56 protein-coding genes, 1 tRNA gene and 1 riboswitch are annotated in these 57,671 nt (G+C 39.1%); of the genes, 22 read left to right on the plus strand and 35 right to left on the minus strand.

What is annotated here, in order from left to right:
• Positions 1 to 236 precede the first annotated feature (236 nt).
• Positions 237 to 1,148 carry a tyrosine-type recombinase/integrase gene (locus Q0P34_RS00005; protein ID WP_294951236.1) on the plus strand — a complete coding sequence of 304 codons (912 nt, stop codon included), beginning with the start codon at positions 237 to 239 and terminating at the stop codon, positions 1,146 to 1,148.
• 240 nt (positions 1,149 to 1,388) lie between these two features.
• On the opposite strand, the gene Q0P34_RS00010 is transcribed toward Q0P34_RS00005, so the two are convergent.
• The 7 genes from Q0P34_RS00010 to Q0P34_RS00040 all read right to left on the minus strand — a co-directional run bounded on the left by Q0P34_RS00010 (position 1,389) and on the right by Q0P34_RS00040 (position 9,548).
• Positions 1,389 to 1,793, minus strand: a complete 405-nt coding sequence (locus Q0P34_RS00010; RefSeq protein ID WP_294951238.1) for a hypothetical protein — start codon at positions 1,791 to 1,793, stop codon at positions 1,389 to 1,391.
• Positions 1,794 to 1,922: 129 nt separating this feature from the next.
• Positions 1,923 to 2,150, minus strand: coding sequence for a DUF4840 domain-containing protein (locus Q0P34_RS00015; protein ID WP_294951240.1), 228 nt, complete (start codon positions 2,148 to 2,150; stop codon positions 1,923 to 1,925).
• A 156-nt stretch (positions 2,151 to 2,306) separates the two neighbouring features.
• A complete protein-coding gene (locus tag Q0P34_RS00020) occupies positions 2,307 to 6,059 on the minus strand; it encodes a leucine-rich repeat protein (protein WP_294951242.1) in 3,753 nt (1,250 codons plus the stop codon).
• A gap of 83 nt (positions 6,060 to 6,142) precedes the next feature.
• Positions 6,143 to 6,865: a hypothetical protein gene (locus tag Q0P34_RS00025; RefSeq protein ID WP_294951244.1), complete on the minus strand. Its 723-nt coding sequence runs from the start codon at positions 6,863 to 6,865 to the stop codon at positions 6,143 to 6,145.
• Between the two features lie 290 nt (positions 6,866 to 7,155).
• On the minus strand, positions 7,156 to 8,442 hold the full coding sequence (locus Q0P34_RS00030) for a GHKL domain-containing protein (RefSeq protein WP_294951246.1): 1,287 nt from the start codon (positions 8,440 to 8,442) through the stop codon (positions 7,156 to 7,158).
• 2 nt (positions 8,443 to 8,444) lie between these two features.
• Complete coding sequence (locus Q0P34_RS00035; protein WP_294951248.1) at positions 8,445 to 9,146, minus strand: LytTR family DNA-binding domain-containing protein; 702 nt, start codon at positions 9,144 to 9,146, stop codon at positions 8,445 to 8,447.
• Between the two features lie 54 nt (positions 9,147 to 9,200).
• On the minus strand, positions 9,201 to 9,548 hold the full coding sequence (locus tag Q0P34_RS00040) for a helix-turn-helix transcriptional regulator (protein WP_294951250.1): 348 nt from the start codon (positions 9,546 to 9,548) through the stop codon (positions 9,201 to 9,203).
• Positions 9,549 to 9,765: 217 nt separating this feature from the next.
• Between Q0P34_RS00040 and Q0P34_RS00045 the strand changes: the two genes are divergently transcribed.
• From Q0P34_RS00045 to Q0P34_RS00075, 7 genes are all read left to right on the plus strand, one after another.
• The gene (locus tag Q0P34_RS00045) at positions 9,766 to 9,921 is read left to right on the plus strand and encodes a cyclic lactone autoinducer peptide (RefSeq protein ID WP_294951252.1); all 156 of its coding nucleotides are present in this window, start codon (positions 9,766 to 9,768) and stop codon (positions 9,919 to 9,921) included.
• A complete protein-coding gene (locus tag Q0P34_RS08420) occupies positions 9,911 to 10,507 on the plus strand; it encodes an accessory gene regulator B family protein (protein ID WP_366783369.1) in 597 nt (198 codons plus the stop codon). Before Q0P34_RS00045 ends, Q0P34_RS08420 begins: the two co-directional genes overlap by 11 nt.
• The gene (locus tag Q0P34_RS00055; RefSeq protein ID WP_294951256.1) at positions 10,494 to 10,880 is read left to right on the plus strand and encodes a helix-turn-helix transcriptional regulator; all 387 of its coding nucleotides are present in this window, start codon (positions 10,494 to 10,496) and stop codon (positions 10,878 to 10,880) included. The genes Q0P34_RS08420 and Q0P34_RS00055 overlap by 14 nt, the downstream gene beginning before the upstream one ends.
• A 234-nt stretch (positions 10,881 to 11,114) precedes the next feature.
• Positions 11,115 to 11,591, plus strand: a complete 477-nt coding sequence (locus tag Q0P34_RS00060) for an ECF-type sigma factor (RefSeq protein WP_294951258.1) — start codon at positions 11,115 to 11,117, stop codon at positions 11,589 to 11,591.
• 490 nt (positions 11,592 to 12,081) lie between these two features.
• Entirely contained in the window at positions 12,082 to 12,441 is a 360-nt protein-coding gene (locus tag Q0P34_RS00065; protein WP_294951260.1) for a type II toxin-antitoxin system PemK/MazF family toxin, read from the plus strand.
• Positions 12,438 to 12,638, plus strand: a complete 201-nt coding sequence (locus Q0P34_RS00070) for a helix-turn-helix domain-containing protein (RefSeq protein ID WP_294951262.1) — start codon at positions 12,438 to 12,440, stop codon at positions 12,636 to 12,638. The genes Q0P34_RS00065 and Q0P34_RS00070 overlap by 4 nt, the downstream gene beginning before the upstream one ends.
• 81 nt (positions 12,639 to 12,719) lie before the next feature.
• The gene (locus Q0P34_RS00075) at positions 12,720 to 13,922 is read left to right on the plus strand and encodes a site-specific integrase (protein ID WP_294951264.1); all 1,203 of its coding nucleotides are present in this window, start codon (positions 12,720 to 12,722) and stop codon (positions 13,920 to 13,922) included.
• Between the two features lie 283 nt (positions 13,923 to 14,205).
• Here Q0P34_RS00075 and Q0P34_RS00080 read toward each other — a convergent pair.
• The 3 genes from Q0P34_RS00080 to Q0P34_RS00090 form a co-directional block, all read right to left on the minus strand.
• Positions 14,206 to 14,282, minus strand: a tRNA-Arg gene (locus Q0P34_RS00080).
• Between the two features lie 187 nt (positions 14,283 to 14,469).
• Positions 14,470 to 14,928: a C-GCAxxG-C-C family protein gene (locus Q0P34_RS00085; protein ID WP_294951266.1), complete on the minus strand. Its 459-nt coding sequence runs from the start codon at positions 14,926 to 14,928 to the stop codon at positions 14,470 to 14,472.
• Between the two features lie 3 nt (positions 14,929 to 14,931).
• Complete coding sequence (locus tag Q0P34_RS00090; RefSeq protein ID WP_294951268.1) at positions 14,932 to 15,633, minus strand: hypothetical protein; 702 nt, start codon at positions 15,631 to 15,633, stop codon at positions 14,932 to 14,934.
• 193 nt (positions 15,634 to 15,826) lie between these two features.
• Here Q0P34_RS00090 and Q0P34_RS00095 point away from each other — a divergent pair, with 193 nt between their 5' ends.
• A complete protein-coding gene (locus Q0P34_RS00095; protein WP_294951270.1) occupies positions 15,827 to 16,807 on the plus strand; it encodes a hypothetical protein in 981 nt (326 codons plus the stop codon).
• A gap of 375 nt (positions 16,808 to 17,182) precedes the next feature.
• Here the strand turns inward: Q0P34_RS00095 and Q0P34_RS00100 are convergent, their stop codons facing one another.
• On the minus strand, positions 17,183 to 18,580 hold the full coding sequence (locus tag Q0P34_RS00100) for an MATE family efflux transporter (protein ID WP_294951272.1): 1,398 nt from the start codon (positions 18,578 to 18,580) through the stop codon (positions 17,183 to 17,185).
• 2 nt (positions 18,581 to 18,582) lie between these two features.
• The gene (rsmA, locus tag Q0P34_RS00105) at positions 18,583 to 19,440 is read right to left on the minus strand and encodes a 16S rRNA (adenine(1518)-N(6)/adenine(1519)-N(6))-dimethyltransferase RsmA (protein ID WP_294951274.1); all 858 of its coding nucleotides are present in this window, start codon (positions 19,438 to 19,440) and stop codon (positions 18,583 to 18,585) included.
• 229 nt (positions 19,441 to 19,669) lie between these two features.
• Here rsmA and Q0P34_RS00110 point away from each other — a divergent pair, with 229 nt between their 5' ends.
• The 6 genes from Q0P34_RS00110 to Q0P34_RS00135 all read left to right on the plus strand — a co-directional run bounded on the left by Q0P34_RS00110 (position 19,670) and on the right by Q0P34_RS00135 (position 26,436).
• The gene (locus tag Q0P34_RS00110) at positions 19,670 to 20,077 is read left to right on the plus strand and encodes a MarR family winged helix-turn-helix transcriptional regulator (protein ID WP_294951276.1); all 408 of its coding nucleotides are present in this window, start codon (positions 19,670 to 19,672) and stop codon (positions 20,075 to 20,077) included.
• Positions 20,067 to 21,809 carry an ABC transporter ATP-binding protein gene (locus Q0P34_RS00115; RefSeq protein WP_294951278.1) on the plus strand — a complete coding sequence of 581 codons (1,743 nt, stop codon included), beginning with the start codon at positions 20,067 to 20,069 and terminating at the stop codon, positions 21,807 to 21,809. Before Q0P34_RS00110 ends, Q0P34_RS00115 begins: the two co-directional genes overlap by 11 nt.
• Positions 21,809 to 23,659, plus strand: coding sequence for an ABC transporter ATP-binding protein (locus tag Q0P34_RS00120; RefSeq protein ID WP_294951280.1), 1,851 nt, complete (start codon positions 21,809 to 21,811; stop codon positions 23,657 to 23,659). Before Q0P34_RS00115 ends, Q0P34_RS00120 begins: the two co-directional genes overlap by 1 nt.
• Positions 23,660 to 23,765: 106 nt before the next feature.
• A complete protein-coding gene (locus Q0P34_RS00125) occupies positions 23,766 to 24,287 on the plus strand; it encodes a hypothetical protein (RefSeq protein ID WP_294951282.1) in 522 nt (173 codons plus the stop codon).
• A gap of 69 nt (positions 24,288 to 24,356) precedes the next feature.
• On the plus strand, positions 24,357 to 25,130 hold the full coding sequence (gene srtB / locus Q0P34_RS00130) for a class B sortase (protein ID WP_294951283.1): 774 nt from the start codon (positions 24,357 to 24,359) through the stop codon (positions 25,128 to 25,130).
• Positions 25,114 to 26,436: an LCP family protein gene (locus Q0P34_RS00135; protein WP_294951285.1), complete on the plus strand. Its 1,323-nt coding sequence runs from the start codon at positions 25,114 to 25,116 to the stop codon at positions 26,434 to 26,436. The genes srtB and Q0P34_RS00135 overlap by 17 nt, the downstream gene beginning before the upstream one ends.
• A 50-nt stretch (positions 26,437 to 26,486) precedes the next feature.
• Here the strand turns inward: Q0P34_RS00135 and alr are convergent, their stop codons facing one another.
• From alr to Q0P34_RS00230, 19 genes are all read right to left on the minus strand, one after another.
• On the minus strand, positions 26,487 to 27,638 hold the full coding sequence (alr, locus tag Q0P34_RS00140) for an alanine racemase (protein ID WP_294951287.1): 1,152 nt from the start codon (positions 27,636 to 27,638) through the stop codon (positions 26,487 to 26,489).
• On the minus strand, positions 27,638 to 28,393 hold the full coding sequence (locus Q0P34_RS00145) for a 5-oxoprolinase subunit PxpA (protein ID WP_294951289.1): 756 nt from the start codon (positions 28,391 to 28,393) through the stop codon (positions 27,638 to 27,640). The genes alr and Q0P34_RS00145 overlap by 1 nt, the downstream gene beginning before the upstream one ends.
• 289 nt (positions 28,394 to 28,682) lie before the next feature.
• Positions 28,683 to 29,468: a putative hydro-lyase gene (locus tag Q0P34_RS00150; protein WP_294951291.1), complete on the minus strand. Its 786-nt coding sequence runs from the start codon at positions 29,466 to 29,468 to the stop codon at positions 28,683 to 28,685.
• 10 nt (positions 29,469 to 29,478) lie between these two features.
• Entirely contained in the window at positions 29,479 to 30,408 is a 930-nt protein-coding gene (locus Q0P34_RS00155) for a biotin-dependent carboxyltransferase family protein (RefSeq protein ID WP_294951293.1), read from the minus strand.
• Positions 30,405 to 31,124, minus strand: a complete 720-nt coding sequence (pxpB, locus tag Q0P34_RS00160; RefSeq protein ID WP_294951295.1) for a 5-oxoprolinase subunit PxpB — start codon at positions 31,122 to 31,124, stop codon at positions 30,405 to 30,407. Before pxpB ends, Q0P34_RS00155 begins: the two co-directional genes overlap by 4 nt.
• A complete protein-coding gene (locus Q0P34_RS00165; protein WP_294951297.1) occupies positions 31,121 to 32,182 on the minus strand; it encodes a DUF4392 domain-containing protein in 1,062 nt (353 codons plus the stop codon). Before Q0P34_RS00165 ends, pxpB begins: the two co-directional genes overlap by 4 nt.
• Positions 32,182 to 33,024 carry an aminotransferase class IV gene (locus Q0P34_RS00170; RefSeq protein ID WP_294951299.1) on the minus strand — a complete coding sequence of 281 codons (843 nt, stop codon included), beginning with the start codon at positions 33,022 to 33,024 and terminating at the stop codon, positions 32,182 to 32,184. The genes Q0P34_RS00165 and Q0P34_RS00170 overlap by 1 nt, the downstream gene beginning before the upstream one ends.
• A 157-nt stretch (positions 33,025 to 33,181) precedes the next feature.
• On the minus strand, positions 33,182 to 33,919 hold the full coding sequence (locus tag Q0P34_RS00175) for an ABC transporter ATP-binding protein (RefSeq protein ID WP_178669110.1): 738 nt from the start codon (positions 33,917 to 33,919) through the stop codon (positions 33,182 to 33,184).
• A gap of 3 nt (positions 33,920 to 33,922) precedes the next feature.
• Positions 33,923 to 34,945 (minus strand): ABC transporter substrate-binding protein, encoded by a 1,023-nt coding sequence (locus tag Q0P34_RS00180; protein WP_294951302.1) that lies wholly within the window; start codon positions 34,943 to 34,945, stop codon positions 33,923 to 33,925.
• Position 34,946: 1 nt separating this feature from the next.
• Complete coding sequence (locus Q0P34_RS00185) at positions 34,947 to 35,729, minus strand: ABC transporter permease (RefSeq protein ID WP_294951304.1); 783 nt, start codon at positions 35,727 to 35,729, stop codon at positions 34,947 to 34,949.
• Positions 35,698 to 35,997 carry a thiamine-binding protein gene (locus tag Q0P34_RS00190; protein ID WP_294951306.1) on the minus strand — a complete coding sequence of 100 codons (300 nt, stop codon included), beginning with the start codon at positions 35,995 to 35,997 and terminating at the stop codon, positions 35,698 to 35,700. Before Q0P34_RS00190 ends, Q0P34_RS00185 begins: the two co-directional genes overlap by 32 nt.
• A 70-nt stretch (positions 35,998 to 36,067) precedes the next feature.
• Positions 36,068 to 36,169: riboswitch (TPP riboswitch) on the minus strand.
• A 34-nt stretch (positions 36,170 to 36,203) separates the two neighbouring features.
• A complete protein-coding gene (gene mgtE, locus Q0P34_RS00195) occupies positions 36,204 to 37,595 on the minus strand; it encodes a magnesium transporter (RefSeq protein ID WP_294951308.1) in 1,392 nt (463 codons plus the stop codon).
• Positions 37,596 to 37,625: 30 nt separating this feature from the next.
• Positions 37,626 to 38,504: a hypothetical protein gene (locus tag Q0P34_RS00200; protein WP_294951310.1), complete on the minus strand. Its 879-nt coding sequence runs from the start codon at positions 38,502 to 38,504 to the stop codon at positions 37,626 to 37,628.
• A gap of 17 nt (positions 38,505 to 38,521) precedes the next feature.
• On the minus strand, positions 38,522 to 39,613 hold the full coding sequence (locus Q0P34_RS00205) for a putative glycoside hydrolase (RefSeq protein WP_294951312.1): 1,092 nt from the start codon (positions 39,611 to 39,613) through the stop codon (positions 38,522 to 38,524).
• A gap of 5 nt (positions 39,614 to 39,618) precedes the next feature.
• The gene (gene rpe / locus Q0P34_RS00210) at positions 39,619 to 40,272 is read right to left on the minus strand and encodes a ribulose-phosphate 3-epimerase (RefSeq protein WP_294951314.1); all 654 of its coding nucleotides are present in this window, start codon (positions 40,270 to 40,272) and stop codon (positions 39,619 to 39,621) included.
• Between the two features lie 85 nt (positions 40,273 to 40,357).
• On the minus strand, positions 40,358 to 42,004 hold the full coding sequence (locus Q0P34_RS00215) for a glycoside hydrolase family 36 protein (RefSeq protein WP_294951316.1): 1,647 nt from the start codon (positions 42,002 to 42,004) through the stop codon (positions 40,358 to 40,360).
• A 77-nt stretch (positions 42,005 to 42,081) separates the two neighbouring features.
• Positions 42,082 to 42,840 (minus strand): amino acid ABC transporter ATP-binding protein, encoded by a 759-nt coding sequence (locus Q0P34_RS00220; RefSeq protein ID WP_294951318.1) that lies wholly within the window; start codon positions 42,838 to 42,840, stop codon positions 42,082 to 42,084.
• Between the two features lie 12 nt (positions 42,841 to 42,852).
• Positions 42,853 to 43,497, minus strand: a complete 645-nt coding sequence (locus tag Q0P34_RS00225; RefSeq protein ID WP_294951320.1) for an amino acid ABC transporter permease — start codon at positions 43,495 to 43,497, stop codon at positions 42,853 to 42,855.
• A 99-nt stretch (positions 43,498 to 43,596) separates the two neighbouring features.
• A complete protein-coding gene (locus tag Q0P34_RS00230; RefSeq protein WP_294951322.1) occupies positions 43,597 to 44,391 on the minus strand; it encodes a transporter substrate-binding domain-containing protein in 795 nt (264 codons plus the stop codon).
• A gap of 247 nt (positions 44,392 to 44,638) precedes the next feature.
• Here Q0P34_RS00230 and Q0P34_RS00235 point away from each other — a divergent pair, with 247 nt between their 5' ends.
• The 5 genes from Q0P34_RS00235 (at position 44,639) to Q0P34_RS00255 (ending at position 50,544) form a co-directional block, all read left to right on the plus strand.
• Positions 44,639 to 45,409 (plus strand): basic amino acid ABC transporter substrate-binding protein, encoded by a 771-nt coding sequence (locus tag Q0P34_RS00235; protein WP_294951324.1) that lies wholly within the window; start codon positions 44,639 to 44,641, stop codon positions 45,407 to 45,409.
• A gap of 90 nt (positions 45,410 to 45,499) precedes the next feature.
• The gene (locus Q0P34_RS00240; protein ID WP_294951571.1) at positions 45,500 to 46,240 is read left to right on the plus strand and encodes an amino acid ABC transporter permease; all 741 of its coding nucleotides are present in this window, start codon (positions 45,500 to 45,502) and stop codon (positions 46,238 to 46,240) included.
• Complete coding sequence (locus tag Q0P34_RS00245; protein ID WP_294951326.1) at positions 46,230 to 46,973, plus strand: amino acid ABC transporter ATP-binding protein; 744 nt, start codon at positions 46,230 to 46,232, stop codon at positions 46,971 to 46,973. Before Q0P34_RS00240 ends, Q0P34_RS00245 begins: the two co-directional genes overlap by 11 nt.
• A 170-nt stretch (positions 46,974 to 47,143) precedes the next feature.
• A complete protein-coding gene (locus tag Q0P34_RS00250; RefSeq protein WP_294951327.1) occupies positions 47,144 to 48,928 on the plus strand; it encodes an MFS transporter in 1,785 nt (594 codons plus the stop codon).
• Positions 48,925 to 50,544 carry a leucine-rich repeat domain-containing protein gene (locus Q0P34_RS00255; protein ID WP_294951329.1) on the plus strand — a complete coding sequence of 540 codons (1,620 nt, stop codon included), beginning with the start codon at positions 48,925 to 48,927 and terminating at the stop codon, positions 50,542 to 50,544. Before Q0P34_RS00250 ends, Q0P34_RS00255 begins: the two co-directional genes overlap by 4 nt.
• A 63-nt stretch (positions 50,545 to 50,607) precedes the next feature.
• On the opposite strand, the gene Q0P34_RS00260 is transcribed toward Q0P34_RS00255, so the two are convergent.
• From Q0P34_RS00260 to Q0P34_RS00275, 4 genes are all read right to left on the minus strand, one after another.
• Entirely contained in the window at positions 50,608 to 52,065 is a 1,458-nt protein-coding gene (locus tag Q0P34_RS00260; RefSeq protein WP_294951331.1) for a trypsin-like peptidase domain-containing protein, read from the minus strand.
• A gap of 12 nt (positions 52,066 to 52,077) precedes the next feature.
• Entirely contained in the window at positions 52,078 to 53,574 is a 1,497-nt protein-coding gene (locus tag Q0P34_RS00265; RefSeq protein WP_294951332.1) for a HAMP domain-containing sensor histidine kinase, read from the minus strand.
• Positions 53,575 to 53,583: 9 nt separating this feature from the next.
• Complete coding sequence (locus Q0P34_RS00270; RefSeq protein WP_294951334.1) at positions 53,584 to 54,279, minus strand: response regulator transcription factor; 696 nt, start codon at positions 54,277 to 54,279, stop codon at positions 53,584 to 53,586.
• A 123-nt stretch (positions 54,280 to 54,402) separates the two neighbouring features.
• Positions 54,403 to 55,638, minus strand: a complete 1,236-nt coding sequence (locus Q0P34_RS00275; protein ID WP_294951336.1) for an ATP-binding protein — start codon at positions 55,636 to 55,638, stop codon at positions 54,403 to 54,405.
• 159 nt (positions 55,639 to 55,797) lie between these two features.
• On the opposite strand from Q0P34_RS00275, the gene Q0P34_RS00280 reads away from it, so the two are divergent.
• Both Q0P34_RS00280 and ilvC read left to right on the plus strand, forming a co-directional pair.
• Positions 55,798 to 56,454, plus strand: coding sequence for a FadR/GntR family transcriptional regulator (locus Q0P34_RS00280; RefSeq protein WP_294951338.1), 657 nt, complete (start codon positions 55,798 to 55,800; stop codon positions 56,452 to 56,454).
• 136 nt (positions 56,455 to 56,590) lie between these two features.
• Positions 56,591 to 57,610 carry a ketol-acid reductoisomerase gene (ilvC, locus tag Q0P34_RS00285; protein ID WP_294951340.1) on the plus strand — a complete coding sequence of 340 codons (1,020 nt, stop codon included), beginning with the start codon at positions 56,591 to 56,593 and terminating at the stop codon, positions 57,608 to 57,610.
• The last annotated feature ends 61 nt before the right edge of the window (positions 57,611 to 57,671 follow it).

Below are 57,671 nucleotides of genomic sequence, written 5' to 3' on the forward strand. Positions count from 1 at the left end.
CTTTTTGTAATCCATACTCAACACTCCTATAAGGATAATCATCTATTATCCTTTACTTAATAATATAATTTTCCTATTCATAAGTAACATAAAATTCTAAACAAAACAATCAAAAATACAAAATGCAAGAAAATCCTGTCGAAATGCAATTATTTTTAAATGTTTTTTGTGTTTTTTAATCGACTTTTGCTTTATTCTCCGTCATAATTGATTTATCAATATACGGAGGATTTTTTATGTTTAATTTAGTTGATGAAAAGGACAAATATTTAGTTGCCTGTAAATCCTTGAAAGGTTTAAGTGAATTAACCCTCAAGGCGTACAAGATTGATTTGGAGCAGTTTTGCGACTATATGAGTCAGCGTGACTGCTTTGATAAAAGCGAGCTCAATTCATATATCAATATGCTTCACAGTCGGTACAAGCCTAAAAGTGCAAAGCGCAAGATTGCCTGTGTTAAAGCGTTTTATCGGTATATGGAAATCGAGGACATTATTGATTACAACCCATTTCACAAAATCATCATTAAATACAAAGAGCCTATTAAGCTACCGAGAACAATACCTCTTAACTGCATTCAGGATATGCTCACTTATGCGTATAAACAACATTCTATCGCAGTTACCAAATATCAAAAAGAGGTAACTCTGCGAAACATTGTTGTTATTGAACTGCTGTTCTCAACCGGTATGAGAGTTTCGGAGATATCAAATCTTAAAACTGCAAATATTAATTTAACTGATAACACAATCCGAATATTCGGCAAAGGCTCTAAGGAACGCATTATGTGCATAAGTGATGATTTGAGCAAGACGATAAGCAATTACCTAACAATTCGTTCGAGCAAAACGGATTACCTTTTGGTAAACAAGTTAGGCAACCGCTTATCTGAGCAGTCTGTACGATATATGGTTAATGATTATACAAATGCTGTTGGCGCACCATTGCACATTACACCGCATATGTTCAGACATACCTTCGCCACCGAGCTACACAACGAAGATGTGGACATTAGATACATTCAGCAGTTTCTCGGACATAGTTCAATAGCAACTACGCAGATTTATACCCATATCAGCACAAGCAAAACGCGTGAGATATTGGAGTCGAAGCATCCGAGAAATAGAATGAATTTGTTCCTTATATAATATAAGTATCAAAAAATGGAAAAAGTAACAGAAAAAGCAGAATTTTTTGTAATTGGGTAAAAAATATGAAAGTCTTTACTTTGTGCGAATGAAAAAATATTAATATTAACATAAAATGCATTACGAAAGCAGATAGCACATTTTTACTATTATAGCATTTAATTACAAAACGGTCTTAATAACAATAAATGCATATGCACTAATTCACAGGAGCTCAAGCTCCTGTAAATTTGCAACACTTCACTTAAAAACAACTGGATTAATAATAGGCTTTTTAGAAATAATACTGTCATTCAAATCATCAACGGTATATTTAAAGTCTAAACCATCAGTAGAAATTTTTGTAATAAAATTATTATTACAGAAAGAATATGGATTACAATCAAAGACATTTGAATATGTATATACATTTATATTCTTATTTGTGATTTTTCCCAATTCAGGTGAGTAATAACTGTTTTTATTAATATACAATTTTGAATAATCGTCATATAAATAGCATTTTGCCAATAACGGATTTAAATGCATAAAACTTTTTTCTTCACCATTGCATATTGGGTTTTCTATATCAAAACAAGTCGCATTACCAAGTGCATCATACTCATACATACAAGCTAAGATTCCATTTCCATCAATAATGCCCATAATATTACCAACTCCGTCAAATGTATAATGGTATTCCGTTACATTTTTTTCTGAATCTATATAAATAAATCCGTAAGGAATTTCGTTATGGTCTTTGAGAATGTAAACATATGACGAATTACTTACATTCTATTGTTGGTTATTATTAACCGAGCAAATATTTTCATTTATAGAAACGAAACTTAGTTTTTCATCATTCCAATAATATTTATATGTTAGTTCGTATTGTTGTTTTTTTACTTGTAAAACTATATTAAATAAGTCTTCAAAATCTTCTTCAATAAATGAATAAATATCATTTTTAGGAACATTACTATTTAACGTAGCGGTTGTTACACTTATATTAGTTGTAAACAATAAAGTAAATATTCAGTAAAATACAATTGAAAAAGCAAAAAATCGCCTAAATTCTCACACAACATTTATTTGCTATTTATCATAAGAATAGGGGTATATATTTATTACCAATCAAACGATTGCAAACTGTCTCATACTTCCTATCCGTTTTTATGTTTATTTATTTGGATTTGAATAGAGCAAAAAGTTGTTTGCAAATTCCCAATCATCCTCGGTTACTTTTCCGTCTTTGTTAATATCAAAATATTTGTCATCAATTCCGGTTATTTCGCTGCCTTTTTTGATTTGATCAAACAGCTTTACGTAGTCTTTTGCATTTATATAACCGTCATTAATCCAATCATAACATATTAGTCCGATAGGATTTTCAATAATTAATGGCTCATTATTATTTATACTCGTCGTTTGGTTAATATTATAGCCGTAAGGATATTCAAGTTTGTACTGATTTTCTCCTGATTCTGTTGAAAACAGTACGAAGTATCCTAATTTGTCAGAGGTGCTTTGCACTTCGTCCTTATATACTATGCTTACATCTTCAACAGGATAGTAGTATTGATATGAATCATCAAGGTCTTCTTTTGCAACAATATTTCCGCAAATAAATGCACCCGGTTTAAAATTAATGTTGTGTTCATTTGCGTAAGTTTGAGCATAACTGTCAGCAACTCCGGCGATTGTAATATTAGATAAATTTTCGAAAGCGTTATCGGCTATTTCTGTTATATTGCTTGGAATATATATCGCTTGAAGAGTAGGACACATTTTAAATGTACCTTCGTATATTGTTGAACCGCCTTTTATAATTACAGCTTCTAATTCCGAACAACCATAAAATGTTGAATCATTTAGATTTTTACCGGATATTGTAACTGTGTTTATCTTACTGCCTGAAAAACTTACTTCATCAAGCATATCACATCCTGAAACATCAATGTTTCCTTTCACTTCCATAAAATCAAAATGACATTCTAATAGCTTGTATTTACCGGAAGTATTGTCAAATTTCCAACTGACATTTTCCCATTTCCCCGGTGTTGATAAATTCCAGTCTAAAATTTTATTGTTGTTTCGTTGATTTGCAAAGTTAACAAGTAAGTTGTAATCGCTTTCGTCAAATGCAGAAATGTCTTTTTCAATTATTTGATGTTTGTATTCCAATATGTAATCGTCTTTAGATTCGATATTTTTTATAATTTCATCTGTGAAAATATTTATGTCTATATGATTATTTTGACATTTAATATTTGACAATTTTGAAGAATTTTGCGCGGAATTTATAGGTAAAATTAATGAAGTGATTTCAGAATTTTCACAAACTAAATCTTCAAGCTTTGTTGAATTGGAAACATTTAGTCCTGTTATTTTGGTATTATCACAATACAATGCGGTTAATTCGGTAAATGAACTTAAATCTAAATCTCCTTGAACATCAATATTGCTGATGTCTATAGCTGTAATTTTGTATTTTTCACCGTCAAACTCAAAGTAAACATTGTTTTGTACTTTATTAATATCAATGTCGCCGTTATCATTAAGCCAATTTAACTTTTCATTATTTTGGTTGCATTTTGCAAAACTTTCTAACGCTTGTAATTCGTTTGTGTCAATAACGGCATTTTCTGTTAGCATTTGAGAATTATAATTTACATATGCGTTCTTACTGCTTTGAAGTTCTGTAAACCGATTGTAAAGGTTACCGCCCTCGTGAACATCCAAATAATTATACGGACAACTTATGTGACTCAATTTATCGTTATTTTCGATATTCAATGCAAACAATTTATTAAATGAGCAAGATAAGGTTTGAAGCTCTGGATTGTTCGCTAAATTTAGTGTACTTAATGAACAACCGTCACAATATAATTCTGTAAGATTTGTACAAGCGCTCAAATCAATTCCGTTTTGTGATAAATCGTTGTATGAACAATTTAGAGAAATAAGTTTTTGATTGTTTAATGTAATACCTGTTAAGGAATTTGCATATAAATTTAATTTTTCAAGTTCACTAAATGCAGAACAGTCAAGTTCACCTGTCAGCCATTTGTATGTAAAATCAATTGATTTTACATGGCCTTCATCATTCCATTCTATACCGTCCCAAGATTGAGGATTGTCCAAATCCCAACTAAGTTTTTCGTTATTGTCACCGCTTGAGGCGAATTGTTTTAATAGCTCTATTTCGTTTTGATTATATTCAATTTGAGTTTCATCATATGTAGCAATGCTTGCTTCGGTGGTTTGATATTGTACAACGGCTTCTTCATATGAATACGGTTTAAATCTCAATAGTATTTCTTTTAGTGTTTCTGTGCCATTAATTACATACTCATAATTTTTACAGTTATGCGAATTTGCGATAGTGCCTATATTATTTAGAGCGAAACCAATTAAAGGATATAATTGAGGACATTCTTTCGCTAATTTTATTGCCATTAAAACAGGCATTTTCTTTATTGCTCTGCTCGATTTGGCAGAAGTTGCACTATGTAAAAATGTAAATAATGAAGTTTTATATTCAATTGTGTTGTTGGTATATTTATCATGATAATAAGCTTTTAAATTATCTTTGTAGTAATCTTCAATAGACAGCCATTGAGAAAAAGCAACACTTAATTCATTTTTTATATTACTGTTAAGCGGACCTTGGTCAATATTAATTCCGAGTAATTTAAGTTCAGCGTCTATATATTCAGAAATATTCAATGTGTAGCACTTGCCGTATTTCCAATAATTCCATCCATTGGTTGGAGCTGTTAAAGGAACAGTTGGCACAATATCGGTATCAAACCAAAAATTATAAATATTGCCGTATGATTCCATATTATCTATTGTATTGCTTTGTGTTATTTTTTCGACATTCGGACAAGCAAAGGTGTAAGCAATGACTTTATTAAATTTTGGAATATTATTAGAAGAGATTGCTTCATTTGTTACATCTGTTGCTTCTTTTGCATATAAATTTGCAATAGCTGCGCCTCGGCTATGTCCTGTGATAATAAGATTGACATTATCATAATTTTTTAAAAATTTTTTATAATAATTATTTATAGCGCTCTTTATTGAATTTTTACCTTTTTCAAAATTGTAATGAACATATTGTTTTTCATCATATGTTTCTCCGGTTATTTCTGTGTTTCCTTGCCATTCGTCATAATATGTTCCTCTAATAGAAACAATCATATCGACAGAATTATTTTTTTCATCAATTCTATACATCATTGCAAATGGTGCATTTTCTTTATTAAAATCTATTGTTGATTTACTATTTATAAATGTTTCATAATTTTCCACAGAAATAGAACTCAATTTATATTTTTCAGATAACTCGTTAATATTTTTTTCTACTATATTGGATTTATCGGAACAATACATTGTGTTTGATAAATCTAAACACATTCTTATATCATGATCGTTATACATTAATTCCGAATTGTAAAAATCATTTTTTGAACCAAAAAGTTCATATTCACCCATTAATGCAATCAAGCCTTCACCGCCAAAAGTAATATTTGCTTTTCCGCTAAATGGATAAACAGTAATTGTTGCATTTGAATTGTATTTAATTCCAAATACCCAAGTTGTTTTAAATTCACAATAGCATTCAAAATAATTTCCAAAATATTTTATTGTTCCCGATACATCATCGTCAAAATTAACAGCTCCGCTATCATCTTTTACTTGCAAGTGTCCTTCAAAATTTATTTTATTCGTTGAATAAATTTCAAATTTTATTTTGTCATTACTGCTTTCCCCGTTACTATATTGATATATAATATAGTGATTTTGAACATTTTTTGTATTAGCTTTTACTTGTAATATATTGACTGCAAAATTAGAAAATAATAAAACAATAGACAGCGTCAATGATAAAAGTTTAACATTAATATTTGTAAAATGCTTTTTCATAATTTTTTTCTCCTTCTTTTTGTTATTTGAGTTTTGGCTGTGTTATTTAATTTGTTTTTTTCTTATTAATAATTATTTCATAGTTATTTTTGTAAATAAAATGTATCCCAAACGCTATATACATATTTATTTCGGTTATGTTTTAGATTTTTGTATAAATAGAACGAAGATAATCTATCGTTTTTTATACCGATTATTTTTAATTCTTTTCTGATAGAATTATCAATAATATCGCATTCGTTTTCTTGTTTAGAATAGTCATTTCTTTTTATAGATTCATCATAAAACAACGCAAAGTTATTTATTCCTAAATTACCTGAAAAATAATCATATAGAAATGTTTTGATTTCGTTTTTTGTCAAAACATTATTCTTGTATGATTTTTGAAACCTTATTAATTCATAGCTATCTAATGGAATCCCTACAATTCTTTTATCAACATTTTTTTGTAGCCATTCTGTGCACCAATTTTCAATATCCTCTAATTGATAGTCATCATAGAACCTGCCCTTGTCTCTGTTGACAAAAAAGAGTCTGTCGTTATATTTGTATTCAAATGAAAAATCAACCCATTTCGGTTTCATAAAAAATACTTCATACTCTTCACTTCTCACATGTGATTGGTTGTGATCAACAAGTTCAAACTTTGTAGGCGACTCTTTGTATTTTAAAGATAAATAAATTTTTGCCTGCGCAGCGACAACAGGATAAGCAAACAGATTTGCAAGAGTCAGCAAAATTATCACTAAAAAGATGATTTTTATTGACTTTCTTTTTTTATTGTTTTTGATAGTTTCTTCAGCCATGCAATCACTCCTTAAGATTTGTTATCGTTATAACCACTGTAATAACTTTCCTTTTTATTCTCCTATACTAGTTAATACCGTATACCAACTGCTCCAATTAATAAATCGACTTATCTCCTTAAAACATAACAATTATCACGGATTTTTATTTCATTTACGATTTCAAATTCAATTTAATACTTCGTTATGAATAAAACAATCAATATAAAAAAATGCAAGAAAATAATGTAAAAATGCAAGAAAACGCAGATAGAGTTAAATCTCCATCTGCGTTAAACATTCTCCACATATTATTCCGGTCTTAAAAAAGCTACTGTTAATGTAAAAACATTTTTTACACTATCATATTCCCATTCCAAGTCACTATTATATTTTTTTAATGTTTTCAGAACACTTTTTATTCCCATGCCATGCATAGTCTTATTTTGCTTTGTTGTTTTCAATTCTTTATTATTAGCAACAGGATGAATATCACAACTATTTGATATAATCAAAACATCATAGGTGTTTCTGTGTTCTGTTAAAAGAATAATTATCTTTTCTTCTGATTTTTCTACTGCTTCGATAGCATTATCTAAAACATTTCCTAAAATTGTCACCAAATCATAATCATCTATATACTTAAAATTAGCTAAATGTAAATCAAACGAAAAATCTATATTTTTAATTTCACATTCAGTCACATATCTACCAATTATAACATCTAATGTATGATTTCCACTATGACAGGTATTGCTATAAATCTTTAATTGATCTGTCATTGTTCCTATGTATTTTTCAATTTGAGGATTAGTATTTAATGACTTAATCATTGATAAATGTTTTTTTGCATCGTGAGCATATATTAAAAGGTTCTCATTTTGTTTTTCCAAAATGTCATAATAAGACTTCTCAATTTCTATTTTTTCTATTTCATTTTGAAGTAAATGCAAATCATTTTCTCTTTCAAGACTATGTTGATATATTATGAACAGAACGATAATAGATACAAATAACATCATGCTAATAATGGACAAAATAATTTGCAATTGACTTTGAATAATATATTCTGTCGATATTTTCCAAAATATTAAAAGCGTAGCAACTACAATTAACGGATACATAAACAATCCAATTGGAATCTTAATACCAACTTTATCTTTTTTTATTACTTTTGCCAATAGTAAACAAGTAAATAAATATAACGATTTACTTATAGCAATATCTATTATTAAAAAATTGATTTTTTCTAAATACACATCCGGTTGTGTTTTTGTAACGACCGAAATCAAAAAAATTGTTGCAAATTCTAAAGCTCCGCAAATCACATTTAATATTATCGAATAAAAGATTACTTTATTCGGTTTAATATTAAAACACATGATTCCAAAAACGGCATATATAATGGTGTTATATATTGCATTAATCCAAACAGTATTGGAAAGCATAATATTTACTATTGCACAGCTTTCAAACAATATTGCACCTAATATGATACACTTATATGTTTGACGCTTCTTTTCTCCAATTTGAGTAAAAAAATTATATGTAATTAAAAATTCTGTAAAACTTATAATTGCAACAATTAAATTATACATTTTTATCTCCTTCTCAAATATTGAAACCAATATTTATGAAAATCCGCCTGTTTTCTTGATGCAATAGGAACTCTTATATTCCCTATTAGGTACAATTCCGTGTATGAATATTTTATAATATAATGTAGATTAACTATAAAACTTTTATGTACCAAATAAAAAAATGTGTTAGGTAACTTATCATTCCAATCCTCTAATTTTTCTTTCAAAATATATTCTTTTGATTGCTTTGTTCTTAAAATAGTTTTTCTATTCTCTCGTCTAATATAAACAATATCATCAACTAATACTTTTTCTAAACTGCCATTACTTTGTAAAAACACATCAATATATGATTCATCTAAATATTCCATTGCTTTATCTAAACTTGAATACAATCTTTTCACATCAAAGGGCTTCATAAAAAACCTAAAAATATGTAAATCCATTGCCTCGTCTTGATATTGTTCAAAATTTGTAACAAAAAACAATATAACATTACTGTTTTGCTTTTTTAATTTCTTCGCTAATTCAATCCCGTCTACATCAGGCATTTGTATGTCTAAAAAAGCTAAATCTACAGAAATATTCTTATCAATTAATTCATTTGGTGTCATCGTTATATAATAATTCGCCTTTATGTAATGATTCTTCATATACTCTTGAACATGAATTTTAAGACTTTCAAGATATTGTTTTTCATCATCACAAATCAAAATATTCATATACATCATCCTAATAAAAATACTCTTATCAAAAAAACTTTGATAAGAGTAAGTCTAACATTTATTTTTATTTTCGTCAATTATTTTAGTTTCATTAATATAAACTTCAATTAATTTATTTATCAATCTAATTTGATTTGGTTGGCATTTTTTTAGCAATTTAATAGTTTCATTTTCATCTTGAGGAGCAATACTTCCAATTAGATAATAATCGGGTGTTTCCCCTAACACATCACAAATATTCAATAAACATTTTGTTGTAGGAACATACAATCCTCTTTCAATACTTGATAAATGATTTTTTGATATCCCTATCTTTTCAGATAAAAATTCTTGAGTAAATCCCTTTTCTTTCCTTTTTTGCATTATTCGAATTCCTAATAATTTTGAATCAACTTCCATAACATCACCACCACTAGAATGCTAACATTTTAACGCTGAGCAGTAAACAAAATAGAACAGATATATTCTGTGAAATGATTATTTTTAACGATTTTTATTTATTAGTTAATGTAGAACTGTTAATACTTGCATTTTCGTTATTATTATAAGTATTTGTAGTATTTAATTGAAATTTTGCATTTTTAATGCTACTCTTTACTAAAAAGGAGGTAAAAATATGCATAAAACAAAACATCATGTAGTGAACATAATAAAAAAAGCCGTCGAAAATTCCTGCAAATTAGATGCAAACAGCACTACCTGTTGGGCGGTTTACCAACCTAAAGTACCTACGGCACTCAAAAAATTCAGCAAGGTAGAAAATGATAAGTAATTTATCTACTCGCCTTACGGACAAGCTTCTTTCAAAGGGAAGCATTACTGAAGATGAGCGAGAGCTGTATATTTATGGGTTATTCATGCTTATTTCCCAGTTAATGTATTTAGTTCTCGCTTGTATCTTTGGTTTACTATTTAAATGTTTTATTGAAAGCATAGCTTTCTATGTTGCATTTCAATTTATAAGAAGATATGCCGGAGGCTATCACGCAGCAACAGAAACAAGGTGCGAGATATTGTCTACTCTTTCAATAATTGCTTCAATCGGTATAATCAAATTGTCAAAGATATATGATTTTAAGACCATATTGTTATTCATAACCTTTATGTCTGTGGTTCTTATTTTCTTTCTTTGTCCACTTGATACACCTGAAAAGCCACTTTCTGAAAAAGAGTTTAAATATTTTCGTAAAATCTCTTGGATAATTTTGCTGGTGATTTCGTCTATTATTATTGTTTCATATTTTTTCAAATTTAATATCCTGTTTACACCATGTTGTGTGAGCCTAATACTTGAAAGCGTATTGCTTATTGCCGGAAAGATAAAGAGAGTGCATCAAGAGAAAAGTGTTAAAAACTAATCTGTTTGGTGCATTTCTAAAAGAAAAGCGGCAAGAAGCAAGTATATCCTTGCGAGAATTAGCTCACTCTATCGGTGTAGCACATACATATATCTTAAATATTGAAAACGGCAGTAAGGCACCTCCCGGTGATATAATGCTGAAAAAGATTGCTAATGCACTTCATTTTGATGCTCAAACAGCAGAGTTATTCTATGACTTGGCTACTATGTGCAAACAAAATAATGACGGTAAAAATCTGTATATACCAACAGATATATCTGAGTATTTACAGAAAACCGAGTCTGCAAAATCAGCAATAAGACAAGCAAATAAGCTGGGATACGGTAACGAATTTTGGATTGAAATAATGAAACAGTTTGAAAACAAATAAAATATGTCCCTTTCGGGATATATTTTTTAGGATAACTGTTATCCAAAGGTAAACACTTACTGCACACTAAATTAAATAAAGAGGTCTGACGATTTTTTCGTCAGACCTCTTTTTCTGTTGTTCTGACGAAAAAACGAAAGAACAACGATGATTAACTTATGGCAACCGTATATAGCTAAATATCCGTAATCTTCGATTTTTGAAAAACTAAAAATCAAAAATCGGAGGTTAATAATGAAATTTAATTATTCTTATGAAAAGAAAAAATTTAATGAAGAATGGGAAAAACTTGAAATCGAATACCGCCAAGCCGGTATGACTGAAAAGGCTATAATGGAAATAAGAAACTTTGATTGGAATTCATTTAAGCTTCGAAGAACAGAAGCTCTACATACACAAGAATTCCTTGAAGAAAACAATGCTCAAGAAATTGGTGATGCAAGTCATGAAATTATGTTGCTACATAAATTCGGCGATAAATTTCTCACCGTTGAAGATGATTTAGATTATCATTCAAGATATTGGTGGATTGAGGAATTAGATACGCCCAATCTTATTTCAAAAATCAAAAGCCTTTCAGACGAAGAATTGGAATTGCTCGATTTAAAAGTTTTTAGAGGATTATCATTAAAAGAAATTGCGAATTTCAAGGGCATCCCATATAGGACAATAAAGTATAAATTTGCAAAAATAAAAAAACTTTTAAAATAATTGCCCTTTTTATTGGTTTTCGCTGCCTACTATACGAGAGGACTTTTTATCTCATTTGAACCTTTATAACTTAATATACCTTATAACAAATACCTTCCCGTTATTGTTTCTGAAGAACAGGGACAAGCAGCTTAAGTACAGCAGAAAGTAGTTCTTACTTTCTGCTTGTTGACTTTGAACTATTGGTGGTTCCAATAGGTATGCGATGACAGATAACGGGTATAATGATACTTCTGTCCAGTCAAAAGTCGAGCGTGATAAAACCGTCGCAACCAAAGAGGGCAGCTCGGAGAGATCCTCGGAGTGGTGAGATTCCAATGATAAGGCTAACCGGCCTTAGTTTGTTATATGCCCTATGTTGTCAGGGGTGTCGTGGACAAATATGACATTACGCAAAACAACTTTATTATTTAGGGTACAGACTTACATTAAACAGATATATCTGTATGCTACAATCAGTCTGTACTCTTTTACATACAGGAGGAATATTATGTCTACAGTAAAACGTGGAGAAATATATTATGCTGATTTAAGTCCTGCAATCGGTAGCGAACAAGGCGGAATTAGACCGGTAGTAATAGTTCAAAATGATATAGGAAATTATTACAGTCCAACTACTATAATTGCTCCTATTACAAGCAGGATCAAAACGATTATGCCAACTCATGTTTTAATAGATAACCCGTGCTTAAATAAAAAATCAATTATACTTCTTGAACAGATAAGGATCATTGACAAGTCCAGACTTCGTGAATATTTAGGAGTACTTAAAGAAGATGAATTAAATGAAGTAAACAAAGCAATGGAAATAAGCTTGGATGTTGGATCAAAGAAAGGTGAATTACTATGAAATATAATTCTTATGAAGATATGCCTATGTTTTTATCAATAAAAGATGTTTCTGAAACCGTAGGATTGTCTATTTCGAGAATATATGATATAGCCAATACGGATAAGACCTTTCCATGTGTTATTTTAGGAAGAAGAAAAGTTGTACCAAGAGATGAGTTTAAGGATTGGATAAAAACAAGCTCAAAGGGCTTTTAGTGGTCGTAACCAATAACACATATTTAGCTGGATATTCAAAGCGAAGTGTGATATTGTTTGTGTTGCAAAGGAGATGAGATTATGGCTAAAAGAGCTAAAGGAACAGGAACTTTACGAAAACGAACAGATGGAAGATGGGAAGGTCGAATATATCTTGGCAAAGATGAAAACGGAAAAAACAAATATAAAACCGTTACAAGTTTAAAAAAGACCGAGTGTCAAAAGAAACTCGACAAACTCATAGAAGAAAAGGAAAAGAGCGTCAACATACAAGCTTGTCGATATACCGATTGCCAAAACCCTACTCTTGAGGAATGGAATAGCATTTGGATTGAAAATTACTGCAAAGGATATTTAAAACCAAAAACAGTATCGGGATACGAATCTATCATAAAGTGTTATATAAATCCGTATATTGGAAAATACCGTCTCAGTGATCTAACAAAACTTATTTGTCAGCAATATATAATGGATATATATGAAAATGGAAGAGTAAATGCTAAAAGACCAAGTGATATAGCTGACGGATTAAGCTCAAGAACAGTAAAATCAATAAAGATAGTTTTGCACGCTTCCCTGCAGAAGGCAGTAGATGAGGATATAATATACAAAAACCCTGCCAATAAACTCAACTTGCCAAAAGACAGAGAAAAAGGGATGCAAACACTAACAAAAGAAGAAAGCAACCGTTTACTTGAAGAAGCCTTCAATAGCGGTTGCTTTGAATTTTATTATCTTGAATTAACTACAGGAATGAGGCTCGGCGAAATACTTGCATTGGAATGGACTGATTTGGATACCAAAAACCGAACCTTAAAAATAAATAAACAAGTACAACGAATAAATGGTATATTACAGTCTGAAACACCTAAAACAAAAGAGTCAATAAGAACAATTGCAATAAGTAAAGATTGTGCAAAATCACTTGAAAGGCTGAAAGAAACACAAGCAAGAGGTACTAAACTTATGTTTCCTTCACAGGAAACAGGAACTTACAGAGATCAAAATGCAGTAACAAGGAAATTTAAAAGAATGCTCAAACGAGCAAATCTTCCGAATATTAGATTTCACGACTTAAGACATACCTGTGCAACAATTGCTCTTGAAGAGGGAGTGGACATTAAAGCTTTATCAAGTATGCTTGGTCATGCGGACTGTGCCTTCACAATGAATACTTATGTCCATGCAACAAAAAAGATAAAAACAACCGCAGCCGACAAAATGGAGTCGGCCTTTGAAATAGGATTTGAATCAGTGATGAATGCTCAAACATACCTTAAGTAAATATAATAGTTAAAAATGCCGTTGCCATTTGTGTAACGGCTATTTCTCTACATTAAAAATAAGTGGTCAAATTGTGGTCAAGTGATATTGAAATGTAGAAATATGCATAAATTACAATTTTTATGCATTTTTTGTTGGGTATAACTTATACCATTAATATAACAAAGAAAAAGTTCTGTTTAGTGGTCGTTTTTGCAGATAAGTGGTCATCGATTCAAACAATAATTGCATAAAAAGAAATCCTTGAAAGCGCCTATTATAAAGGCTTTCAAGGATTTAATATTGGCACGCTGTGGGGGACTCGAACCCTCGACCTACTGGTTCGTAGCCAGTCACTCTATCCAACTGAGCTAACAGCGCTAATGAACTATTAAATTGTAATTTATGCACTGTATGCAAAACCGACTGTTTGGTTCGTAGCCAGTCACTCTATCCAGCTGAGCTACCAGCGCATATGCAAGTACTTTTCACTTGCTGAAATACTATAACACAATGCACAACAAAATGCAAGTGTTTTTTTGCAAAATAAACAATTATTTATAAACAACTATTTTTTGCTTTGTTCATTAACAAATGCTTCTAACAAATCTGCAGAAATCTTTACAAGCTCTGAGCAGGGACGCTTTTTATAATAAGCGTTTGTGCGTGCTTCAGGCTGAGGAGAATCAAACCCCTGTCTATCTAAACCGAGAAGCTCCCTACATACAACGGATCCGTTAATCTGCTTAAACTCCCCTGCCACCTGTTGAATCACAGCATACAAATCAGCCTTTGCCTTGGAGTCCTTGGGATCCGAGCTGCCATACAGGGCTGACATAACAAAAGCAGCACCGCTGACTGTACCGCAGACCTCCCTCATTCTGCCGATACCTCCGCCGAATCCACCGGTAAGGCGAGCGACAGTGTCGCCGTCAAGTTCCATCTCATCGGCAAAAGCAAGAGCCACAGCCTGCGCACAGTTGTATCCGTTTTCAAAATAATTTTTTGCAACATCGCCCTTTGTCATAAATTACTCCTCATCCACATAATCGGTGACATCGGAATAATCGGTGAACACAGCCTCTAAATCGGTATTGCTTTTTACGGAAAAGCTATACACCTCGTTTGATGAAACACGCTTTCCGTTTTTATACCATCCGTCAAAAACAAAGCCGTCATCAGCCCTTGCAATAACTGTGCATTTTTCACCCTTTGCATACACACCGTCGCCCTCAACCTCGCCGCCTTGACTACAGCTTACGGTAACATTATACTCAACAACAGTGGTAGACTTGGTTGTTGATTCGGTAGTGGTTTGGGTGGTGGTTTGGGTTGTGGTTGTAGTTGTAGGAGCAGTTGTTGACGGAGCCTCAGTGGTTGTAACAATAGGCACAGATGTATCCTCAACATCGTTTTTGCTCTTTGAATTGGAAATAAGCACAGCCGCAAGAACACCTACAACAACAGCAAGAACAACAGCAAGGATTACTATAACGGCAATGGTCTTTTCCTTTTGCTTTTGCTTTTCGTCTTTTTCGGTATTTGTACGACTTGTATGAGCAGGTTGTGCTGTGCCTCTTGAAGAGCCTGCAACAGCAGGAACAACCTTTGTTTTACCCATTTCGTCCTCGGCTAACGCATCATTGTCGTCCTCGTCATACAAAGGTGATCCGCAGTTTTGACATATATAAAGATTATCTTCATTTTCGCTTCCGCAGTTTTTACATCTCATAACACATACCTCCGCATTTTTAATGATTATAACACATAGGATTGTAATAAACAATATTTTTGTATTAAAAATCTGTGACAATTTGAACAAATTTTGATTTACCTATTGACTTTTATTGCATTTTGTAATAAATTTATGGTGTAAATGTTTTCTAAAAAACCGAAAGCAGAATAAGGAAAGGGGATTCCCACAAATGAAGAAACTTATCAAAAGAGTTACAGCTTTGGCATTGGCAGGTGCACTTGTTGCTTCCCTTGCCGGATGTGCAAAGATTAACTATGTAACAAACGGAACAATTACCGCTATTCAAGAGGTTAAGTCGGGCGAATGGAAGAACACCGGTAACGAAGACGGCGCTGCAGAGGAATATGTTGATACCTCTGTACTTGAAACTCCATTTGCTGCAGGTACATACGGCGGAGTTGAGTTTAAGGACCTTAACGATGTTGCTAACTACTACGTAGAGGCTTACAACTACACAAAGACTCTTACCGCACAGTACAAGGATCAGGACGGCAACACAAAGACCTTCTACAAGCTTTTAGGCTCTGAGGACCTTCAGGTTGGCGACGTTATGATTGACGGCAAGGCTAACAGCACGATCAACAGCCTTGTTCCAGGCATTGTAGGACCTATGTTTGATGCTAACGTTTGGGGTCTTGTTCCATGTAACAGCAGAGAGCCTGAGTGGGATAACAACCTTGAGGATTCAACAAGAAGGGCTGATGCAGATTACAGAACATCGGCATTTACAGGCGAGGACATCCTTGATGCAAACGTTGTTGACAACGGTGACGGAACAATCACATTGACAATTCAGCCAAAGCAAGAGGAGCTTGCTTTCAGAGGTCAGGGCCCACAGGGTTCATTCTTTGAGGTACTTGGCGACATTTCAGGTGCTGTTGCAGGCATCACCGTGCTTTCATTCACAGAGGGTGACGCAAACGACAACGTTAAGGTATTTTACAGAAACGGTACAGGTGTTGTTACCATCGACACAAAGACAAAGGAAATCATTTCTGCAAAGTACACAATGCTTGTTGATGTTAACGTAACTCACGCATCTATCGCAATCATTAAGGATAAGAGCGCATCGGTTAAGATTACTTACACAAACGAGTATCCTGCATCTGATGAATACCTTAAAGAAAGAAGAGGCATTGTAAGACTCTAATTAAGAGCAAGCCTCACAAAATATCAAACAAGTAAAGGCTACGGTTTTCCGTAGCCTTTTTGCGTGTCGAAAAAGTCAAATTATAAATTTCGACACGCTGATAGACTGTTGAGAAATGGAGCTGAATTTCGCATTTTGTGAGGGAAGATGTACGAGGGTACCTCGACCGAGCAAAAGGCGAAAAACGCCAAAAGCGGCTTAGATTCGATGTCTAAGCCGCTTTTACAATCCCTCCGAGTGCGATAAATCGCACCCACCTCCCTTTACACAAGAGAGGCTCAAATAGGTTTGTTTTATTTATATGGCGTGTTTCAGCCCACTTTATCGACAGTCTGAAGGCTACGGTTTTCCGTAGCCTTTTTGTTATGTCGTGATTTATTTGTTGTTGCCTTTAACAAGCTTTTTAACCGTAGATGAAAACATTATTACACTGAGCACTATACAGCATACATCTGCAATTGGCTGTGCCCAGATTATACCGTCAAGACCGCACACCTTATTCATAATGAACAGCATCGGCAGGAAAACAAGTCCCTGTCTGCCTGCTGCAAGGATGAGCGATTGTACTCCCTTGCCCATCCCTTGAAATGCAAAGTTAATAATAAACATTACACCGAGAAAGGTTCCCGGAGTCATAAGTGCAGTAATCATTTTTACTCCGGCATCAATTACTGCCTCATCGGCAATAAACATACCGATTACATTTCGTCTGAACAATATATAGAAAGCCGTTACGCTTGCTCCGATAATCATATTGCACATCATACCGAAGCGAATACTCTTTTTCATTCTGTCAAAATTCCTTGAGCCAAAGCAGTAGCCGATAAGTGGCTGAATGCCCTGTGCAAGACCGATTTGAAGCATAACAACAAGCAGATTTGCCTTCATTGCAACGCCCATTGCGGCAACCGCATTGTCGCCGTACTTAACAAGAAAGATGTTAACAACAATATTTGAAAGCGACATCAGCAGATTATTCAGCGCCGCAGGAAATCCAACATTAATTACACCCTTTGGTATTCCGTCCCCCAGCGAATACCTTTTGGGAGTAATAGACAAAATTGATTTACCCCTCATAAAATAAATCAGAAAATATACAACGGAAACTATGTTACCTAATACAGTTGCGATAGCGGCACCCTTTACTCCCAATCCAAATCCGATAGGAAGATTGATACCGAACAGCTTGTCACCTGATGAAAGGATGAAAATAGGATCAAGAACTATATTTACAATTTGACCTATGACCATACCAATCATAGAGTCCTTTGCCGCACCCTCACCACGAACAAGATTGCACACAACAATGCTTGTTACAACGAATGGTGCACCAAGCGACACCCAAAATAGATAATCACAGGCAAAATCTATTGTATAATCGCTTGCTCCGATCAAATACAGCACAGGTCGCCTAAACGCTATAAACAGTACGGCAAGTACTACTGACGCGGCAATTCCCGTATAAATGCAAAACGAAGAAATTGACTTAATCTTTTCCCTTTTACCCTCACCGAGTGAACGGCTGATAAATGCACATCCGCCCACACCGAACAAATTGCCCAGGGCAAGACAAAACAGGAAAACAGGCATAGCTACCGATACAGCGGCAACCTGATTTTTATCACCCGTCTGCCCCACAAAGAAGGTGTCTGCAAGGTTGTAAATAATGTTAATAAGCATACCAAGCATACTCGGCAGTGCAAGTGTTGCCACCGCCTTAGGCACCTTATACTCAGTAAATACCAAGGTGTTATCTTTTTTTACTTTTGCCATAACTAAAACAGTAAATCAGCTAAATTTACGTAATCCTCCATTCTTAAATTCTCGGCTCTGACATTTGGCTCTATACCGAGCTGTGAAAGAGCATTTGTAATATCTGCCTTTGATTTGCCAAGCGAATTTGCAAGCGAATTAACAAGTGTTTTTCTTCTCTGTGCAAAGGCGTATTTAACGAGAGTGAAAAGCTGCTTTTCATTTTTTACATCAAATTCGGGCTTTTCTCTGACTGCAATCCTAATAACACTTGAATCGACCTTGGGGCTTGGCATAAAGCAATCTCTGCCGACATTAAACAAAATCTCTGCCTTGCCGTAATAGTTGACGGCAAAGGTTACGGCACCTGCTTCTCTTGAGCCAAGCTCGGCACACAGCCTCTCGGCCGCCTCCTGCTGAACCATAACCTCAATTTCGGTTATTGCAAGCTTACCTTCAAGCAAGGTCATAATTACGGGAGAGGTTATGTAATACGGCAGATTTGCACAAACCTTAACCTCCTTAAAGCCTGAAAGCTTTTGGGCAATAATGCCGTGCAAATCAAGCTTCATCACATCCCCCTTAACAAGCTCGAAGTTGTCGTAATCCGCCAAAGTCTTTTCCAAAACGGGATAAAGACGCTCATCAAGCTCAATGGAAACGACCTTGCCTGCCCTTTTGCAAAGCTCCTTTGTAAGAACTCCTACACCCGGACCGACCTCAAGAACTCCTGTTGACTCATCAACATTCAGCATATCCGCCATTGCGGGACAGACAGTGTCATCAATTATAAAGTTTTGCCCCAATGCCTTTGAAAAGTTAAAGCCATGAGCAGATAAAATTTTCTTTACCGTATTGTAATCACACAAATTGTAATCCATATCTGTCCTCCCTCAAATGTTGCTATATTTTAACACATTGTACTATTTATATCAATAGCAATCCTTTACCAAAAAATGTGTATTGACATTATATTTTTTTGTGCTATAATACATTTAGCCGACTAAATATTAGCCGACTAAATAAAATTTGAGGGTATGAAAATTGGACAATAAACGGCTACCTTGTCCACCGCCTCCACCTAAAGGACAAATCGCTCCGCGAGTGGGAATGGTGGCAAGATTGGAAAGAATAAACTTTAACAGGGCTGTTGCAGAGGAAGGATTATTTGCAGGCCAGCATAAAATAATTATGTTCCTGAAATTCCAAGGCTCTGCAACAATCGGCGAAATAGCAAAGGAAACCGGAACAAAACCGTCCACCATATCGGTAAGTGTAAAGAGGATGGAAAAGGCAGGCTTTGTAAAAAGAAGACAAAGCAAGGCAGACGGCAGAATTACCGAAATCCTGCTGACTGCGAAAGGTCAGGCTGTACCTGAAAACATCCATCACAAAATGGAAGCAGAAGAAAAAATGCTCACAAACGGATTAACCGAGGACGAGATAAACATCCTGTCGGATTTACTTGACAAGATTATTGAAAATTTCAACGCAAAGGAGGGTGAGGATGATGCTTAAAAAACTGACTAAATACCTTAAAGGCTTGGGATGGCTATGCCTTGCCAGCGCCTTGGGTATGATAGTTGAGGCAATATGCGAGCTTGCTCTTCCGTCAATCGCAAACAAGGTGTACGAAATGGTGCGAACAGCGGGTGGCGATGAGGCACAGTTAAAATTCACTATCGCAAAAATCGGAATAATTATGCTGTTTTTGGCTATTATCGGATTGCTCGGAGGCTTAACAACAATGAAAACCTCATCTGTTGTCAGCCAAAGGTTTTCGTACAGAATCAGAAAGGCTATGTACGAAAGGATTGCATCATTTTCCTTTAAGAACATTGACACATTTTCTACATCATCACTTACAACAAGAATGACAAACGATGTTACAATGCTTCAAAACACCTTGATGATGGTGCTTCGAATTTTGGTTAGGGCCCCTGCCCTGCTCATTGTATCGGCAGTATTTGCCTTTTCCATTAATCCAAAGCTATCTGCAATATTGCTCGTGCTTTTGCCGATTATGGTTGCTATCGTTTTGGTAATACTGAAATTCGGATTTCCGATGTTCCGAAAATTACAGAAAAAAATTGACAATATAAACAGAGTTGTTCAGGAAAACCTTATAGGAATAAGAGTGGTAAAGGCTTATGTTCGAGAGGACAGAGAAAAGAACAAATTCCACGATGCATCCGATGAGCTTGCAAGGCAGGGTGCAAAGGCGTCGGGGCTTATTGTTACAATTATGCCGATTATGATGCTCTTAATGAATTTTGTAATTATCTACATTTATTATAAAGGTTCAATGGACGCAAGCAAGGGCTTGATGGATGTAGGTGAAATTTCCGTTTTGGCAAACTACATCATTCAGGTATTGATGAACATTATGATGGTTTCTATGCTTTTTCTTCAGCTTACAAGAGCAAAGGCGTGCGGGGACAGAGTTGTGGAGGTTTTGGATACCGAGGTTGATATTGTCAATCCCAAAAATCCGTACATTCCTCAAAGCCCAATGGGAGAAATTGAATTTAAGAATGTAAGCTTCGGTTATAACGAAGGTATGGATATTCTTACCGACATAAGCTTTAAGGCAAAGGCCGGAAGCATAGTAGGAATTATAGGCTCAACAGGTTGTGGTAAATCAAGTCTTGTTAACCTTATCCCTCGCTTATACGATGTAACCGACGGTGAGCTTTTGATTGACGGAATTAACGTTAAGGATTACGATTTGGAAGCATTGCGTGATATTATCGGCGTTGTTTTGCAAAAGAATGTTTTGTTCACCGGTACAATCAAGGACAACATCAAATGGGGCAACCCCGATGCAACAGACGAGGAAATTATCAACGCCTGCAAGGCGGCACAGGCTCACGAATTTATTATGAGCCAGCCTGACGGATATGATACTGTTCTTGCACAGGGAGGACTGAATTTGTCGGGCGGTCAAAAGCAAAGGCTTTGTATTGCAAGAGCAATTCTTAAACAGCCTAAAATTCTTATACTTGACGACTCAACCTCTGCAGTTGATACAGCAACAGAGGCAAAGATAAGAGAATGCTTTTACAACGAGCTGAAAGACACTACCGTATTAATCATCGCACAGAGAATTTCGTCCGTTGCAAATGCAGATATGATAATTGTGCTTGATGACGGTAAAATCGACAGCATAGGCACACACGATGAATTGCTTAAATCAAGCGAGATTTATCAGGAAATCAACGCAACACAACAGAAAGGAGTGATGGAATAATGCCGGGACCGCACGGAAAAGGTATGCCGGGCCAAAAGCCAAAGGACGCAAAAGCAACCTTTAAGCGTATTCTGTCATTTGTAGGAAGAAGTAAATCGTTGCTTTTTGTTGTGTTTTTTGCACTGATTATGGCTACTGTTTGTCAAATGGCGGCGTCATATTGGCTAAAGCCCATTTTGGACGACGTTGCAAAGTCTATTGCAGACAACAACTTTGCAACCGTGGGAGTAAAGCAACTGATTAAAAATCTTGTTATTGTTTCATCATTTTATATCGGTACATCATTATTTTCATTTATCCAGGCAAGGATAATGGTAAAAATTGCATATAAAACATCAAACATAATCAGGAAAGACCTGTTTGACCATCTGCAAACCCTGCCGCTTAAGTATTTTGACAGTCAAACTCACGGCGAAATTATGAGCCGTTTTACAAACGATGTTGACAACATTCAGATGATGCTTGAGCAATCAATCACACAGCTTGTATCGTCGGTGTTCAGCTTTGCAGGAATTATAATTATGATGATAGTGCTTGAATGGAGATTATTCCTTGTTGCACTGATTTTCCTTGTAATTATGATTATAAACTCCGCAAACATTGCAAAGCATACAAAAAAATACTTTAAGGCACAGCAAAAGGCTCTTGGTGAAATGAACGGCAACATTGAAGAAACCATTGAAGGTATGAAGGTTGTCAAGGTGTTTAACCATGAGGAAATTGCCAAAAAGGATTTTGACAAGCTTAACGAAGGCTTTAGACAGGTTGCAACAAAGGCAAACTATTACAGCGGAATTATGGGTCCATGCTCAACGGGAATAAACAACGCCTCCTACGCAAGCGTTACCCTTGCGGGTGCATTTCTTGTTCTAACAAGAGGCTTAAGTATAGGCTCGTTCTTCACCTTCTTGGGATATTCAAAGCAGTTCACCCAGCCAATCAATCAGATAATGAACCAAATGAACAACGTTTTTTCTGCTCTTGCAGGCGCAGAAAGAGTGTTTAGCGTTATGGATATGGAAAGCGAGATTGACGACGGAACGGTTACTCTTGAGGAAGTATCCACTCCAAACGGCAAGGAATGGTTTTGGATTGACGGTGACAAAAGAATTGCTGTTAAGGGTGAGGTTGTGTTTGACAACGTAACCTTTGGATATGTAGACGAAAAGATTGTTTTGCATAACATAGACCTGTACGCAAAGCAAGCTCAAAAAATTGCATTTGTAGGCTCAACGGGTGCAGGCAAAACAACCATCACAAACCTTATCACTCGCTTTTATGATATTCAGGACGGTACCATAACCTACGACGGAATTGATATTAAGCGCATCAAAAAAGCAGATTTGCGTCGTTCATTGGCTATGGTTTTGCAGGACACTCACCTGTTTACAGGTACAATTATGGACAATATTCGCTACGGCAGACTTGAAGCAACCGACGAAGAATGTATAGAGGCATCGAAGCTTGCAAGTGCACACTCGTTCATAAAGCATTTGCCCGACGGCTACAACACCGTTATAACATCCGACGGTGCCAATTTGAGCCAAGGTCAAAGACAGCTGTTATCCATTGCAAGAGCTGCGGTTGCCAATCCCCCTGTTATGATTTTGGACGAAGCAACATCTTCAATTGATACAAGAACGGAGGCTCATATTGAGCACGGTATGGACAGACTTATGGTGGGTAGAACGGTATTTGTTATTGCCCACAGGCTGTCAACTGTTCGCAATTCAAATGCAATAATGGTGCTTGAAAACGGCAAAATCATTGAGCGCGGTGACCACGATGACCTGCTTAAACTCAAGGGCAGATATTATGAATTATGCACAGGCAAGGCACAGCTTTCATAAAATATCTGTGTATTATTAAAAAACTCTTTACAAACGGTAGGTGTTGTGTTATAATCTACTTGATTAATAGCAAATAAACTAATTACTGTTTTTAGAGGTGTTATTTATGAAAAAACTTATTTCAATTGCTTTGTCGGTAATTATGCTGATTTCTGTGGGAGCAGTTAGTGCTATCCCTGCAATGGCAGGCGTTTCCAGCCCGGGTCAGTCAGAGGTTACAACAAAGCCTTTATCAGAGAGAGAGCCTGTTATCATTACGGTTAACTCAAGCAAATCAAAAAAGGTTAGCTATACAAAGGACAACTTCAAGTACACCTTCGTATATTCAGGCGACGGCGAGGTTCTTGGTTGGGAGTTCCCGGGCATGACTGAAACAACAGATTATAAAATTCTTTCTATGTCTTCAGACAAGACAGAGGTTGTTATTGAGCTTACAGACTCCGGCAAGAACAAGCAGGTTAAGGCTAACGCACTTGTTAAAAATGCAGCTTCCGGAACAGAAGAGGAAGAGATTGACGATGACGACAACAGCGGCACATCACCGGCAACAGGTGCAGCAATGGCAGGCATCGCAATTGCAGGTGCAGGTGTTGCAATGCTCGCAGTATCAAAGAGAAAGAACGATTGATTCTAAACTAATAAAAGACCTGTAACTCGGTTATAGGTCTTTTTTATTATCATAGGGTGACGAATATATATGGAAAACAAAAAATCAAAAAAGCTGTTTATAATTTTAGCTATTGTGCTTATCATTGTCGGGGTGGGGATTACTGCGTATCAGTTAATTTCATCAAAGCAGGCAAGCGACAGGGATTCCAACCTTACAAGCACAGTATCCACTTCAACAACTGCGCAGCAATCCGAATCAAAGCCACAGAACAAAATAGACTTTGATTCATTACAAAAGCAAAACGACGAGATATACGCATGGATTAAGGTGCCAGGAACAAAGGTAAACTATCCCATTGTACAAAGCAGGCAGTCGGATAATTTTTACCTAAAGCACAACGCAACCGACAAGGGCTATTCCTCAAGCGGTGCGGTATTTACCCAAAGCATGAACAAAAAGGATTTTACCGACAGAGTAACCCTTATCTATGGTCACAACGGCTACGGTGACACATATTTTACAACCCTGCATCGCTTTGAGAAAAAAGAATTCTTTGACGAGCACGACAAGATTGTAATATATACACCGACGCAAAAGCTGACATACAAAATTGTATCTGCGTTTAAGTATGACGACAGGCACATAATGAACAGCTTTGACTTTAATGACGACCAAATATACGCAGAATTTATAGAAATGATACAAAATCCAAAATCTGCTAACAAAAATGTAACAAATACTCTTGACAGAGAGATAACAATAGACGATAATATAATAGTGCTTTCCACCTGCTTTACAGGGCAGAAAAGCAACAGATATTTAGTATGCGGAGTATTAATCAGTAATGAGGAAACAAATTGATCCACGCTTGAACTCAAACGACAGCGAGGAGCTTTTATTCGGCACGGGTGATGAACCTAAAAAGGAACAGCCACCGACAGTAAACCTGAAGCAACAGTCAAACGAGCTTAACACAGACATAAAAGAAATAATTGAGTGTGATCCGAGTGAGCATCAGCATCATCACCACCATCATCACTCAAGCGGTGAGCATCACCACCATCACTCAAGTGGCGAGCATCATCACTCACATAGTTCATCAGGTCACAGCAGTCATCATCACAGCCATCACAAGCATAAACACAGAAAGAGAAAAAAAATGAACAAGGGCTTAAAAATATTTCTGTCAATTCTTTTGATAATTGCGCTTTTGATTTCGGCAACAGGCGGAGTTTATGCATACCTAAAGGCACAGGGCAAAACAGATTTAACCTCTGCGGTAATCAACGACAATCAGCACGACGAAATAATAACCTACAACGGTCACAAATATGCGTTTAACGAAAATGTAATTTCCATTGCCTTTATGGGAGTTGACCAAAGAAATTTGCTAAACAAGGATAATGCAGAGTTTGTGGGATGTGCCGATGCAGATGTTGTTGTTGCTGTTGACACAAGCGACGGAACCGTTAAGGTTATCAACATTCCTCGTGACACAATGGTAGACATTGATGTTTACAACGACACAGGTGTGTTCCTAAGCACAGAGCGAGTTCAGCTTTGCCTGGCATATGCTTACGGCGACGGCAAGAAAAAGAGCTGTGAAAATGTTACAAAGGCAATAAGCAGAATACTGTACAACGTGCCTATAAACAAGTACCTTGCCCTTGACCTTGAGGGTGTTGCCCCTATCAATGACGCTATCGGCGGAGTCACGGTTACTGCAACATACAGCATTCCCGACAAAGGAATAATTGAAGGACAAACCGTTACCCTAAAGGGTGATATGGCAGAGGCTTATGTCAGAACACGTGATTGGGATTACCTTGAAGCATCACTTAACAGATCCGACAGAATTGTTCAGTATGTAAAAGCATTTGCCGCCCAGCTTATCCCTGCTGTAAAAAAGGATTTCGGTGTTATCACAGACCTTTACAACACGGCAGCAAAATACAGCCAAACAAACATTACCCTAAACAATGCAACATACCTTGCATCGTATGTTCTGTCGCAGGGTATAGAATCCTTTGATGTTTACACAATCAAGGGAACAATGACAGAATCAAAAACCTCTCCTTATCCCGATAATGTAATTGCAGAATTTACTCCTGATGAGGAAAGCGTTATGGAAGCAGTGCTGAACACATATTACACACAGCTTGATTAAAAAAGCATAGCGTAAACCCCGGTTGGATAAAACCAACCGGGGTTAATTTTTTAATACAGATAATTTACAACCTTTACTATTTCTCCGTTTTTGTAATACACTCTCGGCACTCTGCGGGCAACACGACAAGGAAGCTCATAATTAAACGAATGAGCGCTGTTTGATACCTCCTCCATAGAGAGACAGGCATCACCGTCACGACCTACAAGGGTTACGGTCGAATTCAGGTCAACTCCCTTAACATCGGTAACATCAACCATAAACTGATCCATACAAACTCTGCCGACAATATTTGCATACTGTCCGTTAATAATTACCCTGCCTTTGTTTGAAAGACAACGGGGGTAGCCGTCAGCATATCCGACGGGGATTGTGGCAATTACTCTCGGCTCGGTTGTTTTGTATGTTCCTCCGTAAGAGATTTCCCTGCCCGGCTCAAGGGTTTTTATATGAGTAATATGTGTTAGCCACGACATAACCGGCTTGATGTCAAGAAGTGACTTGTCAACCTCCTCGCTCGGATACAATCCGTAAAGGATAATGCCCATACGGCACATATCAAAATACTCATCAAAGTTCATTATTCCTGCGCTGTTGTTAAGGTGCTTAACAGGAATATTCACTCCCCTATCCTCAAGCATTTTTACAAATGCCTTGTACTTTTCTCTCTGTGCCTTCGCCTTGGTTAAATCCGCCTCATCAGCCGTTGCAAAGTGAGAAAACAGACCCTCGACCTCTATGTTTGGCAACAATGTAATTTCTTTGCACACATCGGCGCTTTGCTCGTTAACCTGAAACCCGATACGGCTCATACCTGTATCAATACAAAAATGAAACGGTACCGTTTTGCCTTGGCGCACTGCCTCGTTGGAAAGAGCAACAGCAGACTCCATAGAAAAGATAGGTATGCGAACATCGTATTTTACAACCAAATCATACACATTGGAATCAACATATCCCAAAATCAAGACAGGAGCTTTTACTCCTGCTTTTTTTAATTCTACTGCCTCTTCAATACAGGCTACGCCAAAGAAATCACATTTTTCATCAAGCAAATGTGCAAGCTCTACGGCGCCGTGGCCGTATGCATCCGCCTTAATAACACCCAAAAGTTTGCAATCATCGGGAAGCTTTGCCCTAACATTGCTGCAATTGTACTCTACTGCGTCTAAATCAATCCTTGCCTGTGTCCTAAAATACATTAGCCAATCACCTCTGAAAGTTCAGCAGTCTTTATTTCGTTTTCTGCAAATGCTTTATTAAGTGCTCTTACAAAATCAAGAGCCTTTTCGCCGTCGCCGTGCACGCAAACGCTATGTGCCTCAATGGGAACATCCTCGCCCGTATAGGCAGTAACCCTGCCCTCCTTAATCATACGAACAACACGGCTGATTGCCTCCTGCTCATCAGTAATCATTGCACCTTCAAGTGACCTTGCACGAAGTGAGCCGTCGGACTCGTATGCTCTGTCGGCAAACACCTCGCTTGCATATTTTATGCCAACCTGCTTGGCTGCTTCAATCATTTTTGAGCCGGAAAGAGCCAGCAAAATAAGCGAGTCATCAAAATCCTTAACAGCATTGGCAATGGCAAGCGCCAAATCAAAATCCTTGCCTGCCATATTGTACATTGCTCCGTGAGGCTTTACATGCTGAAGCCTTGCACCCTTCGCCTTTGCAAAGGCAGACAAGGCACCAAGCTGACAAAGTGTAATGTTATAAACCTCATCAGGAGTTAAGCTCATATTTGTTCTGCCGAAATTTTCTTTATCCGGATAGCCGGGATGGGCACCAAAGACAACATTGCTTTGTCTGCAAAGCTCAACGGTTTTGCACATAATGTTGCTGTCTCCTGCGTGAAATCCGCAGGCTATATTGGCAGAGGTAATAAGAGGGATAATTGCAGAATCAAAGCCTGCACCCTCGCCTAAATCCGAATTTAAATCTACTAAATACATTTTTGCTCCTAGGGTAACGGTAATAATTCGAACCACGGTTTATCGTGGCAGATATTGCCCTTACTTTTTGTTAAAATACTCGTTAATCCGAAAGGATTAACTGCGTTTTTGCCTCGATTAAGACCAAATCTGCACACGATAAACTGCAAAGCATCAAAAATGCTTGGAGTAAAGATGAGATTTGGCATCTTGAGATGGCAGCCTTGCTGACGCAAGGCAACAGCGAAAGCGACAAATATCGCTTTAATACTGCATTTTTTGACGGGTTCGGATTATCACCGTTACCCTATCAATACTTTAACGAAGAATTCTTTACATCGGTAATGAACATATGCCCCGGTGCATGAGTGATTGCAATAGGCGGCTTTGTTTGCATAACGGCATTTTGCGGTGTAACTCCGCAAGGCCAAAACACAGGAACCTCGCCGTCGTTAATAGTTACGCTGTCGCCGTAATCGGGCTTTGTTACATCTTTAATTCCGATAGCCTCGGGGTTGCCGATTTGAATAGGTGCGCCGTGAACTCTCGGCATTGCCGCCGTTACATTAACTGCCTTTACAACCAAATCATTTGGTATGGGGCGCATGGAAACAACCATATTACCGTGGAATGTGCCCGCACTCTCAAGCTCAATATTTGTGTTGAACATGGGAACATTTACATTTTCTTCTATATGACGAACAGGAACATCTGCCTCCAACAGCTCCGCCTCGAAGGAAAAGCTGCATCCGATAAGAAAATACACAAAATCGTCCTGCCAATATTGCGAAATATCAGTAACCTCTTTTTCAAGCACGCCGTTTTTCCAAATGCGATATTTTGGAAAATCGGTACAAACATCGCCCTTACTTGCCATTGCTTTTATTTCCCTCGAGCCGACATCGCCCACCTCTAAAATAGGGCACGGCTTTGGGTTGCGCATACAAAACAACAAAAAATCAAAGGCATATTCCTTTGGCAAAATGCAGAGATTTGCCTGTGCATAGCCTGCACACATACCCGATGTTTGATAATCTATCTTTCCCTCGCGAATTAAATCCTTAACCTGCTGAGGATGCATATTTGTATAATCCATATGTTATCACCTAAAACATATATAAATTTTCAAAAAATCTTTTTTGCTTTTTAACTTCTCTTTCTGCCACGTCAATGCCGACAGCCTTAAAATGTATTTTGCTGTTTGGCCTTGCCTGAGCAACAAGAGGCAAATCCACGCTGATAACAGTTGCAATCTTTGCATAACCGCCTGTTGTTTGATGGTCTGCCATAAGGATAATAGGCTCGCCCGAATTAGGCACCTGAACAGAGCCAAGCACAATACCGTCCGATATTATATCCATACCCGATTTTGATTGCAACGGCTTACCCGAAAGCCTAACGCCCATTCTGTCTGCCTGCGGGGTTACGGTGTATTCCTGCGACAAAAACAACCTTATATCATCTGCGGTGAACATCTTGTCCTGCGGACCTAAAACCACACGAAGCTGAATATTATCCTCATAGCTGTTTTCTGCTATCTGCCATTTTTCAATATCATCAAGAGGAAAGCTGCCGCTTCCGATTTGAAGGATATCCCCTGCCTTGAGCCTTCTGCCCTGATAACCGCCCAGTGAAAACTTTAGATCGGTTGAGGCACTGCCCATTACATATTCACCCACTATACCTCCGCTTACGGCAAGATATGAGCGCATACCGTTTTTGACACTACCCATAGTCAACACATCACCGTTAGAAGCCTTATATGCCTTATTTGTGCGAATGGGATTGTCATTAAGCTTTGATGAAAAATCGGCTCCCGACAGGCAAAAGATACAATCCTTATTAAATTTTGCAGTTATGCCCATAACGGTTATTTCCAGCACAGGTGCGTCGTCACAATTTCCGCAAAGACGGTTGGCAACGGTCATACTGTACCTATCCATAGCACCGTTCTGGGTAAATCCGTTTTTCATTACCCCGACTCTGCCGTAATCCTGAACGGTTGTCAGCATACCGGGATTAATTATTTCTATCATATCTTTATCCTATTTACCTCATATGTGCCGTCTTCTACCTGCTTTTCAATAAGCTTGTATTCATCAAGAGAAACAGGCACAAATCTTACATAATCTCCTGAATTGTAAAGAATAGGATTTTCGCGTCGTTTATCATAAACCCTTACAGGTGTTTTGCCTATCAGCTGCCATCCACCCGGAGAAGCTACGGGATAAATGCCCGTTTGCTCACCGCCTATACCGACAGCACCTGCAAAAATTTCTGCACGGGGAGATTGCAGACGAGGGGTGGCAATGCTTTCATCCATTCCGCCGAGATATGCAAATCCGGGCAAAAAGCCAAGCATATAAATCAAATAATCCCTGCCGCTGTGACGGGCAACAACCTCGTCCCTTGAAAGCCCTGTATGCTCACAAACATTTTGCATATCGGGTGCAAAGCAATCATCATAGCAAACCGGAATTTCGTACAGTGTTGCCGATTTTTGCCCTGATGTGTTCAGGCTCTTTAACACATAAGAGAGCCTGTGCCTAAGCTGCTTTGATGACACAACCGTGCAATCGTACAAAACGGTCAGCGAGCGAAAGGTCGGAATACACTCGGTAACACCCTTTATGCCAAGGCGTTCAATTTCTTCGCACAGGGCGGTAACGCAGTTGTTAACCTCTACACTTATTTCATTTTTGAACTCAACGGTAACTGCTCCGTCACCGTTTTGTAAAAATGAATAAATCATCTGTCAAAAAATCCTTTTTTCAATGTGTTTTCAAACCAAGCCGATGTTTTTTCCTCAACGGTTGGCGGATATTCAATAAGACCCCTCATAAGCGAAAGCATAGGCAATACAATATTCTTGCCTATTCCGTCAATATAAGGTCTCGCCTCGCCGTACATATCAAGCATACCTGCCTCGGCAGCCGCGTCCATAGCCGCAGACTGTTCGTCGTTGGTGTGCAAAAGACCTGCATCGCCAAGCAAAAATGCTGTGCATGCCATAAGAGCATTCATACCCCAATCGCTGACGGTAGCTGTGATGATATTGTCTGCCGCCGTTTCTGCCAAAATGCCAAAGCCTGTGCCTGCCTTACAGCCACCCTCCTCTGCATATGGGATATATTTTCTTATATGCTCCTCGATAGTACCCATTCCAAGCTCATTACCAAGGTCACCGATAGAAAGATTGTAAACACCCTGCTTTTGACATTCCCTAAACAGAACATCATACTTTGCCTCAACATCGGTGGTATTTACTCCGACGGCATTGTGATAATAGCCATTCTTGTTTCTGCCCGGTGCCTCATTGGATATAATAGCACACGGAAGGCCGTGCGACAAAATCTCTGCCGTTTGCTCCTGCTCCTTTTTGCTGTCCTTTGTAAAAGGCACAATGCAAACAGTGTTTTCGGGAATATTGTCTATATCGTATGTAACATCAAACCCAAGAGCCTTGCTCATAGCCTTGATAGATTTTTCGCATTGGTCGGGCACAATCATAACAGGCTTTGCACCAAATGCTCTCATAATAAACCGTGCAAAAACGGTTGATGAAATAATGCCGTCTGTTTCTGCCTCGTTCCACGGAAGAAGGATAAAGCCGGTTAGGATAAACACCTTCTCACCCTTCTTTATATTTTTAACCAAGCCCTCGGCACCGTTCAAAGTTAACGGCTTGCCGGTGTATTTTAATGCACCGTCATACAGAATTCTGCAAACTCCGTAGCCCCTTGGGTCCATATTCATCAGCCAATCAAGATTATATCCTATATTAAGCCTTGTTAATTCTTCCCTATTCATTATGCCTTACATTGCTCCTCAAAATCCTTAACCAAAGCATCCTGAATAGTCTTTAACATCTCCGGTGCCTTGCCACCTACTGCCTTGCCGTCTACTGTTTTTACAGGGATACAGAACGAGCCTGTTGAGTGAACAACAACCTCATCGGCAGCCATAAGCTCATCAAGAGTGTATTCTCTTTCCTCAACGCCGAAGCCAAGCTTCTTTGCAAAGGCGAGCAAACGAATTCTTGCAGTACCGGGAAGAATCTTATCATCAAGCGGATGAGTAATAACCTTGCCGTCCTTAAAGATTGATACATTTGAGTGAGCGCACTCTGTTACAATATCACCTCTGTGGAAAATAGCCTCCTGACAGCCCGCCTTATCCGCTGCTGTTGCCGCAAGACAGGATGGGATAAGGTTGAGTGTTTTGCAGTTGCAATATAGAAATCTCTTGTCTTCATAAGTAATAACGTCGATAGGCTTGTAGGTATCGGCAACAGGAGAAGGGGTAAGTGTAATCCACAAATTACCCTGCATATCGTCGGAATAGATATGACCTCTTAATCCGTTACCTCTTGTAACCTGCATATAAACAAACTGGTCACCGTCGTCAACCTTAAGTACAAGCTCCCTCAAAAGCTTTTCAAGCTCGTCACGCTCCATAGGAATATTCATACCCAAAAGCCTTGCGGAATTATAAAATCTTGTGAGGTGAGCATCCATATCAAACACAACGTGATTGTGTGCATAGGTTGCATCATAAACACCGTCACCAAACCAACAAACTCTGTCGAGCATTGGGATTTGCATTTTTTCGATTTCGTCGTATTTTCCGTTGTAGTAGCCAAGATTTTTCATAAACTCTCTCCTTAAATCTGCATAAAAAATGGCAGGAAATCTCCGACTGTGCGGAGACCTCCTTGCCTCACATCTTCCATATTAATACTTTAAGAAACAAAAGTAAATACTTATTTTTAATTTTTATAAAAATATTTCACTTTATAAACAAAGTTGATTACAGCAGATGCAGAATCTCAACAATTTTGCGTTTATAGCTTAGGAATTCATCCGTCAAATTGAAATCCGCAGTTCTTGGCTTGGGTGAATCAATTACAATCTCGTTTTCTATCACTCCGTCGGCGAGAATATACACTCTGTCCGACAGCAAAATTGCCTCGTCAATATCGTGGGTGATAAAAACGGTTGACAAATCAATCTCTCTCATAACCTCAAGATACCACTTGTGAATCATGGATTTTGTAATGGTGTCAAGTGCGCTGAACGGCTCGTCAAGCAGAGCAACACCGTTTGATGACAAATATGTACGCAAAAGTGCCGCACGCTGACGCATTCCGCCCGAAAGCTGTGACGGATACATATATTGAGTTGAGTCTATGCCAAAGGTTTTGAACAAGGGCTCTGCCTTTTGCCTTGCCTCCTTTTTGCTCATACCGTTAATGATAAGAGGAAGTGCAACATTGTCAATAACCCTCCTGTAAGGCAAAAGCAAATCCTTTTGAAGCATATAGCTAACCTTACCCGGCTTGCCTGTGATGTCCTGTGAATTAAGGTACACCTTGCCCTTGTCGGGTGAATAAATACCCGACAGAACGTTAAAAAGTGTTGTTTTTCCGCACCCACTCAAGCCGAGTAGGCTGACAATCTCTCCCTTATTAAGAGTAAGGGAAGCCCCCCTTAAAACGTCGACATCGCCAAAGCTTTTATAAACATTTTCTGCTCTTAAAACTTCCATATATTATGCCAAATAATCATTTGTAAAGCCTGTGTTTTCAGGCAGCTTTTCATCAATAATCTTTTCGTCGGCAACCCAGTTGTAAAATGCATTCCATCTTGCAGGATCGATATATCCCCACTTTGGTGCGTCTGCAACATATTGGTCTGCCATCCACTTTTGGCTTGCCTTAACAAGCTCCTCACAGCCGTCGAGTGCGCCTGTGTCATCGCTGTCGATAAGAATTTGTGCAGCCTCATCAGGATTTGAAACAGCATATTCGTAGCCCTTTTGAGTTGCAGCAAGGAAAGCCTTGACTGTTTCGGGGTCATCCTTAATAAGCTGATTGTTTGCAACCAAAACCGGTGAATAATAGTCGAACACAGGGTTCAAATCCTTGAAGAAGAAGGTGTCAACCTCGATGTTGTTAACCTCTGCGTTGATTCCGCCCCAGCCGTAGTAAATCCAAATAGCGTGGTTTGGATTTGCGTTTACATCCTGAGCCTCGTCTGTAGGAACATCCGGGATTTGCTCAACCTTTGAGAAATCACCGCCGTCAGCCTCTACAACGCTTTTCATCATAGCAAGCTCAATAGGAGATTGCCATGTGAGGTACTGCTTGCCCTCAAGGCCCTTTGGAGTGTCCATACCTGCACCCTTCTTTGATACGATACAGGATGTGTTGTGCTGAAGCAATGCGGCAACCGCTGTAACCTCCATCGGAGTTTCGGATGTAAATGCAGGCAAAAGTAAATCCTGATAGCCTACTGCAAACTGTACCTGACCCGATGAGCAGGCAGCAATAGCGTCACCCTCAGGTGGCTGAACAATTTTTACGTTAAGGCCTGCATCGGCATAATATCCGTTTGCAAGTGCTACATAAAGACCTGTGTGATTTGTATTTGGTGTCCAGTCAAGTGACACGATAATTTCCTTTGCCTCATCGGCAGGCTTATTTTCATCATTACTGCTCTTTGCACAGGATACAAGGCTGAAGGTAAGAACCAAAGCCAAAACGAGTGCTAAAATCTTTGAATACTTTTTCATATTATTTGACTCCTTTAATTTCTTTTTTATGTACCCAAGGCATAGCAGCCCTTTCAAGCAAAACAACTATACCCATAAGCACAAGACTTATTGCCGAAATAAAAAGAATTACGGCAAACATTTTGTCAAAGGCATATGCCTTTTTTACCCTTGTCATATAAACGCCGAGCCCCTCAAATCCGCCAAGCCATTCCGAAACAACCGCACCGACAACTGCATATGCAGCAGAAACGCGAAGTCCGGAAAAGAAAGAGGCAGTTGCATTAGGAAGCTTTACGTACCTAAATATTTGAAGCCTGCCTGCGCCCATAGAGCGCATAAGATTTACGGCGTCGGGGTCAACATTTTCAAAGCCGTTGAGCAACCCTATTGCTATCGGAAAAAAGGTGGTAATAACAACCAACGTGATTTTGGGTGCCATACCAAAGCCCATCCAAAGCACAAGCAACGGAGCAATGGCTATGGTAGGGATTGTTTGAGTTACAACCAAAACGGGATAAATTGCCTTATAAAGTATTGCAAATCTATCCATAAGAGCCGCAACTACAAACGCAATAACAATGCCGATAGCAAGTCCGTAAACCGTTTCCTGCAGGGTTACGGACGCCTGCTTCATCATTATGGAAAAATTGTCAACAAACGCCCTTACAACATCCACCGGTGAGGGCAGCATATATGCAGGCACAAGCTCCATATTGCAGGCAAAAAGCCACAGCAAAAATATGACGATTATTGCACCGATCGGTGCCGTTTTATTGGTGATGCTTTGCAACCTTTTTGTCAATTGTCAATACCTCACCTTCAGGATTATACACTATCTTTACGTACGCGCTTACACTTGGGGCTCCTGCCTTGATTGCTACCTTTTGGCAGTTAGCAACAATTTCCATAAGCTCGTCGTAGCTTTCGCCCTCGATAGTTGTTTCAAACGGACCGACATAACAGTTGAGCCCTGTTGACTTAATGTAGGCAATAACCTCATCAACAATACGGATGAGCTCGTCCTCATTCGGTACACTTGGTAAAACCTGAATCGCAACACTTGCTTTCATAATTTACTCTCCCTTTCTTAAAATTCTTGATAAGTCAAGAAAAAAGCACCGACATAAAATCGGTGCTGAAAATTTTTATATCTCGTCTTCCTACGCTCGCATTACCGAACAGGTTAGAAGGGTATAATCTCAGCCAAGATTGAATAATCAATCAGCACCCCTGACTTATTAAGTTGAATGTATAATACCACTATTCAATCCATATGTCAATGGAGTTGCGGAATAAATGCAGTTGCAATGCCGAAATAAACCAAAAGCGATACAGCATCAACTATTGTTGTAATAAAGGGAGACGACATAACCGCAGGGTCAAAGCCAACCTTCTTTGCAAGCATCGGCAGTGAACATCCGATAAACTTTGCAAACACAATTTCTATAACAAGGGTTGTGCATATTGCAAGGTCAACCATAAATGTGATTTCATCGTTATGGAACATAGTTTTATCAACGATCCAAATCTTTGCAAAGTTGACAACGGCAAGAGCGCTGCCGCACATAAGCCCCACTCTGATTTCCTTCCAGATAACCTTAAAGTAATCCTTAAAGGTTACCTCGCCCAAGCTCATTGCACGAATAACCGTTACACTTGCCTGACCGCCGGAATTTCCGCCTGTATCCATAAGCATTGGAATGAAAGCCGTAAGAATAGTCAGCGAGGAAAGCTTGTCCTCAAAGCCCGTAATGATTGAGCCGGTAAACGTGGCGGAAATCATAAGGAGCAAAAGCCATGGAAAACGGGATTTCCATGTTTCAAGAACAGATGTTTTAAGATATGTTTTTTCCGTCGGGAGCATAGCGTTCATCTTTTGGAGGTCTTCTGTGTTCTCCTCCTGGATAACGTCGATAGCATCGTCGACGGTGATGATGCCGACAAGCCTGCTTTCCATATCAACAACAGGCAAAGCAAGGAAATTATACTTGTCAAACAGTTGAGTAGCAAGCTCCTGGTCATCAAGGGTGTTGAGCGATATGGTGTTAGTCTCCATAAAATCGCCTATAACATCCTCATAATCGTGGAGCAAAAGTTCCTTTACGGTTGTAACACCGATAAGCTTTCGGGAGCTGTCACAGACATAGCATGTGTAAATTGTTTCCTTATCAACACCGGTACGTCTTATTCTTTTGAACGCATCCTCAACCGTCATATCCTTTTTGAGATCTACAAACTCCGGTGTCATAATGGAACCGGCAGAGTCCTCTGGATACTTAAGAAGAGCATTGATAGACTCTCTCATTTCGCTGTCGGCATTTTTAAGAATTCTCTTAACTACCGTAGCAGGCATTTCCTCAACAACGTCTACGGCGTCGTCAATATAAAGCTCATCAAGGACCTCCTTAAGCTCGGTATCCGAAAATGCGTGAATAAGGGATTCCTGAGTGTCGCTGTCAAGCTCAACAAAGGTTTCGGCGGCCTCCTCCTTGGCTAACAGCCTAAACAAAAGCAATCGCTGACTCGGTGTAACCTCATCAAGCACACTCGCAATATCAGCCGGATTCATTTGCGAAAGCAAGCCCTTTAGAGTTGAAAACTCTTTTTTTTCGTACAATGATTGGATTTTCTCAATAATCTCCTCCTGAGTGAGTTCAAGAATATCCATATTAATCACCGCCTTTACCAAATGTTGTTATTATTTCCCGTCGAGCTCTTCCTCCTCGGTTGAATCAAAGAACTCGACCTCGTCGTCATCCTGTGCCTTAACAGCAACTCGCTTTAATATTGCAATGCCGATTGCCAGCACAATTATTCCGCCCAAGGCACAGCATACAATAACCCTAAATTCAGGTGAATAATGAAAAACCTCACCCTTAATCAGCTCCTCGTAGGTACTGTTATGAAGCGCCTCCTGAAGCTCCTTTGAGGTAAGCTCGAGCCTTTTAACCTCAAAGCTGTATACCTTTACCGTTGAATCGGATGCAATAACGGTTGCATCAATCACGGGATTTTGCTCGGTTGTCATTTTTATTGAGTGAGGAATATCGCAGGTTGCGCCCAAATCCTCGGGCACAGCGGTAAGCCTCAGCTCTGTCAAATCACTCGGAATGTAAAGCTGATAGGTTGTCAGCTCATTATTCAAATCGGGATAAACATAACCAAGCTCGCAATCAAGCTGCATAAGATTATTATTTGAGCTTCGCTTTATTTCAAAATTCTCATACTCAAATTCAAAAAAGTAATTAGCAGACAGAGTATCGTTTTTAACCTCTACATTAATACCGTTTTCTCCGTCAACCTTATTATATGTCACAAAAATCTCCGCACCCTTTGATACCTCATAATTTTTCAATGTTGGGGTTGGTGCGCCGTTTTCCACAATCAATTCGTAGTAAAATTCGGTTGGCAAAAATTCTCCGTCAAGCCTCGCATTATTAAACTCGATTGATTGCAGTGTTGGTGCGTTAATTGTTTTGGTCTGTGGCTTCTTTTCCTGCTTTGCAAAAGCATTAAACGGAAGAAGCAATGCGAGCATTAAGCAGGAACAGACAAAAGCCTTGGCAGTTTTTTTCATAGTTTCTCCTTTGAAAATCATTGTGCAACAAAATACCTTGATACACCTGCGTTGGCAAGATGACTGCAAACACGCGCGGTATCAAGCTTGGTTGATACACGGTAAACCTGATTGTCATTTATCTTTTCAAATTCCTTAATTTGACTGTCTATTGCAGAGTTGGTAATTTTTCCGCTTTCGGCATCCATTCCGCTGACAGAGGCTTTAACCTCGCTTAACAGCTTAACCTGTGAATCAAGGTCATTGAGCAATTTTTTTGACAAAGACTCAAAGCCGTCGTCATATTTTTCGGCTACATCGTCAGGCAGGTCGTATCCGTAAAGAATGAAAACCTGAACTCCGTAGCCCTTAAGCTCGCGGATAATATCCAAAATATAGTTATAAGCCTGTGGACTGTTTGGGTTTAGATAGCTGTTACCGTCGCTGTCCTTATACGGCTTTTGATTTTTCAAAACAGCATAGCTGTTATCCTGTGCAGGAAGGACATTATCCTTATAACAGCAAATTCTTGCAACAGGCATAATGTCATTTGATATAAGCTGTTTTATTGATCCCTCTGTGTCGCTGCCCACATTACTTATTGCACCAAAGGTGTCAATGGTAGCAAGCGATGATGAATAGCCTATCGTTCCATCCTCTCGCTTTGCATCAAACACAATGCTGTTGCACTCAAGGCTATGTGCATCATTTATAACAGAGGCAAGCATAGTTGAATTGTCAAGGCTTATTGACTGTGCCGTTACGGCAGACATTTCGATGTTCATCTGTGCAATTACATTGCCCTGCGATGATCCATTTTGAATAAGCATCTCGGCAGGCTTTGCCTGTCTTATCATATGAATATCCATTACCGTATATCCGCAAAACAACAAAGCCACGGTGAGCACGCAGGCAAGCGAAGCCTTAATTGCCTTTATTCTGTTTTCTTTTTTACGCTTTGCTTTATACTGCCTTGCGCGTCGCTCGTCGCTGTACTTATTTGAACCGGCACCGTCCTCGTTATACTTATCTGCAAAATCAATAGGCCTGCCCTTTGGCTCCTCGGTCCAACGCTCGTTGCGATGCTCATTAGTATAAAACCTATGCTGTTTGTCTTGCTTTTTTCTCATAAGTCCTACTGTGCGTCAGCCGCATTTTGCTTAAGCAGTGCGATTGTTTGTGCCGGGTTTTCGCTTTTGAATACGGCAGAGCCGGCAACAAAAACATTTGCTCCTGCCCTTGACGCAATTTTAATTGTTTCGGGATTAATTCCGCCGTCAACCTCAATGTCAATATCAGGATTGATTTTGCGTATTGCCTCAATTTTAGGCATTGTTGATTCCATAAAGCTTTGACCGCCGAAGCCGGGCTCAACAGTCATAACAAGCACCATTGAAAGCTTGTCCAAATACTTAACAACATCATCAACGGGTGTTGCAGGCTTGATAGCCAAGGCAGGCTTTTTGCCAAGTGAAATAATCTTATCAACGGTTTTTTCAACATCACTGTCACACTCTGTGTGAAAACAGATAATGTCCGCACCTGCATTTGCAAAATCCTCAACATAATCAAGAGGATTGCTGATCATCAAATGCACATCAAAGGGAACGTTGCACACCTTTTTTATGGAGGCAACAACAGGTGCACCGATAGAAATGTTAGGTACAAAATGGCCGTCCATTACATCAACATGAATAAGATCAGAGGTTGATATTCTGTCAAGCTCCGATTGAAGATTTGCATAATCACTCGCCAAAATTGACGGAGAAATTTTTATATTATTATTCATAGGTAACACTACTCCACTATTATAATTCTACTTATTATAGCATTATAAATATAAAAAGTCCAGCAAATGCCGGACTTTTTTCTTTTTATTCGCTGTAAATTGAGCCGTCGGTAACACAGAAGCCGAGTGTATGCGCCTCGCCGTTTTGAACATAATCAATAAACAGCTTGTCATTAGTTTCATTTATTGCAACAATGTGAGCGTCATCGGTCAAGGTGTCGTTAAATATTGCGAGCTGTTCATCGTCATAATCATCAACATTATCACTGACAAACAGTACCTCACCGAAAAGCTTAATAAACTTTGCAAGCACTCTTTGCTGCTGTGGGGTAAAATGAATATTGGTTTTTCTGAGCAAAAACACATCGGGGTCACACAAAAAAGCTCTTTTGTTAAGGCATCTGCGATACACACTGTTGTGTATTGCGTTTGGTGTGGAAACGTCCTCTCTGTGCATATTTTTTCTGATTAAGCTATGCTTCCAGCCGAGTGACATATCTGCACCGATACGCATATATTCCACCTTGCCGAAGCACGGCATTTGCTGAACGCCGCAGCCTAAAATTTGCTTATCACCCACGCACTCACGCAAAAAATCTATTGACTCATACGCAAGCTGTCCCCTTGTTTTATTGTGCATTGGAACTACCGCAGTTGCATAAAGAAAATCAAGCTTTACCAAATCAAAGCCCCATTGATTAAGTACAACATCAAACACGCCCTTGATATAATCCCTTGCCTGCTGATTATCTATATCAAGCGGATAAAAGCCACCCCAATTTGCACCGACGATAACGGGCTTACCTTTTTTATTTTTAACAAGCCAATCGGGATGCTCTTCGGCAATTTTTGATCCTCTTTGAGCACCGAACGGAGCAAGCCATATGCCTGCCTTAAGCCCTTTTTCGTGGATTTTGTCGGCGACAGGCTTCATACCGTTTGGAAATTTTTTCTTGTCTATTGAAAGCCAATCACCCACAGCCGTTTGGTATCCGTCATCAATCTGAAAGGTGTTTACCAAATCCGACCTTTTACCGATAGCCTCAAGGTCACGAAGAATAATATCCTCACTGATATTTTGATAATAATTGTACCACGATGTGTAGCCTTTGATTTTTCTGTCGGTTAAAGGCTTTATGTTCATTGCATCAAAATATCTGTCAAAAACAGCGTCATACTCGCCATTGTCAAAATACAAATCAAGGAGCTCATAAGGCTCGTTGATAGTAATACCCTCAACATCCTTTGAATATCTCAATGTATTTTTATTCATATCGGCGTAAATAATTGTATATCCCGTTCTGTCATTGAGCGAGCCGAAAAGGTCAATACTTTTTCCGTCGCGTACGTATGCAAAAGATATTGAGTGGAAAACGCCGTATTCCTTTGGCTGATCAACAAAGGTGTAGTCGCCGACAAGATTAATACCAAATGGACTTTTTCCGAAAATGCCCCTTCCTATCAATCCCTCGTCGGCCATCATTTCGCCTTTGGCAAATTCCTTGGTGTCCGTCCACGACTGAAATCCGTTGGCAAAAAACCTCTTATCACCCGAGAAATCGTATGCTCTTTCCAAATAAAAGGAAATGTCGCTTATGGCTTTCTTGGGAATAACCGTTAGCTTTAGCCCATTTGCATTTTGCTGTAAATCAAATGCCACATCATCATTTTGGCAGTCAACGGTCTTTTTTTGATTGTCTGCCTTGTATGTAAAACTAAGCCTGTAATTCATATGGTAACCTCATAATAAAAATATAGTAACAGATCAAATCTGCTACTATATTATCATAGCTGTAATTTCTTTTCAAGTTAGAACTTTTCAAGCGAGCTTGCAAGGAATGCCTTTGTTTTTTCGCTTTTAGGATTATCGTAAATCTGCTGCGGTGTGCCGATTTCCTCAACAACACCGTCCGCCATAAACATTATCCTGTCCGATACATTTTTTGCAAATTCCATTTCGTGAGTAACAACAATCATGGTGCTGCCCTCATCCTTTAGGTTTTTGATAACTCGCAGCACCTCGCCGGTAAGCTCAGGATCGAGAGCCGATGTAGGCTCATCAAAGCACAAAATGTCCGGATTGAGCATAAGCGCTCTTGCAATAGCAACCCTCTGCTTCTGTCCGCCCGAAAGCTGACACGGGTAGTAATCTATTTTATCCGACAACCCTACTCTTGCAACAATCTCTCTTGCCTGTTTTTCAAGCGCCTCTTTGCCTGCAAGATTCATCAATGAAGGGGCAAGCGTAAGATTTTTAAGCACGCTGTACTGCGGAAAAAGATTGAAATCCTGAAAGACAAGTCCAAAATGCATACGCTTTTGCCTTAGCGCCTTATCCTTGATTTTTTTGTCCTTTTCACCGTCATATATCACTTCGCCGTTTACCGAAATTATACCATTGTCGGCAAATTCCAAAAAGTTTATGCAACGCAAAAGTGTTGTTTTGCCCGAGCCCGACGAGCCGATTACAGAGAGTACCTCGCCTTTTTCAAGCTCGAAATCAATACCCTTGAGAACCTCTGTTTTTCCAAAGGATTTTTTTATTCCCTTTACCTCTAACAAAGCCAAAGCAATCCCTCCTTACGCCTCAAAATAGCTCATCTTTTTCTCTGCCCAATGGAAAACGAGAGTAAGTATTCCGCAAAAGGCAAGATAGAATACGGCAGTGTAGAACAACGGCCATATAAGGCCTGCCGATTTGATAAAGCTTTGTCCCATAAAGATTATCTCGTACACCGCAATAATTCTTGCAAGCGATGTATCCTTAACCAATGTAATGATTTCATTGCTCATAGGAGGAACAATTCTTTTGATAACCTGAAGAAGAGTAACCTTAAAGAAGATTTGGCTTTTGCTCATACCAAGCACCAAGCCTGCCTCCTTCTGTCCCTTTGGTATGGACTCGATACCTCCGCGATAAATCTCGCAAAAATAGCAGGAATAGTTGATTACAAAGGCAACTATAACCGCGTTAAACCGTTCCATCAAATCCCAATTAAATATTAATCCCGGGCCGAAATATACGATAATCAGCTGAAGCATAAGTGGCGTTCCTCTGATAATCCATATAAACACCTTTGTTATAAGCTTTAACGGCTTAAACTTTGACATAGAGAAAAAGCTGAGCACAAGCCCCAACGGTAATGAAAACACAAGGGTTAATGCAAAAATCTTGAGTGTTTCCGCAAAGCCTTTAAGTAATTCAAGTGTAACTGTCCAAAACATAAAAAATATTCTCCTAACAAGAACCTTAAACACACTACAAGGCAGCCGCCGAAATCAGCGACTGCCTGAGCAATAATTTAGTTTAGTTATTATGCAAAATTATGCAAGCTGTACATTGTACTTTTCGGCAAGCTTTTGCATTGTGCCGTCTGCCTTGAGCTCTTCAAGGCAAGAATTAACAATATCGGTCATATCACTTTCCTTGCGGAAGCTGATACCATACTGCTCGTCAACAAGTACAACAGATGCTGCAAGGTCTGCATAATCCGTGCCCTCGCCTGTCATTGCGGCAGCCATTGTTGAGTCGATAATGCAAGCGTCTGTTGAGCCTGAAGCAACCTCCAAAAGTGCATCTGACTGTGCGTTAACAGCTGTTGCGTTTAAGCCGTTATCCTCTGCCGCACCTTGACCTGCAGAGCCGTTTTCTACTGCAAATGTAAGGTCCTTAAGGTCATCCACTGTCTTGAGCTTACCTGCAAGCTCTGCCTTTGTAACAACGATTTGCTGATTCATTGCATAAGCATTTGTTACAGATGAATTGTTCTTTACCTCGTCTGTAATTGTCATACCGTTCCAGATGCAATCAATGGAGCCTGTTTGAAGCTCAAGGAACTTGTTGTCCCAATCGATTTCTACAAACTCTGCCTTAACGCCAAGCTTTTCGGCAACAATATTTGCAAGGTCTGCATCAAAGCCAATCCAATTACCGTTTTCGTCCTTGTAATCCATAGGAGCAAAATCTGTAATACCTACTACAAGCTTACCTGATTGAAGAATCTTTTCGGAATCGGGATGCGACCGCTTGTCACCGCCGTTGCCTGAGCATGCGGCAAAGCTAAAGCATACAGTGAGTACAGCCAAAACGACTGCGAGAACTTTTTTAATTGTTTTCATAACTTCTACCTCATATTTTTATTTTTTGTGATGGCTTCATTATACTTTATTTCTTTAGTGTTGTAAAGTGTTAATTTGATAAAATGCCGAATTTGTGAAATTTGCATAAATATCATTTGAATATTAATGAATAATATGTGTATCAAAATTGTATAAATATGCAATTAAAGTATAACTATTGCAAAAGCATTTGCGTTGTGCTATTGTGAATACACTAAAAATGTATAAAAATAAAGGAGAAATTATTATGAAAAAATTTTTAGCGGTTCTCCTTGCGGCAGTAATGATTTGCATTAGCTTTGTTGCATGCTCAAGCGAGACAAAAACAGACGAAACAGGTAATGACACACAGCAGGCTACATTGACAATGGCTACAAACGCAGAATTCCCTCCTTACGAATACAAAGAGGGCGACAAGGTTGTAGGTATTGACGCAGAGATTGCACAGGCTATCGCAGACGAGCTTGGAATGAAGCTTGAAATCGTCGACACAAAGTTTGACGCTATCATCCCGGGTGTACAAAGCGGCAAGTACGATATGGGTATGGCAGGTATGACTGTTACTCCTGAAAGAGAGCAGAGCGTATCATTCTCTAACTCATACGCAACAGGTATTCAGTCAATCATCGTTAAGGAAGGCAGCGACATCAAGTCTGTTGACGACCTTTCATCAGAGACAAAGATTGGTGTTCAGCTTGGTACAACAGGTGATATTTATGCATCAGACGATTTCGGTGCAGAGGCTGTAGCACAGTACGACAAGGGTGCAGACGCAGTTCAGGCTCTTATCGCAGGCAAGGTTGACTGTGTAATCATCGACAACGAGCCGGCAAAGGCATTTGTTGCAGCAAACACAGGTCTTACAATTCTTGAAACATCATACGCTGAAGAGGACTATGCTATCTGCTTTGCAAAGGATAACACAGAGCTTCAGACAAAGGTTAATGATGCACTTAAGAAGCTTATCGACAACGGTACAGTAAAGACTATTGTTGACAAGTACATTTCTGCTGAGTAATTAAGCAGCAGCTAAACTTTAAGGGCGAACTCAGGGTTCGCCTTTAATTTTGGAGATACAGATATGTTAAATATTTATGATACATTTTTGATGAAGGCCCCTGCCTTTATTGAAAACTTCAAAAGTCAATTTGACCTCAACTTTATACAAAAGGACAGATGGAAATATATGCTGGAGGGATTGGGCAACACCCTGAAAATCACATTGGTTTCAGCCCTTATCGGTATTGTTATCGGTGTTGTTATTGCGGCAATCCGCTCCTCGTACGACAAAAATGAGGAAACCCTTAAGCTTCGTGGCGGTATCAGCTACCACATTATGAAGCTGCTAAACGGCATTTGCAAAATCTACCTGACAATAATCAGGGGAACACCTGTTGTTGTTCAGCTTCTTATAACATACTTTATTATTTTTGCATCTTCATCAAACGGTGTTGCGGTTGCTATCTTTGCATTTGGTATCAACAGCGGTGCTTATGTTGCAGAAATATTCAGAGGCGGAATTATGTCCATTGATGAGGGACAGTTTGAGGCAGGCCGTTCAATAGGATTTAACTACATCCAAACAATGCGCTACATAATTCTTCCGCAGATGTTCAAGGCTGTATTGCCTACCCTGCTTAATGAGTTTATCGCATTGCTTAAGGAAACATCGGTTGCCGGATATGTTGCCGTTACGGATTTAACAAAAGCAGGCTCAAGCATTTCGGCATCAACATATTCCTATTATATGCCTCTTTTGACGGTTGCATTAATTTATCTTGTAATCGTAATGCTTCTAACAAAGCTTGTGGGTATACTTGAAAGGAGGCTTCGTAAAAATGAGCGATAATGCTTTGATTACCGTAAACGGTGTAAAAAAGCACTACCTTGGTGGTGCGGTTAAGGCTCTTGACGGAGTTGACCTTGAAATAGACAAGGGCGAGGTTGTTGTTATTATCGGTCCGTCAGGCTCCGGTAAATCAACAATGCTTCGAAGCCTTAACCTTTTGGAGATACCTACCGAAGGTCATATCATTTTTGACGGCGAGGATTTAACAAATCCAAAGCTCAACATCAATCGTCACAGGCAGAAAATGGGTATGGTATTCCAGCACTTTAACCTTTTCCCTAATATGACAATTCTTCGCAATATGACTATTGCACCGATAAAGCTCCTCAAAAAAACTCCGCAGGAGGCAGAGCAAAAGGCACTCGAGCTTCTTGACGCAGTTGGTCTTAAGGACAGAGCAGACTCTTATCCAAGCCAGCTGTCAGGCGGTCAAAAGCAAAGGGTTGCAATTGTTCGTGCTCTTTGTATGGAGCCGGAGGTTATGCTTTTTGACGAGCCTACATCGGCTCTTGATCCCGAAATGGTCGGTGAGGTTTTACAGGTTATGCAGCAGCTTGCAAACGACGGAATGACAATGGTTATTGTTACTCACGAAATGGGCTTTGCAAAGGAGGTTGCATCAAGGGTAATCTTTATGGACGAGGGCAGAATTTTGGAGCAGGGCACCCCTGACGAAATCTTTAATCATCCAAAGGATCAAAGGCTTGTTGATTTTCTTTCGAAGGTTTTATAGCCCTAAATATTAATCATTAAACGGTATTTTGATGACAAAATGCCGTTTTTTTGTTTGTTAAAAATGCAGAAATTAAGGGTAAAAGTTTGGTAATATTTTCGTTAGGTTTTTGTTAAGTTTCACCGCTATATATGTTATTATTAAATAGAGACAATTTTAGGAGGGAAAAAATGTCTAACAACGGTTCTAAGGTAAAGGGGTTATTTACCGAAATAAAAACCCATTGGAAAACTCCTGCCAAGGGCAAATATGTTCCGTACAGGGAATATTTGGACATCTTGTTCGGTGTAGGTGCAAACTATGCCGGTAACAAAACATTGGAGTACATAAGCTTTGCCGCAGGCTGCTATTTGATGATGTATCATTACAAGCTGCCTTATTTGACCTATGCTATCATTACGCTCATCAATATGCCGCTCAATTACATTTGGGTGCTTATCGGATGGGTAATCAATGACAATCTTGGCTTTTTGCCAAAGAAAACGGAGCGAAATTTTAACATACTGTATCTGTTTTTAACTGTCGCCGGGCTTGGATTAATCTTTGGCGATTTTTCTGCATTTTTACCGGAGACAAACAAGGTGGTTGCCTACCTCAACGGACTTGAAGGAATTACCGCCGCTTCGGCAATAAAGATATTCGGTACACATATTTTGTGGAACGGCTGGGCAGGAGCGCGTAACATCTTTTGGCGCAAAAAGCTTGTTCCTAAATTCGGCAGATACAAGTACAGCCTTTATTGCGATGTAATACCAAAAACAATTATGGTATGGCTCATCGGCTGGCTTCCGTTCTATTCAACAATCACCGATATTTCAACAAGGGTTTGGGTTGCAAATCTTTTGTTCTCTATATACAATCTGTTTACATTTAACAACAACCTTGAAACCTGTACTCAAAACATCAGCCCAAATATGCGTGAGCGAATCTTTGTTAGGTCGTATCCTATCAAGCTATCTCACCTTTTCCAATCAATATTGGCAATTATCCTCCCTGCAATCATCGACAAATGCCCTAACGACTGGGCAGACATTGCCGTGTTCAAATGGATAATCCCTGTTACATTTACCGTTTTTGCCGTGCTGACAATGGTATTTGCAGGCAAGATAAAAGAAAGAATACCGCAACCGCCTCTTGAAAAGAAGGTTAAAATAAACTTCTGGGACGGTATGTTCGGCGTTTTGAGGAACAAATACAGGTGGATTCAAACAATTGTCGGTCTTCTTGACTCGCTTGGCAACGGTATGCTTGCGTTTACTACAATACTGTACCTGTATACCTTTAGATTAACCGGTCTGACTTACAGCCTTATAGTTGCGTTGGTAAGCTTTGCAGGAACTCCGCCGGATTTGTTCACCCCGTACTTTATAAAGAGGTTTTCATACAAGCAGGTTATGATATTCTATCAGCTGTCGCGTGCTGTATGCTACAGCGTTATTGTTTGCTGTTACCTGTTCTGCGGAGAAAACCTTATCCTTTGCGGTACGCTGTCGGTTATTATGCTGTTTATCACAGAGATGTTCCAAACAGTGCCGAAATCCATAAATCACGATATGGACATCCGTGTTAACGACTACCAAATGTACCTGTCGGGCGAAAGGCTTGAAAGCTTTGCAGGCGTATTCGGTTGGTTTACCGGACCTATAACATCTTTTGTAGGCCTTATAATTCCTCTGCTTTTGCTTAAATTTGGATTTAACACAAACTGGGATGTACTGTTCATTGATTCATCAAGAACAAAAATTATCGTTGTTCCTATCATCATTGACATTATAGGATACCTGTTGATGACGATACCGTTCATCTTTTGGGATTACACAGACGACAAGCAAAGCAAGGTTATGGAGGTTTTGCGCAAGCGTGAAGAGGTAACCCGCAAGGCATACAACGAGGAGCACGGAATAAAAGCCGATGCCGTTGAGGAAGAAAAGGAATTGGAGGAGGTTGTATCATGAGCAAAAAGAAAAAGCAAAAGCAAAATGACGACTTCCTTGCACAAGAGGCATTGGAAAATCAGGCAACAGCACAGGATTACACACTTGATATTCCCGACGATCAAATTTGGGATTATCAAATTGAAGGGCTGCAAAAGCCCCACATAAACAAGCCGTACGAAAATGCAAGGATAAAAAAGACTGTGTTTGTCATTGTTCTTTTGATTGCGATATTTGCGGCAATGTTCTTTTCCGTTAAGGCTGTGCACAGCGATTTGTACAAATACAAGGAGCTGCCCGACGGCACATATGAGCTTGTAAGATTTTCAAACACCGGCAGCATCACCGACCTTACAATCGACTATGTTGTAGACCTTAAAACAGGCGAAAAGGATTTGTCAAAGCCTATTACATCTATTCACGAATACGCCTTTAACGGTGATGAAACCCTGCACAACATTACTTTTGGCAAGGATGTTAAGTACATAGACAGCAAGGCAATTTACAGCTGCTGGTATGTGCGCAATGTTTGGATAGATGACGAAAATCCGTACTACTGCGACATTGACGGTGTTGTGTACAACAAGGATGTTACCGAGGCGGTATTCTATCCTAATTACCACGATTTACAGTTGATGATTGAAAACGGATATGCTACCGAGGAGGTTGACAAAAACGGCAACCGCAAATTTATATCAAAGGTTACCGACGAGAACGGCAAGCATGTTGACGAAAAGGGCAACAATCTTGTTGAAAGGATTTGGGGCACAAACAAGCTATACGACGAGCAGTTCTATCAAACCTACAACAGAACATGCCGAACATATGTTATTCCGTCTACCGTTACAAAAATAAACGAGCTTGCATTTGCATACAGCAATATTGTTGACCTGTACATTCCTGAGGGTGTAACAAAAATGGACAATATGGCAGTATTTAAGAATACTGTGCTCACAAACATTTTTACCTACACAACCGATACTCCTATTACAGACACAACATACAAGGCAATTGACAGTATGAAAACCATCTATTCATCACTACCTCAAAGCCTTGAATATATCGGCTCCGACTGTCTGTATTATACAAGGGCGCTCAACTATATGTACATACCTAAAAATGTAAAGACAATTAAGCACCACGCATTTTGGGACGCAGTATATAAGGAGGAAAAGGAGCTAAGAGGCATCACCTACTTTGACGTAGAGGCCGATGAGGAAAGCTTTAATGCAAACGTTACCACAGGTGACCAATGGCGTCCTCAGTACGACTATATGGCATTCAAAAAATCCGTACCGGTAAACTACGGTGTGGCAGAAAGAAAATCGCTTTACAGCGACAATGTTCACCGTCAGTATTATTGGACAGTGCAATGGGCAATAAACAATCTGCCCGATGATGTCAAAAAGGATATGGCATATTTAGTTAAGGATTTGGATAACGACTCCACCCCTGAATTAATCCTGAAGAATTACAAGGGTGAGGGCGACAAAATCCTTACGATGAAGCAAAACTATCTTGCAGATTACGAGGGCGAGGCAGATTATGAGGGTGACACATTCAGTGCCCTTGACGACAATTCACAGCTTGATTCAATCTACGACATAACAAAAACAGATAACGTAAATTATCAGTAACTGAAACAAAAACACCTTGGATTAAAAAAGTCCAAGGTGTTTTGCTTTGCTATATTAGAATTTTTAACCCTTGCTTTCGATAAGCTTGCACTTAACATCAAAGGTTTTAATTCTGTTGTTTTCTATTCTTGCGATTGTAAGGGTAATTGTATCACCGGGTGATGATTTGCTCAAAACATTTGTAAGAACATCTGTTGATGTCATTGTTTTACCGTTAACGGCAACAATCATATCATACTCACGGACATCCTTGTTTTTCAAATCCGAGTCTTCATCAATCTCGCCGATAATCATTGCACCCTGTGCATCCTTATAGCCCTCCTGCTCCAATGCTGCAAGAATTGCAGATGCGTTTGATGCATTTGTAATGTTGTTGTACTTTATGCCAAGCTTCGCTCTGCCCTCAACATAGCCGTTCTTTTTAAGGCTGTTAGCAGTCTTTACGGCTGTGTTGCTCGGTACGGAAAAGCCCATGCCCTCATAATCGGTTGAAGCAATCTTTGATGAATTAATGCCGATTACCTGACCCTTCATATTAAACAACGCACCGCCTGAATTACCGGGATTGATTGCGGCATCGGTTTGGATACACTCGTTGTTATATCCGATTGATGATGAAACAGGACGGTCAAGGGCAGACACAATACCGGTTGTTACGCTATTCATAAACTTACTGCCGCCCGGACATCCGATAACAACAACCTGCTCGCCAACAACAATACTGCTACTGTCGGCAAACTCTGCAACCTTGAGTCCCGTCGCACTGATTGAAAGAACGCCTATATCGGTTTGACTGTCGTAGCCAACCATTTTTGCATCATAGGTTTTGCCATCATTTGTTGTAACCTTAAACTCTGAAGCGTCTGCGATAACGTGAGCAGCAGTCATAATGTATGTTGTGCCGTTGCTCTCGCTCATTATAACGCCTGAGCCCTCGCCCGAAAGGACAGGCTCCGATGAATTTGAGTCCTGACCTGAGCCGAAGCTGTAAAAATAATCATAAGCTGTTTGATTGGAATATACAGAAATCAAAACGCAGGAATCAATCGACTTTTTAACAACACCTGCAACAGTAAGATTTCCGTTTTCGTCCTCGGTTGCAACATCATTGCCCTTATCGCTGATAACTGCATCGCCCTTATCGGTGGATTCCTGAGAGCTTTGCGAAGAATTGTCCTTGCTGTTGCTGTCAATATTTCCGCCGATAGCTGCCGCCATTCCGAAAATAGATACAACCACAACAACAATAGCAACTACGATAACCACCTTAAGCGATTTGTTTTTTGGCTTTTTGGGTGGCTTTGGCATAGGATTTACCGGTTGCTGATACATAGGCGGTGTGTAATATGTGCCTGTGCTTTTATTGTTGGTAGGTCTGTAATACTGCTGATTTTGCTGTTGACCGTAAACATTTTGCGGATTTTGCTGAGGCGGTGTTTGCCTCGGCGGAGCATAATGATACTCCCCGTTAGGCGAGCTGCCCGAGCTATTTACATTTTGATTGTTATTATATTCGTCCATAACAAATCTCCTTTAATTTGATTTAGGCAGGGTGAACACAAATTCTGCCTCCGACTTACTGTCAGACCTTGCAAAAATTCTGCCACCGTGCATTTCAACCATAGTTTTTACAATATATAAGCCAAGACCTGCACCCTTTGCATCAAGCGAACGCGATTTGTCCACCTTATAAAACCTTTCAAACACTCTTGAAAGCTCTGACGCATCGATGCCGTCACCGCTGTTCTTTATACTAACCTGAATACTGTCGCCAATGTCCGAAACGTTAATTTGAATATATCCGTTATCGTTTGTAAACTTAACCGCATTATCAAACAGGTTGTATATAACCTGATATATCATATCGGTGTCGGCAACAATGTGGTGAGGCTCTAAATCCTCAAGACCTCTGATTTCAATATTCTTCTTTTCTATTTTTTGCTCAAAGGTCAAAAGAATATGTATAATTTGGTCAGAAAGATTGTAAGACTTTGGTTTCATTTGGAAATCGCCCGACTCAATCTTGCTCATATTAAGCATTGCTACTACAAGACGGGACAGACGCCTAACCTCGTCAGACACAATCTTCAAATAATATTCTTCCTTGTCCTTGGGAATAGTGCCGTCAAGTATTCCGTCAATAAAGCCTGCAATAGATGTCATTGGAGTTTTAAGCTCGTGCGAAACATTGGCAACGAACGAACGCCTTGAGCTTTCAAGCTTGTCAAGTGCGTCTGCCATATCGTTAAAGGCATATCCCAAATCGGCAAGCTCATCATTGGTGTTAACGTTTACTCTGTATGAAAAATCACCCATAGCAAAGCGCTTTGCTGCGGCACTCATTTGCTGAAGCGGTGTTACCATACGCTTTGTAAGGCTCCAAATAAGTATGCTTGCAACGGCAAGGCACAGCACGCTGATAATAAGGAATGACCTGATTACAAGCGAAACAACACCCTGTGTGCCTGTCGGTGTTACGGCAAAAACCGAGCCTATAATTTTGTTATTATCGGATAAACTGTAAGCATCAAACGATGATTTTATTGCTGTACCTACAACATAATACGACTCGCCGTTTATTATAGCCTTACTGACAGAAGCCCCCTCGTACACTCGCTGAAGCTGCTTGTCACCGATTACAAAATGTTTGTGATTGTTGCACACCATATTGCCCGTAACAAAGCCCTTTAAGCCTATTTGATCCTTGCACATAATTACGCTGCCACCGGCATCGCAAACAAAAACATCCGCATCAATACAGCCTGACACCATAGACAAATTTTCGCATATTGCCTCTTTGTCAGACGAATACTGGCTGTTCATATTATTGACAATCATATTTTGCGATATTGTCTTTGCAAGAGTTTTTACATTTTCGCTCAAAAGGTCTGTCTTTTCGCTAAGCGAATAGGCATTTACTATCGTTATAAGCACCGAGCCCATAACAATAAGGGTTATGGAAAAAACCGCAACAAAAAGCAAATAATATTTTGTAAAAAGGTTTTGCCTTTTTCCTTTTTTTAATGCCATAGCAGTTTATTAATCCTTTGTTTCAAATTTGTAGCCTACGCCCCATACGGTCTTTAAGCACCATTTGTCAGATACGCCCTCAAGCTTTTCACGAAGTCTTTTAACATGAACATCAACCGTACGTGAATCACCGTAATAATCAAAGCCCCATACCTCGTCAAGAAGCTGATCTCTTGTATAAACTCTGTTAGGGTTTGAAGCAAAGTGATAAATAAGCTCAAGCTCTTTAGGCGGAGTGTCAACTGCAACACCCTTAACCTTCATTTCGTAATTTGTAATATTAATTTCAAGGTTGTCGTAAATTACGGTTTTCTTTTCGTTTTCGGTGCTTTCGCCCTCGCCGTTTGTTCTGCGCAAGACAGCCTTTACTCTCGCCATAACCTCCTTGGCGTCAAACGGCTTTACTACATAGTCGTCGGCACCGAGCTCAAGGCCGAGAACCTTATCAAAGGTTTCGCCCTTTGCAGTAAGCATAATGATTGGAGCAGAAGAAATCTTCCTGATTTCTCTGCATACCTGCCATCCGTCCTTTTTGGGAAGCATTATATCAAGAAGCACCAAATCCGGAGTTTTGTTTTGGAAGGTATCAACAGCCTCCTGTCCGTCATTTGCCGTGAACACCATATAGCCTTCGTTTTCAAGATAAAGCTTTAAGAGCTCACATATATTCAAATCGTCATCTACCACAAGAATTTTGTTTGCCATAATCTTTCTCCTTTCAATTATGTTTGTAGTTATAATAACAAACGATTTTGTTCACAATTTGTATTTTGAGTAAACAAAAAGTTAAAATTTTTAACATTTAATTAATTCATATTTATCAAATTTTTACCATTCTATGCCTCGTTTTTCACAGCCCTCAACATAATCGATAAACTGACGGGCACACCTCGGAGAGCGTCCTCCTCTTCTTCTTGCCCACTGCTCTGCACCAAACAGCAGCTTTTCGGTATCGCAGGCAAGTCCTCTGTCAAGAGCAATCTTTTCAACAATATCTTCAAAATCCTTTTTGTCGGGATTAATAAAGGTAACGGACAATCCGAATCTGTCGGACAGAGAAAGCTCCTCCTGTAATGTATCCGAACGGTTTACATCGTTTTCTCTGTCGGAAAAATTCTCTTTGATAAGGTGCCGTCTGTTAGATGTTGCATAAATAAGGGTGTTGCCCTGTCTGCCTGACAGAGAGCCCTCAAGCGCTGCCTTTAATTCTCCAAAGGAATCATCGTGATTGTCAAAGCTCAAATCGTCAATGAAAATAATAAACTTCATAGGGCTGCCGGCAATTCGCTCTCTGATCATAGTAAGGTCGTTAATATCGCCCTTTGATATTTCTATCATACGAAGGCCTTGATTTTTGTATTCATTAAGAATTGCATGAACGGTTGAGCTTTTGCCTGTGCCTCTGTCACCGTACAGCAAAACGTTGTTTGCCGGCAGGTCCGAAAGAAAAGCAACCGTATTATCAACAACCTTGCTTCGCTGGACCTCGTAGTTTTTCAAATCGGTTAAGCGAATCGGGTCAATAGCGGTTATCGGAACAAATTCCTCATTCCTCCAGGTGAATGCAACAAACTTTGCAAACATTCCGTATCCGTTTGTTTTGTGAAAGCTTTTAAGCTCCTCAATCTGCTCTGCCCAATTCTCCTTTAGAGGAAGCATCGCTCTGCCGTTGGAATTCCACATCGGCATTGTTTGCAGAATTTGAGAAATGTCGCTGTCCTCCTCTGCCCTGTAAATATCCTGTGCAGAAATCGATGCAATAGCCTCAAGCTTTTGCAAATCCGACTTAACACCATCAATTATTGCAGGGTCAAGCTCATCACATTTACCGGCGGCGGCAGCCTTTGTAAAAACATTATCATCGGTCAATATTAGCTTTGACACATAATGTCTAAAGGAATGATGCGAGGAAATCAAATTAAAAAATCTGCTTTGCTTGATAAGTACAGCCTCGCTGTCAAGCGAATTAAGCAAATCATAAAGAGCTCCTATTATCTCGTCCTGCTTAAAATCATATACGCAAAGCGACTCAATGTAATACCTGATTTTTACCGCCTTGTTCATTACATCACCTTCTATGCAATTATATAATTAATTACATTGTATATCATTTGTTCATAATTTACAAGAGCAATGTAAAAATATTTTTTGTGGTATGATGTCCGACAACATATTGACTTGTATGATGTTTTATGGTATTATCATAAAAAAGGAGTGAGAGCTATGGCAGACACGAACAAGCTATCGGATATTACCGCAGGCAAAATACGCTCTATGATAGAAAACGAGCACAGGTTTTCTGTGGGTGACAAGCTGCCTAACGAAAATGATTTTGCATCAGAGCTTGGCATAAGCAGGTCAACCCTCAGAGAAGCCATTAGGATTTTAACATTAAGCGGAGTGCTTGAAATCCGGAGAGGAAAAGGCACTTATGTTACGGCAAACACCACCATTGAGGGCACCGACCTCGGTGAAATAAGCAGCGGACTTGACGACCTGTTTGAAATGAGATTAATGTTTGAGCCGGACTGCGCATACTTTGCCGCACAGCGTGCAACAGACGAGGAAATCGCCATAATCTGCAAATACGGTGAGGCTGTTGAAGCAAAGATTAAATCAGGCGAGGACAGAACATACGAGGAGCAAAAATTTCACGAAAGCATTGCAAACGCAACTCACAATGCCTTCGTCAGTCAGTTTATGCCAATCATTTTTAACGCAATAAAAAAGGGCGTTCTTGTTATGCAAAAGGATGAAATTGTCAGCAAGGACAACCTAAACGACGACAGGCTGATTATGGACTTTTTGAAGGCTCGCAATGCAGAGGGTGCAAGGACGGCAATGAGGCTGCACATCCTTCATGCAATGGAGGGTTTGTAAAAAAATACAAAATACCTATTGACATAAGACATCATACGATATATAATGTGAATTAATCAATAAATATGTTGGTTGTATGACAAGATGTCTAACAACCGTACATACCAAAATATTTTTATTAACGGAGGAAAGAAATATGGCAGAAGCTAAAATCTTTTATGAATCAGATTGTAATTTGAGCATGCTCGACGGCAAGACAGTTGCTATCATCGGCTTTGGCTCACAGGGTCACGCACACGCACTCAACCTTCACGAGAGCGGCGTAAATGTTATCGTTGGTCTTTATGAGGGCTCAAAGTCATGGGCTCACGTAGAAAGCCTTGGTCTTAAGGTTATGACTACATCAGAGGCAGTTAAGGCTGCAGATGTTATTATGGTTCTTACTCCTGATGAGAAGCAGGCTGCTATCTACAAGAACGACATCGCTCCATATCTTACAGAGGGCAAGGCACTTGCATTTGCTCACGGCTTTAACATCCACTACAAGCAAATCGTTCCACCTGCAAACGTAGACGTATTTATGATTGCTCCAAAGGCTCCGGGTCACACAGTAAGATCAGAGTACAAGGAGGGCAAGGGTACTCCTTGCTTGGTTGCAGTATATCAGGATGCTACCGGTCACTGCCTTGATACAGCACTTGCTTACGGTGCAGGCATCGGCGGTGCAAGAGCTGCTATCCTTGAAACAACATTCAAGTGCGAAACAGAAACTGACCTCTTCGGTGAGCAAGCTGTTCTTTGCGGCGGTGTTACAGCTCTTATGAAGGCAGGCTTTGAAACACTTGTTGAAGCAGGCTATGACCCAAGAAATGCTTACTTCGAGTGCATCCACGAAATGAAGCTTATCGTTGACCTTATCTATTCAGGCGGTTTCTCAAAGATGAGATACTCAATCTCAAACACAGCAGAGTTTGGTGATTATGAGACAGGCAAGAGACTCATCACTGACGAAACAAAGAAGGAAATGAAGCAGATTCTTCGTGAAATTCAGGACGGTACATTCGCTTCCAAGTTCATCACAGAGGCTAACAACGGTTGGGCTCACTTCAAGGCTACAAGAGAGCTTGAGGCTTCTCATCAGCTTGAAGAGGTTGGACAGGGCATCAGAGCTATGTACAGCTGGTCAAAGGGCGAAGACAAGTACGCTGAAAAGTAATAAATTACCCCTAAATGATTTAACGGCACAGTATCTTTACTGTGCCGTTTAGCGTGTCGAA

Origin of the sequence: uncultured Eubacterium sp. (assembly GCF_945980375.1) — a bacterium.
Lineage (GTDB): Bacteria > Bacillota > Clostridia > Oscillospirales > Acutalibacteraceae > Eubacterium_R.

Excerpts from the sequence above, each read along its gene's own strand:
- Q0P34_RS00005 (WP_294951236.1), top strand. The coding sequence starts at position 237 with ATGTTTAATTTAGTTGATGAAAAGGACAAATATTTAGTTGCCTGTAAA.
- Q0P34_RS00010 (WP_294951238.1), bottom strand. The coding sequence starts at position 1,793 with ATGGGCATTATTGATGGAAATGGAATCTTAGCTTGTATGTATGAGTAT.
- Q0P34_RS00020 (WP_294951242.1), bottom strand. The coding sequence starts at position 6,059 with ATGAAAAAGCATTTTACAAATATTAATGTTAAACTTTTATCATTGACG.
- Q0P34_RS00025 (WP_294951244.1), bottom strand. The coding sequence starts at position 6,865 with ATGGCTGAAGAAACTATCAAAAACAATAAAAAAAGAAAGTCAATAAAA.
- Q0P34_RS00030 (WP_294951246.1), bottom strand. The coding sequence starts at position 8,442 with ATGTATAATTTAATTGTTGCAATTATAAGTTTTACAGAATTTTTAATT.
- Q0P34_RS00035 (WP_294951248.1), bottom strand. The coding sequence starts at position 9,146 with ATGAATATTTTGATTTGTGATGATGAAAAACAATATCTTGAAAGTCTT.
- Q0P34_RS00040 (WP_294951250.1), bottom strand. The coding sequence starts at position 9,548 with ATGGAAGTTGATTCAAAATTATTAGGAATTCGAATAATGCAAAAAAGG.
- Q0P34_RS00045 (WP_294951252.1), top strand. The coding sequence starts at position 9,766 with ATGCATAAAACAAAACATCATGTAGTGAACATAATAAAAAAAGCCGTC.
- Q0P34_RS08420 (WP_366783369.1), top strand. The coding sequence starts at position 9,911 with ATGATAAGTAATTTATCTACTCGCCTTACGGACAAGCTTCTTTCAAAG.
- Q0P34_RS00060 (WP_294951258.1), top strand. The coding sequence starts at position 11,115 with ATGAAATTTAATTATTCTTATGAAAAGAAAAAATTTAATGAAGAATGG.
- Q0P34_RS00065 (WP_294951260.1), top strand. The coding sequence starts at position 12,082 with ATGTCTACAGTAAAACGTGGAGAAATATATTATGCTGATTTAAGTCCT.
- Q0P34_RS00070 (WP_294951262.1), top strand. The coding sequence starts at position 12,438 with ATGAAATATAATTCTTATGAAGATATGCCTATGTTTTTATCAATAAAA.
- Q0P34_RS00075 (WP_294951264.1), top strand. The coding sequence starts at position 12,720 with ATGGCTAAAAGAGCTAAAGGAACAGGAACTTTACGAAAACGAACAGAT.
- Q0P34_RS00085 (WP_294951266.1), bottom strand. The coding sequence starts at position 14,928 with ATGACAAAGGGCGATGTTGCAAAAAATTATTTTGAAAACGGATACAAC.
- Q0P34_RS00090 (WP_294951268.1), bottom strand. The coding sequence starts at position 15,633 with ATGAGATGTAAAAACTGCGGAAGCGAAAATGAAGATAATCTTTATATA.
- Q0P34_RS00095 (WP_294951270.1), top strand. The coding sequence starts at position 15,827 with ATGAAGAAACTTATCAAAAGAGTTACAGCTTTGGCATTGGCAGGTGCA.
- Q0P34_RS00100 (WP_294951272.1), bottom strand. The coding sequence starts at position 18,580 with ATGGCAAAAGTAAAAAAAGATAACACCTTGGTATTTACTGAGTATAAG.
- rsmA (WP_294951274.1), bottom strand. The coding sequence starts at position 19,440 with ATGGATTACAATTTGTGTGATTACAATACGGTAAAGAAAATTTTATCT.
- Q0P34_RS00110 (WP_294951276.1), top strand. The coding sequence starts at position 19,670 with ATGGTGGCAAGATTGGAAAGAATAAACTTTAACAGGGCTGTTGCAGAG.
- Q0P34_RS00115 (WP_294951278.1), top strand. The coding sequence starts at position 20,067 with ATGATGCTTAAAAAACTGACTAAATACCTTAAAGGCTTGGGATGGCTA.
- Q0P34_RS00120 (WP_294951280.1), top strand. The coding sequence starts at position 21,809 with ATGCCGGGACCGCACGGAAAAGGTATGCCGGGCCAAAAGCCAAAGGAC.
- Q0P34_RS00125 (WP_294951282.1), top strand. The coding sequence starts at position 23,766 with ATGAAAAAACTTATTTCAATTGCTTTGTCGGTAATTATGCTGATTTCT.
- srtB (WP_294951283.1), top strand. The coding sequence starts at position 24,357 with ATGGAAAACAAAAAATCAAAAAAGCTGTTTATAATTTTAGCTATTGTG.
- Q0P34_RS00135 (WP_294951285.1), top strand. The coding sequence starts at position 25,114 with ATGAGGAAACAAATTGATCCACGCTTGAACTCAAACGACAGCGAGGAG.
- alr (WP_294951287.1), bottom strand. The coding sequence starts at position 27,638 with ATGTATTTTAGGACACAGGCAAGGATTGATTTAGACGCAGTAGAGTAC.
- Q0P34_RS00145 (WP_294951289.1), bottom strand. The coding sequence starts at position 28,393 with ATGTATTTAGTAGATTTAAATTCGGATTTAGGCGAGGGTGCAGGCTTT.
- Q0P34_RS00150 (WP_294951291.1), bottom strand. The coding sequence starts at position 29,468 with ATGGATTATACAAATATGCATCCTCAGCAGGTTAAGGATTTAATTCGC.
- Q0P34_RS00155 (WP_294951293.1), bottom strand. The coding sequence starts at position 30,408 with ATGATAGAAATAATTAATCCCGGTATGCTGACAACCGTTCAGGATTAC.
- pxpB (WP_294951295.1), bottom strand. The coding sequence starts at position 31,124 with ATGATTTATTCATTTTTACAAAACGGTGACGGAGCAGTTACCGTTGAG.
- Q0P34_RS00165 (WP_294951297.1), bottom strand. The coding sequence starts at position 32,182 with ATGAATAGGGAAGAATTAACAAGGCTTAATATAGGATATAATCTTGAT.
- Q0P34_RS00170 (WP_294951299.1), bottom strand. The coding sequence starts at position 33,024 with ATGAAAAATCTTGGCTACTACAACGGAAAATACGACGAAATCGAAAAA.
- Q0P34_RS00175 (WP_178669110.1), bottom strand. The coding sequence starts at position 33,919 with ATGGAAGTTTTAAGAGCAGAAAATGTTTATAAAAGCTTTGGCGATGTC.
- Q0P34_RS00180 (WP_294951302.1), bottom strand. The coding sequence starts at position 34,945 with ATGAAAAAGTATTCAAAGATTTTAGCACTCGTTTTGGCTTTGGTTCTT.
- Q0P34_RS00190 (WP_294951306.1), bottom strand. The coding sequence starts at position 35,997 with ATGAAAGCAAGTGTTGCGATTCAGGTTTTACCAAGTGTACCGAATGAG.
- mgtE (WP_294951308.1), bottom strand. The coding sequence starts at position 37,595 with ATGGATATTCTTGAACTCACTCAGGAGGAGATTATTGAGAAAATCCAA.
- Q0P34_RS00200 (WP_294951310.1), bottom strand. The coding sequence starts at position 38,504 with ATGAAAAAAACTGCCAAGGCTTTTGTCTGTTCCTGCTTAATGCTCGCA.
- Q0P34_RS00205 (WP_294951312.1), bottom strand. The coding sequence starts at position 39,613 with ATGAGAAAAAAGCAAGACAAACAGCATAGGTTTTATACTAATGAGCAT.
- rpe (WP_294951314.1), bottom strand. The coding sequence starts at position 40,272 with ATGAATAATAATATAAAAATTTCTCCGTCAATTTTGGCGAGTGATTAT.
- Q0P34_RS00215 (WP_294951316.1), bottom strand. The coding sequence starts at position 42,004 with ATGAATTACAGGCTTAGTTTTACATACAAGGCAGACAATCAAAAAAAG.
- Q0P34_RS00225 (WP_294951320.1), bottom strand. The coding sequence starts at position 43,497 with ATGTTTTGGACAGTTACACTTGAATTACTTAAAGGCTTTGCGGAAACA.
- Q0P34_RS00230 (WP_294951322.1), bottom strand. The coding sequence starts at position 44,391 with ATGAAAACAATTAAAAAAGTTCTCGCAGTCGTTTTGGCTGTACTCACT.
- Q0P34_RS00235 (WP_294951324.1), top strand. The coding sequence starts at position 44,639 with ATGAAAAAATTTTTAGCGGTTCTCCTTGCGGCAGTAATGATTTGCATT.
- Q0P34_RS00240 (WP_294951571.1), top strand. The coding sequence starts at position 45,500 with ATGAAGGCCCCTGCCTTTATTGAAAACTTCAAAAGTCAATTTGACCTC.
- Q0P34_RS00245 (WP_294951326.1), top strand. The coding sequence starts at position 46,230 with ATGAGCGATAATGCTTTGATTACCGTAAACGGTGTAAAAAAGCACTAC.
- Q0P34_RS00250 (WP_294951327.1), top strand. The coding sequence starts at position 47,144 with ATGTCTAACAACGGTTCTAAGGTAAAGGGGTTATTTACCGAAATAAAA.
- Q0P34_RS00255 (WP_294951329.1), top strand. The coding sequence starts at position 48,925 with ATGAGCAAAAAGAAAAAGCAAAAGCAAAATGACGACTTCCTTGCACAA.
- Q0P34_RS00260 (WP_294951331.1), bottom strand. The coding sequence starts at position 52,065 with ATGGACGAATATAATAACAATCAAAATGTAAATAGCTCGGGCAGCTCG.
- Q0P34_RS00265 (WP_294951332.1), bottom strand. The coding sequence starts at position 53,574 with ATGGCATTAAAAAAAGGAAAAAGGCAAAACCTTTTTACAAAATATTAT.
- Q0P34_RS00270 (WP_294951334.1), bottom strand. The coding sequence starts at position 54,279 with ATGGCAAACAAAATTCTTGTGGTAGATGACGATTTGAATATATGTGAG.
- Q0P34_RS00275 (WP_294951336.1), bottom strand. The coding sequence starts at position 55,638 with ATGAACAAGGCGGTAAAAATCAGGTATTACATTGAGTCGCTTTGCGTA.
- Q0P34_RS00280 (WP_294951338.1), top strand. The coding sequence starts at position 55,798 with ATGGCAGACACGAACAAGCTATCGGATATTACCGCAGGCAAAATACGC.
- ilvC (WP_294951340.1), top strand. The coding sequence starts at position 56,591 with ATGGCAGAAGCTAAAATCTTTTATGAATCAGATTGTAATTTGAGCATG.